Below are 49,001 nucleotides of genomic sequence, written 5' to 3' on the forward strand. Positions count from 1 at the left end.
GGGTTAGAAGTGCTTCCGGGGGCCGGTCTCACGGATTCAGGTATCTAGTTAACACTTTCCTCATAATTTGGTACTGAAAAATAGAGACACCATCCAACGAAAAATCTTGACTAGTCGCATCAACCTTAATATATTTTTCCAAACTAGGTAAGTATACATAAACATAAGAAACATCAGACGGATCTCGCTTCACACAAAGCTTATGTTTTGTTTTACCAAGGGGTGGCGGGTTGTTTTTTCTAAACTCTACTAGCGTTTCGTTACTATAGCTTATATGATCCACCTCTATCCCAATTGGCCGTAAATCGCGATATACGGTAGGAAAGCTCTCTATTTTAAATCTCTGCTTTTCAAGACCCTGATAAATAACAGGAGGAAATTCCTCATACCCAACTTGCCATGATAAAGCGGGTATATGTGTCTTACGGCTGTTTGACTGCTGGTTATAAATATCAATAACCCAGATATGCAGCAAATATAAGAATTCGGAGAAAGGCAATAGCGCATCTTTCTGAGGCTCATAACCCTCTAGGTCTTTTGCACTTGAGAAAGTTTTCCCCGGTATCTGATGAACAAATTTTGTATTATAGGTATTAAAAATTCTTTCGACTAAAGGCTTCTTCCATGGCTTTCCGACTGGATTATACTCAATATTCATCCCTATTGAAGCAGAAAACCTCTCAAGATCTTTCGACCAAAATTCTGCACCATTATCAACAACCAGCGTTTCAATGCGACCCTGACATGGCCAATCTTTTTCGACGTCAGGATATTTCTTCAAAACATCCTCTTTGTCCAGACATGCATTTATTATCGCACATCTTACAGAATTATAGCTCGGCCCTCTAAAGCTTAAATAAAAACCCACGATACATTTACTAAATGTATCAATCAAAACAGTTATAAATGGCCTTCCAATAGGGATATTCAAAGTATCATCAAGCAAGATCAAGTCAAGAGCAGTATGATCAATTTCAACACGCTCCATCACCCTAGTAGATTTTTTGAAACTATTGATCAATCGATATTTTTTATCCGCATATCGTTTGCCATAACGCTTCAAGTCACAAATATAAGGTGGAAGCTTTTTAACTCTATCGTAAAAGGCGCTTCGCCCAACAGCTACAAACTTATTATCTGGATTTTCATTATTATGGACTAATATTAAATCCTTATAAAACTGATAAGTGGTCGCAACAGACCCCCTCACTCGTGTAAGATATTTCTTTTCGATTGCATCCCAAAAGAAAGTGTCTTTTGAAAAAGAATTAAAATCACAAAAATTATTTTTTATAGCTCTTCTATCAACCAAGTAAAGCAAATTTTTATCTACACGATACTTTGCATTCCATCTAGCTACACTTTGCCACCCAGGCTTTTTATCTATAACACCTTCATTATATAATTCATAGATAATTGGCTCTACGTTCTTCTTCGTCCAGCCTCCATTAAGCCTTTTATTGACCAATTTTATTACTTTATACTTGAACAAAGCTTTATCGGCGCACTCCTCATCAAGATCATCTATTGTTATGAATGCCACATCCTCAATTTCATCACAGCTTTTTTTATTCGCTGTATGAGAGAAATCTATGCCTGCTAAAGACTCATCAAAAAAAGGATCTTCCAACATAAGTCACCTCATGCCCAAAGAAGCAAATCGTCACCAATTTGCTTTTCCAATATATTGGCCTTTAATTTCCCAGAGGCTATTAACGAAACTAGTGAGCGAATAACTCTAGGACGGAAACTAATATCATATAGAGCACAAATTTCATGCAAGAAAATGGGGGAGTGCCTTTTTACAAGGCCATAAACATTGTCATACAACTCACAATGGCTTTGAAAACCAGCGTAACGATGTAGCAGCTTAAAATTATTCAAGACTGGATACTTTCTGATTTGAAGCTCAGTTACTAAGCTCAGCTCGAAACCTAACTGATATGCTGCCTCTTTTTTTGCCTGGAATTTTTGAAAAAATTCTGGATGAAGGGTTTTACTATGGGGCTTGACCTCAATAAAGGCTATTTTTTGATTATTATTTATTATCTTAAAATCAGGAGTATAGGGGTTAGTTTTCCCATGAATCGAGTAAGTGAAACCCATAGGCTGGGCAATGAAAGACTTAACGTGAGGAGAGTATTCAAAGTGGTAGCAGGCATCAAACTCAAGGGAAGACTCTACAGTGTGAGCAGAAGCAGTTTTGAAGCTAGCAAATTTGTAGAGGTTCTTGACACGGGAATGACGGAGCTTACGCCTGTACATGACAGCACCCCATTTCGTAGGTTTACTACAAAAATAGGTTATGTCACGAGAAACCGCAAATTATGTCATTTTAACCGGAATTTATGTCAAAACAGACCGGAAACGACACTAGAAATGGAGGCGGCCCCAAAAGCCACATCCCGGCACACGCAGCCACCACTACCGTTGCTCCCTTCCGGGCCTGGCGGGGTTTGCAGTTTAGCGTTGCGGGAGGACCTAAGGGGCCACCATAACGGCACACTCTGTCATGTCTAAGTAAGTGTACTAATGCTGATGTGGTGGCTACGCCCTGATTTGAACAGGGGACCCCATCATTATGAGTGATGTGCTCTAACCAGCTGAGCTACGTAGCCTTTCCCTCATCAACGGGTGCAGATTATGCCTATCTTAACTATGAAAGGCAAGCCAAAAACGACCTGCCTTTCATTCAACTACCCTGTTAAGTGAATAGTGTGCTTATAAGGCTGCTTGGACTGCCGGCAGCGCTTCTTCGCCAGCTCGGGTAGTCACTCCTTCGAGCCATGCTGCTAGCACATCATCGTTTTCATTGAGGTAACTGCGTGCTGCCTCTCGCGGGTCTACCCCATCGTCCATAATGGCACTCATAAGTTGGTTTTCCATTTCCAGGGTGAATGTCATGTTTTTCAGCAATTCACCGACATTAGGGCACGCTTCAACAAACCCCGCACGAGTATTGGTATGTACGGTTGCGCCCCCCAGGTTAGGGCCAAAATAGTCGCCAGCATCAGATAAATACGCCATATCAAAATTAGTATTCATTGGATGCGGTTCCCAACCTAAAAACACCATCCATTTCTCATTGGGTACCCTCGCGCGAAGCTCAGCCAGCATACCCGCCTCGCTCGAATCGATGACTTGCCAATCACCTAGCCCATAGGCGTTATCATCAATCATTTGCTCAATCAGCTCATTACCATCATTGCCAGCTTCAATGCCGTGTAAACGCTGCTCAAACTGATCAGCATGCTCTGCCAGATCATTAACGGAGGTCACACCCGCATCATAGACATATTGGGGCACTGCCAGGGTGTACTTAGCTCCCTCAAGGTTGACCACTAAGCGCTCAACCTCGCCACGCTCCACATAGGGGTCGCTGATAGAGGCCATCGATGGCATCCAGTTACCTAAAAAGACGTCAAAATCATTATTACCCATGCCCGCATAAGCAATCGGCACCGAGACAGTATCGACGCGCGTTTCGTAACCAAGCGCTTCCAATACCTCACTAGCCAATGCTGTCGTTGCTGTAATATCAGTCCAACCCACTTCTGCAAAGCGAACACTACTACACTCATTAGCATAGGCAGCTGCCGGTAAACAGGCAGTCAGCAGTAATGTACTTAGGCTTCGTGTGTATGTCCGTTTCATGTTGATCTTCCCCATTATCGGTTTTATATGAACACGCCCTATACGCAACAGTCGTAGAGACGAGAAAACAACGCAGGCTTTTATTGATTGAGCGTTCAATAAAAAAATGTCATCATACTCAGGTAATCATGCCTACTCCTGGTTTTCAAGGACAGGAGCCAATGGGCATTCAACGTCAGTAGGAGATAGCTGTGCCTAAGGTGGGAATGGAACCGATACGCCGCCAGCAGTTAATTAAGGCTACCATGGCGGCCATTGACGAAGTTGGTTTAGCAGAAGCAACCGTCATGCGAATTGCCCGTCATGCTGGTGTTTCGGCGGGCATTATTAGTCACTACTTTGGCGGCAAGGATGGCCTGCTGGAAGCAACGATGCGGCAGATCTTGACCGATCTTAGTGACGCCGTTGCAGCACGCCGCCGTGCGTTAGAAGACGACTCCCCCCGAGCTCATATTGGCGCCATCATCGAAGGTAACTTTGATCGCACCCAGGTGACCGGCCCTGCCGCCAAAACATGGCTCGCCTTTTGGGCTAGCAGCATGCATAAGCCCGTGCTTCAGCGGCTACAGAATGTCAACGACCGCCGTTTGTACGCCAATTTATGTCATCAATTCCAGCGCGTCATGCCCCGCGCAGACGCTCGCAATGCCGCCCGTGGGCTGGCCGCGATGATTGATGGTCTATGGCTGCGGGGTGCACTTACCCCAGAAGGGCTCGACGCCGCTGAAGCGCGACATCTTGCGCACACCTATCTCGACCAATTGCTTATTCATCATGGATGCCAGCAACGTGCATCCACTGCAGATACACAGTAAGGAGACCAACATGGCCGCTCAAGATATTCAGCCACTTTATATTGATGGTCGTCCGGTAGACGCCACTTCAGGCGAGACATTTACCGTTTCAAACCCCTACGATGGCAGCCTCCTTGCCACGATTGGTCAGGCAAGCCAAGCTGATGTTGATAGCGCTATAGAAGCCGCCCAACGCGGGCAGCGTCAATGGGCTTCGATGACGGGCATGGAGCGCTCACGTGTTCTGCTGCGCGCTGTTGCACTGTTAAGAGAACGCAACGATGAGCTTGCCGAGTTGGAAACTCACAATACCGGCAAGCCTATTAGTGAAACCGCCAGTGTCGATATTGTGACGGGTGCCGATGCCCTGGAGTACTACGCAGGCCTTGCCCCCGCTATCGAAGGCAGCCAGATTCCGCTGCGTGATAGCTCCTTTGTGTATACCCGTCGCGAGCCACTCGGCGTCATTGGTGCCATTGGCGCCTGGAACTACCCCATTCAAATCGCCTGCTGGAAAGCCGCACCGGCGTTGGCCGCGGGCAACGCCATTGTCTTCAAACCCAGTGAAGTAACACCGCTAACCGCTACCAAGCTGGCTGAAATTTTCACCGAGGCAGGCCTGCCTAACGGTGTTTTCAATGTCGTTCAAGGCGATGGCCGCGTTGGCGCGATGCTGACTGAGCACCCAGGTATCGCCAAGGTATCGTTTACTGGCGAAGTCGGTACGGGCAAAAAAGTGATGGCCGCTGCGGGTGGCTCTACGCTGAAAGACGTCACCATGGAACTAGGCGGTAAATCACCGCTGATCGTGTTTGCCGATGCTGATTTAGATCGTGCTGCCGATGCCGCCATGATGGCCAACTTCTACTCCAGCGGCCAGATTTGCACTAACGGCACTCGCGTGTTCGTGGAGCGCAGCGTCAAAGACGCCTTTGAGGCGAAGCTGGTTGAACGCGTCCAGCGTATCAAAGCGGGCGACCCGATGGACCCCAGCGTTAACTTCGGCCCGCTAGTAAGCTTTGAACATCAGCAAAAAGTACTTTCCTATATTGCCTTGGGCAAAGAGCAAGGCGCGCGAGTATTGGCAGGTGGCGATGCGTGGAATAGCGGTGATTGGGCGAAGGGTGCCTGGGCAGCCCCCACCATCTTCACCGATTGCACTGACGATATGCGCATCGTAAGAGAAGAGATTTTTGGCCCAGTAATGTCCGTACTCGCCTTTGAAGACGAAGACGACGTGATTCGTCGCGCTAATGACACCAAATACGGTCTGGCGGCGGGTGTGTTCAGCGAAAGCTTAAACCGTGCTCACCGAGTTATTCACCAGTTGGAAGCTGGCATTTGCTGGATCAACACCTGGGGCGAGTCACCTTCTGAGATGCCGGTAGGTGGTTACAAAGAGTCGGGCATTGGCCGCGAGAACGGCGTCGAGACGCTCAATCACTACACCCAGACCAAGTCCGTACAGATCGAGATGGGGCCGTTTGAGTCGGTGTTCTAAGCGAAGTAATGGACGCTCCCAGTAGGTATATCGAAGAGAAGTATCTCTTTTATGCCTACCGGCTCATTACCCATCATTCGGCTCCTCCAAGGTAAAAGCATGTCTCAATCACGCGAATTTGATTACATCATTATCGGTGCAGGCTCGGCCGGCAATGTACTAGCCACCCGCCTCACCGAAGACAGTGACGTCAGCGTTTTGCTGCTTGAAGCAGGCGGCCCCGATTACCGTTTCGATTTTCGCACCCAAATGCCCGCCGCACTGGCCTACCCGCTACAAGGCAAACGCTACAACTGGGCATTTGAAACCGATCCCGAACCGTATATGGATGGCCGCCGTATGGAGTGTGGCCGAGGCAAAGGCCTGGGCGGCTCTTCACTGATCAATGGCATGTGCTATATCCGCGGCAACGCCCTGGATTACGATAACTGGGCCAAGCAACCCGGCTTGGAAGAGTGGGATTACCTCAGCTGCCTGCCCTATTTCAAAAAGTGCGAAACCCGCGATATTGGCCCTAATGAGTACCACGGCGGCGACGGCCCGGTTAGCGTGACCACGCCGAAAGCTGGCAATAATCCGCTTTACCGCACATTTATCGAAGCAGGGAAACAAGCGGGCTATCCAGAAACCGAGGATGTTAACGGCTACCAGCAAGAGGGCTTTGGCCCGATGGACCGTTTCGTCACGTCCAAGGGGCGCCGTGCGTCGACTGCACGCGGCTACCTGGACACTGCCAAGCAGCGCAGTAACCTGACCATTGAAACCCACGCAGTCACTGATGTGATTGAATTTGATGGCAAACGTGCCGTTGGCGTGCGTTACGAACAGAAAGGTCAGCCACACAAGGCCCACGCTCGCCGGGAAGTGCTGCTTTGTGGCGGTGCCATTGCCTCACCACAGATTCTTCAGCGCTCTGGCGTAGGCAACCCCGAATGGCTTCGGGAATTAGGCATTTCAGTCGTCCATGAGCTACCCGGCGTAGGCGAAAATCTCCAGGACCACCTTGAGATGTACATTCAGTACGAATGCAAAGAGCCTATTTCGCTGTATCCGGCGCTGAAATGGTACAACCAGCCAAAAATTGGTGCCGAGTGGTTATTTAAAGGTACTGGCGTTGGCGCCAGCAACCAGTTTGAATCCTGCGGATTTATTCGTAGCAATGATGAGGAAGAGTGGCCAAACCTGCAGTACCACTTCCTGCCCATCGCGATCAGTTACAACGGTAAAAGCGCCGTTCAGGCACATGGCTTCCAGGCCCACGTTGGCTCGATGCGCTCGGAAAGCCGTGGACGAATTCGCTTAACCTCGAAAGACCCACACGCGGCACCCAGCATCTTGTTTAACTACATGGCCAAAGAGAAAGATTGGCAAGAGTTCCGCGATGCGATTCGCTTAACCCGCGACATCATCGCGCAACCAGCGTTTGATAAGTACCGCGGCCGTGAAATTTCCCCTGGCCCTAGCGTACAAAGTGATGAAGAACTCGATAACTTCGTCAAGCAACACGCTGAAACGGCTTATCACCCGTGTGGCAGTTGCCGCATGGGCGAAGGTGAGATGGCAGTGACCGATAGCCAAGGCCGCGTACATGGGCTCGAAGGCCTGCGCGTCGTCGATGCTTCGCTGTTCCCGGTGATCCCTACCGGCAACCTAAACGCGCCTACTATTATGCTGGCGGAGAAAATTGCTGACCGCATCCGTGGACGTGAACCTTTGCCACGCGCCAACGTGGATTATTACGTCGCTCACGGCGCACCCGCTAAACAGGCTTCGTAACTCACTCACACCTGCATGCAACACGCTAAACGCCATGGCCACTCGCCATGGCGTTTTTTTATGGCCTATTTACGCTACAGTAAAGAGACTATAGCGAATGTATAAGAGTGAAATGCTTGCACTGATATAGGTGACTCTGACAATATTCAAACATACGTTTAAATACGTCCACAATTAACCACCCACGGAGAAACATCCATGCTCACCTTACTACTCATTGTGCTTGCCGTTGCAGGCTTGCTCGTGGTGATGCGCCGCGAAGCAGGCGCTACGCCAGCACTCGCCCTGCTTGGCGTTCTGGGCTTAGTAGGCTTAGTGCTTGGCGCAAGCGTTATTGGCACGCTGCTATTGATTGCGGCCGCCGCCGTTGCAATTGCTGGTCTACCCGTATTACGCAGCAAGTGGCTGACGCCGCGCATTTTCGCCACCTTCAAAAAGGTAGCGCCGAAAGTGTCCGATACGGAGCGCACGGCATTAGAAGCGGGCAGCGTCTCCTGGGATGGCGAGCTCTTCTCTGGCAAACCTCAATGGGAGTCGTTACTTAACTATAAAGACGACGGCCTGAGCGAGGCAGAACAAGCGTTTTTGGATAATCAGTGTTCGAAAGCAGCTGGCATGTGTAACGCCTGGGATATCGCCCAAGAACGCGCTGACCTCCCCCAACAACTGTGGGATTATCTAAAGAAAGAAGGCTTCTTCGGCATGATTATTCCGAAGGAGTACGGCGGCCTCGGATTCTCAGCTAAGGCACAGTCCATGGTGCTGCAGAAGCTCTCCGCTAATGAGACGCTGATGGTCACCGTTGGCGTACCGAACTCACTTGGCCCAGGCGAACTGCTGCTTAAATACGGCACTCAACAACAGAAAGATCACTACTTGCCACGTCTTGCTGATGGCCGCGAAATCCCCTGCTTCGGCCTAACCGGCCCGCGTGCTGGCTCTGATGCCACGTCGTTACCGGATACAGGCGTTGTCTGCAAGCAAGTTATCAATGGCGAAGAAGTGCTTGGCTTACGCCTCAACTTCGAAAAACGCTGGATTACCCTGGCTCCCATCGCCACCGTGGTAGGCTTGGCCTTCCGTCTTTTCGATCCAGAAAAATTGCTCGGTGACGAAGAAGACCGCGGTATTACCCTTGCACTCGTTCCCCGGGATACTCAGGGCATGGACATCGGTCGCCGTCACCACCCTATCGGCAGCCCGTTTATGAACGGCCCGATTAAAGGTAACGACGTGTTTGTGCCGCTGGATACCATTATTGGTGGCCCAGACATGATCGGCCAAGGCTGGCGCATGCTGGTCGAGTGCCTCTCGATTGGTCGCTGCATTACCTTACCTTCTGGTGCCACCGGCACCGCCCGCTACGCGCTAGGCTGGAGCGGTGGTTTTACCCGCGTACGTCGTCAGTTCAACGTACCCGTCGCTGAAATGGAAGGCGTACAGGAGCCGTTAGCACGCATGGCCTCGCTGGCTTACATCTCTGCTGCTACGGTTTACCAGACCGCCAACCTGATCGACCATGGCGAAAAACCCGCTGTTCCTTCAGCCATCTTGAAGAGCCAATTGACCGAGTTCCAGCGCGTGCTGCTTAGTGACGCAATGGATGTTCACGGCGGTAAAGCCGTTACCCTTGGTCCACGCAACTACCTAGGCATTGGCTACAGTGCTAACCCGGTGGCCATCACCGTGGAAGGCGCCAACATTATGACCCGCAACCTGATGATCTTTGGTCAAGGTGCGATTCGCTGCCATCCCTATGTACTCGACGAGCTAGCCGCTAAAGATGCCAACGACGTTAAAGCCTTCGACAAAGCCTTCTTTGGCCACGCAGGGCTAATTTTCGGCAATGCTGCCCGTGCCTTTACGCTTGGGTTTGGCTTGGGCAAAGAAAATGTACCTTTTAGTGGCCCTGCGGCTACCTACGCCCAGGATATTGCACGCATTTCAGCAGGCTTTGGCCTATGTGCCGACGCCGCCATGGCCAGCCTTGGCTCTGAACTCAAGAAGCGCGAAATGCTCTCAGCACGCTTGGGTGATGTTCTGTCTAATCTGTATCTAGCTTCCATGGTACTGAAACAGTGGCACACCGGTGACCAAGTCGAGGGTGAAGAAGCGCTGCTACACTATAGCCTGCGGTTCTTGCTAAACCGTGCCGAACAGGCGTTCGTTGAAATTTTCGATAACCTACCGAACCGCGCGTTAGGCAAGGCATTGAAAGTTATCATAATGCCGACCGGCCGCCGTTGGAATAAACCGCATGACGACTTGGCTCGCGATATCGCACAGCGCGTATCCACACATAGCGCCCTGCGCAGCAAGCTACTTTCCAATACATGGGATAAAGATGATGGCGCAGAGTCTAACCCGCTTGCGCGCTACAATGCGCTGCTGGTGGATTATGACCGTGCCGAAACCCTCTACCGCACGGTGAACAAAGCCTATGCCAAAGGTGAGCTGCCACAAACGGCACTACACCCTGAAGCACGCATTGAAGCCGCACTGGACAAAGGGATTATCAAAGAAGACGACGCACAGTTTATGCGCACTTTCGAGGCGGAAGTACTCGAGATGCTGACGGTTGATGATTTCGCCTATGACGCGTTTGCTAATGATAAATCGACGTTGATTAATCACAATGCAGCGCCTGTGGCTACGCCGCAGCAAGCAGAAACCAGCGTTAAGTAGTCCTTTCTCGCTTTAACTAGCGATCCTAACCGGCCTCTCCAGGCCGGTTTTTTTACGTATATTTTCAAAAACGAAACAAACGAACATTCGCTTATCTCACTCAGCGACTGCTTTCCTTCTCTAAACGCCTCGTTTTTATGCCAATTTCTCACCAAAGCAACCGTTATGCAGTACTCTCCACCGCCAGAGAAGCGACGATATACGCCTAAAAGCGAATACAAACCGCTACAAAAGTCGTTGCAAGTTCGCAAATGATCAACTAGCCTTTCGTTATTGAAAATAAAGTGAATGGAAGTCCGCTTGATGGTTGGCTGACAATAACGTGCAAACAGCCAAGGCTAACATCTCGAATAAGCGTGTATTGCTTCACTTTCATCAATAGCGATCAACGCAAGACCTCTACCAATAACATTTATCTATAACAATGACGTTAGCGAGATCGGCATGTCCTTACATCTGCAAAATATCGACCACATCGTCGGTGGTGAATCCCATATCAGTGGGGTGAACCTCGAGCTGGAGCCGGGTTCTTTCAATGTGCTGCTAGGGCGAACCCTGGCAGGTAAAACAACGCTCATGCGATTAATGGCGGGTTTGGAGCAACCTACCCGGGGGCGAATCTACATGGATGGCAAGGATGTCACGGGCGTATCCGTCCGCAAGCGCAATGTCTCCATGGTGTATCAGCAATTCATCAATTACCCAAGCCTTAACGTTTACGACAATATAGCATCACCACTTAAACTGGCTAAGGCATCCAAGCAGGAAATCGACAAGCGTGTGCGCGAAACTGCCGCCATGCTGGGGATTGACCACTTACTGGACCGCTTGCCGCTTGAGCTTTCTGGTGGGCAACAGCAGCGTACCGCCATGGGCCGCGCTTTGGTTAAGGATGCGGACCTGATCCTGTTTGATGAACCGCTGGTCAATCTTGACTACAAACTGCGTGAAGCGTTGCGCGATGAACTTCGCGGGCTATTCAAGGCGCGAAACTGCATTGCCGTTTATGCCACCACCGAGCCCAACGAAGCGCTAGCGTTAGGCGGCAACACTGCCGTATTGCATGAAGGCAAGCTGCTGCAATATGGCCCAACCGAGCAAATTTATCGCGAGCCTAACGGCATCCTAAGCGCTGAGATGTTTTCAGAACCGCCGATCAATATTGTGCCGGGGCATCTTACTGCCAATGAAATCACCTTCGACCAGGATATCCATTTCCCCTGCGATGTGGCGCTACGCAACCTACCCGCGGGAGCATACCGATTTGGAGTCCGTGCCTCTCACGTCAGCCTACAGCCGAATGCAGCAGATGATCTAGAGCTTGAAGTTGAAGTTGAAGTGGCTGAAATCAGCGGTTCGGAAACCTTCCTCCACGTGCGGCACAGCTTATTTTCTTTAGTACTCCATTTGCTTGGTATTCATACCCCTAAAGTCAATCAGCGCATAAAGATCTACTTCCCTACCCACAAGCTGTTTGTCTTCGATCAGCAGGGCTCTATTGTTCATACGCCGGAAACACGGGGAGTGAATCAGCATGGCTGAGATCATACTAAAGGCTCTCGCGCATACTTATAGCGCTAACCCGACATCACCTGAAGATTACGCGATTCGCCAGATGGAACATATCTGGCACCAAGGCGGCGCTTATGCCCTGCTGGGGCCATCGGGGTGTGGCAAATCTACCCTGCTGAACATTATTTCCGGGCTGCTCGAACCTTCTGAAGGGGATGTGCTGTTTGATGGCCAGCGAGTTAACGAGCTGCCGCCTGAGGAACGTAATATTGCTCAGGTTTTTCAGTTCCCGGTGATCTACGACACCATGACGGTGTTTGATAACCTCGCCTTTCCATTGCGTAACATCAACATTCCAGGCCATCGCATCACGCCAAAGGTAGAGGAAGTCGCCGAGATTCTGGAGTTAACCCCCCTGCTAAAGCGTAAAGCCAAAGGGCTAACCGCCGATGAGAAGCAGAAGGTTTCAATGGGACGCGGCTTAGTGCGCGATGATGTCTCGGCAATTCTGTTTGACGAGCCGTTAACGGTTATCGACCCACAGCTCAAGTGGAAATTACGCCGCAAGCTGAAGGAGATTCACCAGCGTTTCAATATCACCATGATTTACGTCACCCATGACCAGTTGGAAGCGGCAACTTTTGCCGACAAAATCGCCGTGATGTATGAAGGTCAGGTGGTTCAGTTCGGCACTCCTCAAGAGCTATTTGAAACCCCCGCGCATACCTTTGTTGGCTATTTCATTGGCAGTCCCGGCATGAACATTCTGGATGTACGCCACCATGCGGGGGAAGTCATCTTTGCTGATATACCGCTCCCCATACCCCAGGCGTTTGTTGACGCCATTGCCAATACCAAAAGTTCGAATATAAAAATCGGCATTCGCCCCGAGTTTGTAACCGTGCATGCCAGCAAACGTGAAGGTGCCCTGCCCGCTCGTAAACGGCAGGTGCAAGATCTAGGCACCTATTCAATTGTTACCTTTGAGTTGGGCGGCCAGGCATTCAAGGCACGCTTGCCGGAAGGTCATCCTGAATTCGGAGACGATATTTATCTCACCTTCGACCACGATCAGTTAGGGCTGTTTGTGGACGAATACCGGGTGGAGGTTACCTCATGAATAATAAAGTCTATAACAACCGCGCTTGGCTATTAGTTCTACCAATGTTAGTGCTCGTGGCGTTTTCCGCCATTATCCCCTTGATGACAGTGGTCAACTACTCGGTACAGGACGTGCTAGGCCCCAACGCTAGCTTCTTTACCGGCACCGAGTGGTTTCGCACTATGCTCAACGACTCGGAGCTGCAAGCTGCATTTGGTCGGCAGATACTGTTTTCATTGATTATTCTGGCTATCCAGATCCCACTGGGAATAGGAATAGCGCTGATTATGCCAAAACAGGGCTGGCAGGCGTCCGCCGTACTAATTCTGATTACCCTGCCCCTGCTAATTCCTTGGAACGTCGTTGGCAGTATCTGGCAGATCTTTACCCGTGGCGATATTGGGTTAATGGGCTGGGGGCTGCGCGAGCTGGGTATTAATTACAATATTACCCGTAATGCCGGTGACGCCTGGGCGACCATTATTTTAATGGATGTTTGGCACTGGACACCGCTTGTCGCAATGCTCTGCTATAGCGGGCTGCGCTCTATTCCTGAAGCTTACTATCAAGCGGCAAGGATTGACCGTGCTTCTAAGTGGGCAGTGTTTCGCTATATTCAGCTTCCGAAGCTAACCAACGTTCTGGTTATCGCCGTACTGCTGCGCTTCATGCACTCCTTCATGATCTACGCCGAGCCCTTTGTGTTAACCGGCGGAGGACCTGGTAGTTCAACTACATTCCTAACCCAATCGCTTGCCACCATGGCTATCGGCCAGCAAGATCTGGGGCCTTCTGCCGCCTTCTCGATCATCTACTTCCTCGTCATTCTGCTAGTCAGCTGGGTGTTCTATACCACCATCATGCATCTGCAGAAAGACAAGAATTCACAGGGAGGCGTGTAAGATGTCTTACCAACTTGAAAACACCCAGCAGGGTGAAAAATACAACACTATTTTCAGTAAGGTGCCAGCAGCTGAGCGACGCAAGCGCCACTCACGCTCTCGGCTGAGAAAGCGGCTTCTGCTTGGCACCTATATCGTGCTGCTGATACTGCCGCTTTATTGGCTGCTCAATATGTCGCTGCAGACTAACAGCGAGATCCTCGGGTCGATGACGCTGTGGCCACAGAATCTGACCTTTGACAACTACATCGGCATCTTCACTAACCCAAGCTGGTACATGGGGTACGTTAACTCCATCATGTATGTGGTGATGAATATGATCATCACCATGTTAGTGGCACTTCCGGCCGCCTATGCCTTCAGCCGTTACAAGTTCATCGGTGATAAGCACCTGTTCTTCTGGCTATTAACCAACTTGATGGCGCCACCCGCAGTATTTTTGCTGCCCTACTTCCAGCTTTATTACTCGGTCGGCTTATTCGATACGCACATCGCCGTAGCGCTAGCTCACTGCCTATTCAATATTCCGCTGGCCATCTGGATTCTGGAAGGCTTTATGAGCAGCGTGCCTAAGGAAATCGACGAAACCGCCTATATCGACGGCTACAGCTTTCCCAAGTTCTTCATCAAGATCTTCATTCCCATGATCAGTTCTGGCATTGGCGTGGTGCTTTTCTTCCTGTTCATGTTTTCGTGGGTTGAACTGCTGCTGGCACGCACACTGACGTCTACAGACGCTCAGCCGATCGGCATGATCATGACCAGAACCTCGACGGCATCAGGTATCGACTGGGGCACCCTCGCTGCCGCCGGTATGTTGACCATTGTTCCCGGCATTCTGGTGGTTTACTTCGTACGCAACCATATCGCCAAGGGCTTTGCCCTGGGCCGCACCTGAGTAGGAGGAAACCTTATGTCCTGGATGGTATGGACTTTACCGACGGCTATTTTCTTTTCTTCCATTGCGGCCATGCTAGCGGGCATGACGATCTGGGAACTACGCTCGCCAAGCATTGAAAGAAAGGGATTTTTACCCATTAGCACCACCCGCGGTGATCGGCTGTTTATCGGCTTGCTGTCTGCCGCGTTTATTCACTTGGGCTTCATTGGGTTCACGTCGCTTTCAATTTGGATTGCACTAGCACTTTCAGCGGTATGGCTGCTGGTGTTAATGCGCTGGGGTTAGCCAATCAGCAATTCCAGGAAAACCCTGGCGTTAAGTACGGCAGTATCAAGGACGCTCAAGATATCAGGGAAGAGCACAACAAAACGAGGTCAACATGCGCAACAACAAGTTCAAACTTACTACCCTCGCCGCCAGCCTCATGCTCGCATCGGGGACACTGATGGCAGACGATCACGATGCGCGGGCAATCGCGGAGCGCTTGGTCGACGAACACTTCCAAAACTCTACCTTGAGTCGTGAAGAGCAAATCGAAGAACTTCTTTGGTTTGCAAAAGCAGCTGAGCCCTTCCGCGGTATGGATATTCAAACTGTCGCAGAAGGCTTGACCACTCACGTCTATGAAAGTGAAGTGCTGGCAGAAGCATTCAGTGAGTTAACCGGTATCAACCTTACTCACAATATTATCGGCGAAGGCGACGTCGTTGATACGATGCAAAATCAGATGCAGTCAGGTAACAGCATCTACGACGGTTTTGTTAATGACACCGACGCTATCGGCACGCACATTCGTTACGGCACCACCATCAACCTCACCGAGGCGATGGAAAACGAATGGGCTGACTACACACTTCCAACGCTGGACCTAGACGACTTCATTGGTTTGCAGTACGGCACCGGCCCCGATGGCAGCCTATACCAACTACCCACTCAGCAGTTCGCCAACCTTTACTGGTTCCGTTATGACTGGTTCCAGCGCGAAGACCTGCAAGATCAGTTCCGTGAAATCTATGGCTATGATCTTGGGGTACCCACCAACTGGACGGCTTATCAAGATATTGCCGAGTTCTTTACCAAACATGTTGGTGAAATCGACGGCACTACCGTCTATGGCCACATGGACTACGGCCGTCGTGATCCGTCGCTTGGCTGGCGCTTCCACGACTCCTGGCTCTCAATGGCCGGTATGGGTAGCCCGGGCGTACCATCAGGTAATCCAGTCGATGACTGGGGCATTCGCGTTAACGAAGATAGTCAGCCGGTAGGTGCCAGCGTTAGTCGTGGCGGTGCGACCAACTCGCCAGCGTCTGTCTTTGCCATGCAAAAAGCCGTTGATTGGCTACGTGACTTCGCACCGCCTGAAGCACAGGGCATGACCTTTGGTGAAGCGGGTCCTGTGCCTGCTCAAGGTCATATTGCTCAGCAAATTTTCTGGTACACCGCCTTCACAGCAGACATGACCGATCCTGCCGTGGCTGTGACCGACGATGAAGGCAACCCACTTTGGCGCATGGCACCTTCCCCTACCGGCCCTTACTGGGAAGAAGGCATGAAAGTGGGTTATCAGGATGTAGGTGCATGGACGTTCTTTGACTCCACACCCGAAGACCGTCGAACCGCTGCTTGGCTATTTGCCCAGTTTACGGTAGCCAAAACGACCTCTCTTGAAAAACTGATAGCTGGTCTAACGCCGATTCGTGAATCTGACATTTTCTCTGAACAGATGACCGAAATGGCACCTAAGCTTGGTGGTTTGGTTGAGTTCTACCGCAGCCCCAACGAATCCAACTGGACGCCTACGGGCACCAACGTACCTGATTATCCGCGTATGGCACCGTTGTGGTGGCAAAACCTTGCGCCGGTAATGAGTGGCGAAGTTACCCCTCAAGAGGGCTTAGATAAGCTGGCGGCAGATATGGATAACACCATGTACCGCTTAGCTCGCGCAAACGTCTTCGATAGCTACGCCCCAGCGCTTAACGAAGAGCGCGACCCGCAATACTGGCTGGATCAAGAAGGCTCTCCTAAGCAAAAGCTTGATGATGAAATGCCGCAAGGAACGACCGTTCCTTACGATGAAATGATGGAAGCCTGGATGGAAGCGGGTACCCGCTAATCCAGTTGGGGCGGGCTTCGGCCCGCCCTATTAAGGCTCAAAAACTAGGTTTCATCAGCGGCGAGCAAATAACAGCAGGGCTCGCTGGTCTACATAGGCTTATTGCTTTGTTGTCATGTTGAAACCGCTACCTAAACACGGGGCTTTTTCTTTGTTAATTGGAACCGCTATGAAACTGCGTAACCGGAATATCGAGAAATTGCACACTGACGACTTTGACGCACTAATCATCGGTGGCGGCATTAACGGCGCAGCAACGGCAGCCGCGCTTGCAGGCAAAGGCGCTAAAGTCGCCTTAATAGACCGCGGTGATTTTGCGGGAAGCACCAGTATGCACTCCTCCAACTTAGTTTGGGGAGGCATTAAGTATATGGAAAGCAAGGATTTCGCATTAGTACGCAAACTGTGCAAAAGCCGTAATCACTTGATTAAAAGTTACCCATCCACCGTTCAGGAAATTCGCTTTCTGACTACCATCAGCAAAGGTTTCCGCCATTCACCCTGGTATTTGTGGGCAGGCACCTGGCTCTACTGGCTAATGGGAAACGGGTTTACTAAGCTGCCCCGCTTATTGTCTCCCAAGAACATTAAGCAAGAAGAACCCATTATTGATATCGAAGGCTCAGTCGGTGGGTTTGAATACTCAGATGCCTACTTACACGATAATGATGCCCGATTTGTATTTAACTTTGTTCGCCATTCGCTTAACTATGGGGCAATTGCAGCCAATTATGTTGAGTCGCTTGGTGCTGAACGTGAAGGCCAGCACTGGGTAACGAAAGCGCGCAATGTCATGGATGGCAGCACATTCAATATCCGTTCCAAAGTATTAATTAATGCGGCTGGCCCCTGGGTAGACCAGCACAACGCACTTACCGGCGAGAAAACCACCCATCAACATCTTTACTCAAAAGGCATTCATCTGATCGTTCCGCAATTGACGGAAACGAAACGGGTACTGGCGTTTTTTGCCGACGATGGACGACTGTTTTTTGTCATTCCCATGGGGAATCGCACCTGCATCGGCACGACTGATACGCATATGGAACATCCAGAGGTGGATGTCACCGCTGAAGATATTGAGTTTGTATTGGAAAATATCAATAAGCGCCTAACGTTAGAAAAGCCGCTTACCCAAGACGATATTATTTCAACACGCTGCGGTGTTCGGCCCCTGGCTATCAAAGCAGACCAGGGTGACGGCGATCGCGATTTTCTCCAGCTGTCGCGTAAACATGTCATCGATACCAATGCGGATAGCGCCCACATTAGTATTTTTGGGGGTAAATTAACCGACTGCTTGAATGTAGGTGATGAAATCGCAGAAGAAGTGGTCCGCCTAGGTGTCAATCTCAGCGATATCAACTATCGCTGGTACGGTGAGCCACCAGAGCCTGTCAAACAGCAGTTTATGGACCAAGCCAAACGGATGAATCTAGATGCGATGACTGCACCAACGTCGACCGAGCCGCTCTCTTCCCGGCTGTGGCGGCGTTATGCAGAACAGGCCATGCAAATGCTAGAGAAAATCCGTCAGGATCCTGCGGAAGCCGATATTCTCATTGAAGGTACCGAATATATTCGCTGCGAACTAGAGCATGCCCGAGACCACGAAATGATTACGCAGTTGGAGGACTTCCTGCGCCGAAGAGCCAAAGTGTCACTGGTTGTTCACCATGAACAGCTGCGCCACTCTAAGGGGCTGAAAGAAGCTTGTCGTGTCCTCTTCGGAGACCAAGCGGAAGAACGCTTTGCTACCTACTTTGCTGAAAATCGTGACACCTCACAGCCTTTCGTTGCACAAGCAGAGCCACAGAACACTCACTGATTAACCATCAACAACATTAAAAAGCCGCTATCATCGATAGCGGCTTTTGCCTATTGAAGTAGCCAATAACGGTTGTTAATTACAACGCACGCGATTCACGGCATCTAGCCAACCCTGGTACAACGCCTCCCGAGTCGATTCTGGCATTTTAGGTGTAAAGCTCTTTTCGCAACGCCAGAGTTGCTCAATTTCTTCAAGCGTGTCATACCAACCCAAACGCAAGCCTGCCAAATAAGCAGCTCCAAGCGCTGTCGTTTCAAGAATAGTCGGTCTATCCACCTGGACATCGAGCATATCGGCTAAAAACTGCATCACCCAGCTGTTTTTCACCATGCCACCATCGACACGTAGGTTACCAGGCGTGGCTTCCATATCGTCGTTCATACAATGCTGAAGGTCACGGGTCTGGTAACACACCGCCTGGAGCCCCGCCGCAACGATTTCGGCAATACCGGTATCCCGGGTGAGGCCAAAAATTGCTCCTCGCGCTTTAGGGTCCCAATGGGGCGCACCCAAGCCAGTAAAGGCCGGTACCAAGTAAACGCTATGTCCGCTGCGAGTTTCTTTAGCAAGCGCTTCTGTTTCTGACGCATCCGCAAACAGGTTCAACCCATCACGTAGCCACTGCACAGTCGCCCCAGCAACGAAAATACTGCCCTCCATCGCATAGGTCGGCTTGCCATTAATTCGGTAACCAATGGTGGTTAGCAGGCGATTTCGTGATACCGAGGGTGTATCCCCGGTGTTAACGATCATAAAACACCCGGTGCCATAGGTGCTTTTACCCATTCCGGGCTGAAAGCACGCTTGTCCCACTAGCGCGGCCTGCTGATCCCCTGCCACACCCGCAATAGGGATAGACGCCCCTAACCAATCTGCGTCAGTGGTGCCAAAATCATCGCTGGAGTCTTTTACTTCAGGCAGCATGTTGGCAGGAACGTTAAACAACGCTAACAGCTCATCGTCCCATGTTTGATTATGGATATTAAAAATGGCTGTTCGCGATGCGTTGGTGGCATCAGTGACGTGTTGCTTGCCATTCGTTAATCGCCAAATCAAAAAGGTATCGATAGTGCCAAAGAGTAGCTCACCGCGCTGCGCACGCTCGCGGGCTCCTGCTACATTATCGAGTATCCAGGCGAGCTTGGTGGCAGAGAAATAGGGGTCTATTAAGAGGCCTGTTTTCGCTTGTACTGCCTCTGTATGCCCTTGGTCACGGAGTGTTTGACAAAGTTCAGAGGTACGCCGATCCTGCCAGACAATCGCATTATAGAGCGGCTTACCCGTCTCTCTATCCCACACCACCGTGGTTTCACGTTGGTTAGTAATGCCAATTCCATCAATCTGCTCTGGCGAAACATTCGCCTTTTCTAATACCTCACGACAGGTGGCGAGGACAGTCTCCCAAATATTTTCGGGATCATGCTCTATCCACCCATCTTGAGGGAAGTGCTGAGGAAATTCCTGTTGGGCAACCGCCTCTATTTGGCCTTGGCGGTCAAATAAAATGGCGCGCGAGCTGGTCGTACCTTGATCGATGGCGAGAATAAAGGAGGACATATCACGTTCACTTTGTTGTAGGTTCTTTCGGTTTTGTGTGCTTTGTTTCGCTTTATTATCATCCAAGGCTACTCTAGCCGCCCCAAATGCTCAAGTATGAAACTACTCTCCTTCACTCTTAAACGCGTCGAGGGCCGTGCTCCGCCTTAGCTTACGCATCATGCTTAAGCGATATGCAACGCGACACCGTGCTGCGATAACAGCTGCAGAATCGACTCTGGAGGCTTCCGATCAGTGAACAGAGCATCGAGCTGGGAAATATTCCCTTGGCGCACCACCGGATTACGATGAAATTTTGAGTAATCTGCGGCGAGATAAATGCGTCGCGAATTGGCAATAATCGCTTGAGCAACGCGTACTTCCTGGTAATCAAATTCAAGGAGCGAGCCATCCTCATCAATACCGCTGATCCCGATGATTCCGTAATCCACTTTAAATTGATTGATAAAATCGATAGTGGCTTCGCCGATAATACCGCCATCGCGAGAGCGAACTTGCCCGCCAGCAATAATCACCGTGAAGTCCTCTTTGTGCTGAAGAATGGCGGCCACGTTCAGATTATTGGTAATGATTTCTAAACCCTGGTGCTCAAGCAGCGCCTGGGCGATCACCTCGTTACTGGTACCGATATTAATAAACAGTGAGGAGTGATGAGGAATTTGCTGCGCCAAGCAGTGAGCAATCCGCTCTTTCTCTTCTAAATGTAGCGTTTTACGCGTGCTGTAGGCGGTATTAACAGTGCTCGACTCTATTCCTACACCGCCATGCACACGACGAACCCGCCCTTCGTTTGCTAGCGTATTTAAATCACGCCGAATGGTCTGTGGCGTCACTGCAAAGTGATCGGTCAGTTGCTCAATGCTCATATAGCCATGCTGGCGTACTAGCTCGACGATAGCATCTTGGCGAAACTGTTGGTTCATAAGCTCGGCCTATTCGTTATTTATTAGTGTTTAAGAGCTGTTCTCTATGAGCTATAGAGTAGCAAATTTTCGAAATTTAATAATACGAACATTAAGCTCTCATTTTTCGCCAAGCACCTGCTCGATTAGAGCGGCCAGACCCATAAAATGGCAGGAATAGCGACCACCATCACCACTAACGAAAGTGGAAGGCCTAGCTTCCAATAATCACCGAACTGGTAACCACCCGGGCCTAACACTAGCGTATTGGACTGGTGGCCTATCGGCGTTAGAAAGGCGCATGAGGCGCTGACAGCGACCACCATTAGAAAGGGATCGAGTGATGCATCAAAACCACTCGCAAGACTGGCGGCAATAGGCGCCATCAACAACGCGGCTGCGGCGTTATTGACCACGTTGGAAAGTAACATCGAGAGAATAAATAGCCCTGCTAATGAAACAGTGATGGGCCACTCAACGCCAAATCGTAGTAGCGCATCAGCAATAATTTCAGCGCCACCGCTCGTTTCAAGCGCTTCCCCCACCGGCAGCATGGCCGCCAGGAGAACAATAACGGGCCCATCAATGGCTTGATAACCTTCTCTCAGCGGCAGCACTCCTATCAGCAGTGATATCAACGCCGCGCTACTCATAGCAACAGCCGCAGGAAGCAAATCAAACAGCATCGCCATAATGGCGAGGGCAAAAATACCGATCGACAGCGCCAACTTTCGCGGTTGCCCTAAGTGAAGCTCACGGTTAGCCAGCGGCAAACACCCAAGGGTCGCTAAGCTATCGGCGATTTCGTTTTCACTTCCTTGTAACAGCAGCACATCACCGGTTTGAAAACGAATGTCCCGAAGACGCTGCTTTAAACGCCCTCCATCGCGGGCCACCGCCACTAAATGCAGCCCGAACTGCTGGTTTAACCGCAGTTGGCGTACGCTTCGATTGACCATCATCGAATCGTTACGCACCACCGCTTCAATCAGCTGCAGACCTTCCGTATTGACAGGCTGGCGCTCATCCGAGGGTTGTGAATCTGCATTTTCACTATCAGTCTCATCACTGTCTTTCTCATCTTTTTCGGATTCCGCAATCGCGCTCAGCCCTACTTTGTCTTCCAGCAGCTTAAGTTCATCAGGCCCTGCTTCCAGCAGCAAAATATCCCCTTCCCGAAGCACCCCGTGAAATGAGTACCCGGCGCGGCGATTATCTTCTCGTACCACAGCAAGAACCGGAATAGCCTCCTCTAGCTCATCATGTAGTTGCTGGAGTGTCAGACCATTAGCCTTTGACTCTTCTGAAACCTTTAGCTCAACCAAATAATTAGCAGTATCAAACATTTCTTCGGTTGAAGCCTGCCCACTGCGCTTAGGCGTTAAGCGCCAGCCCACAAGCACAATAAACGCCAGGCCGACTAACGCAACAGCAACCCCCACCGGGGTAAAGCTGAACATGCCGAAGTTTTCACCGGTGATATTACCCCGGTATGTGGCAATAATAATGTTAGGTGGCGTGCCAATCAGCGTGGTTAAGCCTCCCAGCAATGAACCAAACGCCAACGGCATTAATAACAGCGACGGGGATGTGTTGTGCTCTCGAGCAAGCCGCATGGCAACGGGCAACAGTAACGCCAGTGCCCCTACGTTATTCATCACCCCAGAAAGCACCACGACCGTACCCACTAATACCAGCAACTGCAGTAGCAGCCGTTCACCTACTTTGAGCACTTGATTGGCGATAATATCGACAACACCCGAGCGCTCAAACCCTCGGCTAATGACCAATACCGCGGCCACCGTAATCACCGCCGGATGCCCAAAGCCTTTAAAAGCTTCATCGGTGGGCACAAGCCCAAGCATTACCGAGCCGAGCAACGCCGCAAGCGCAACGAGATCATAGCGAAATCGCCCCCACATAAAAGCGGCAAGCGTTAATCCCAAAATGATAAAAACCAACGTGCTAGGCGCAAGCCCAATGCTTTCCATTGTCATGCGGTGTCCCTCTCCTTGTGTGGGTACGCTCGGCTGAGGCGCCAACTCACTAGCAACACAGTAGATGATGACTATACGGCCGTATAGCCCTAGCAGCGCAGAGCAACAAAAGAACGTTGGAGCAATAAAATGCCTGGCGTGGCCAGGCATTCATAAAAAGTGATTAAAGAACGACTAAGCCACGCAGCTCACTCCATGTTGCAAAAAGTGGCTGTAAAGCGTGGTCGTTTAGTCAGGTGAGTTAAGGAAGTAGCACGGTCGAGCCAGTTGTTTGACGGCTTTGCAGGGCATCTTGAGCCTTTCCTGCGTCCTGAAGCGGGTAGCGATTTGCTACGTCAATACGAAGTTTGCCGCTTTTGATCATGCCAAAAAAGTCATCGCACATCATTTCAAAGCGTTCACGGGTGTCAGCATAGCCGTTCAAACTTGGGCGGGTTACAAAGAGCGCGCCTTTTTGGTTCAGAATACCTATATTCACCCCGTCTACGGGACCAGACGCATTACCAAAGCTGACCATTAGCGAACGAGGCTTTAGACAGTCTAACGACATTTCCCAGGTATCTTTTCCTACGGAGTCATAAACCACATCGCACATTTCGCCATTGGTTAGCTCACGCACCCGCTCTACCACATTCTCTTCGCTGTAGTTGATCGTTGCCCATGCACCGTTGGCCATCGCCAAGTCTGCTTTCTCTTTTGAGCTAACCGTCCCAATCAGCTTAACACCAAGCGCCTTGGCCCACTGGCAGGCAATCGAGCCAACGCCTCCAGCAGCGGCATGAAAAAGAATGGTCTCACCGCCCTTTAGCTCATAAGTTTGCCGCAGCAGATACTGCACGGTTAACCCTTTCAGCATACTGGCCGCAGCGGTTTCAAAATCAATAAAGTCCGGCAGCTTAATCACCTTGGCCGCTGGCAAGGTATGCATCTCTGCATAGGCACCCAATGGCCCTTGTGCATACGCTACCCGGTCACCCTCTTTTAGATGGGTAACACCTTCACCCACAGCGTCGACAATCCCTGCACCTTCGGTGCCTAATCCAGAAGGCATAGATGGCGCAGGATAGAGCCCGGTACGAAAGTAGATATCAATAAAATTCAGGCCCACCGCTTTATTAGCAATACGCACTTCACCGCTGCCGGGTGCCTTAGGCGCTGTGTCGACCCACTCCAATACATCTGAATCGCCCGTTTTTGAAAACTGAATACGTTTAGACATCTGGGCAAACTCCCATTGTTAATTACTGGACACACATTAGCAGGCTATCCAACCGCGTTGTGCGCCTCAAATCAAGCGATTAGCCAGCCATACAGGACATATTGCTGTCATGCACCCATGCTAGACTATCTGAAAAATGTTGATAACAATGCTTATCGATTACTCTAAAACGGACAGACTATGACGCACCCAGCAATCTGTTTGCCTACGCTTATAGCCCATCGCGGATACTCAGCCGCCGCACCTGAAAACACCCTAACGGCAGTGCGTGCCGCTCATCAAGCGGGCATTACTTGGGTGGAATTAGACGTTCAACTATTGGGCGATGGTACCCCTGTCATCTGGCATGATGGCGATATTAGCCGCTGCTCCGATAGCCGTGGCAACCTCGCTAACCTGACGTGGCAGCGTGCGCAACAGCTTGACGTCGGCAGTTGGTTTGGCGATGAGTTTGCAGGTGAAAAGATGGCTAGTCTAGAGGCCATGCTGGCGCTATTGAACGAACTCAATATGGGGGTGAATTTAGAGATCAAGGTAAACAAAGGCCGTGACCCCATCGCCTTGGTGGATACCGTATTACCAATCGTATTAGCAACACTGCCCGCCGAACGGCTGATTGTGTCCTCGTTTGATGCCCGAGCGTTAGCTCGATGCCGCCACTTTGCACCCAAAGAAGCCCTCGCGCTGGGCGTACTGTTTGGCAGCACACCTCCAACTTGGCGTGACCAGTGTCAAGCCATCGACGCCTTTAGCATTCACCCTCATTGGCCACGCTTAAAACACACCCAGGCTGCTGCCATGCGCCGAGATGGCTATGAAATTTTATGCTATACCGCCAACGACCCCAGCGCTTTTGAAAGCCGCTGGGGCTGGGGAGTAGCCAGCGCGATTACTGATGAGCCTGAAGCATTTCAACGCTATTTGAATAATCGACGTCGACACGGTTAAATTCGTCAATACTCACTACTCTACCTAAGGAAGACTATGCACTATCTTGGTGCCCACGTAAGCGCCGCAGGTGGCGCGGATCAAGCAGTGTTCCGTGCGGTAGAAATTGGCGCAAATGGCTTTGCTCTGTTCACCAAAAACCAGCGGCAGTGGAAAGGTAAACCGCTGACCGACGAGGCCATTGCGGCGTTTAAACAAGCCTGCCAAACCCACGGGTTTGGCCCAGAACAAATTTTACCCCACGACAGCTACCTGATTAACCTAGGCCATCCGGAAACCGCTGGGCTTGAAAAATCACGCGCTGCGTTTTTAGACGAAATGCAGCGCTGTGAGCAACTAGGTCTCACGTTATTAAACTTCCACCCTGGCAGTCATCTGAACAAAATCAGCGAAACCGACTGTTTGAAACGCATTGCAGACTCCATCAACGAGGCTTTGCTAGCCTCACAAGGTGTCACGGCGGTGATTGAAAACACTGCCGGGCAAGGCACCAACCTCGGCTGGCGCTTCGAACATTTAGCGGAAATTATTGCCCACGTTGATGATAAAACCCGTGTTGGCGTTTGTATTGATACCTGCCACGCCTTCGCCGCTGGGTATGACCTACGTACCGCCGAGGCCACCAAAGCAACATTGGATGAGCTAGGCAAGGTGGTCGGCTTTGAGTATTTACGCGGTATGCATTTAAACGATGCCAAGAGTGCCTTCGCCAGCCGTGTAGACCGCCACCACAGCCTGGGGAAAGGCAATATCGGCCTGGACGCGTTCACAACGATCATGCAAGACGAACGCATTCATGACATACCGATGATTCTGGAAACCGTCGAACCCGGCATTTGGGCTGACGAACTCAACTGGTTACGTGCTCAAGTGCCTGAAGCAGCGCCTGGCAAATAGTGAATCACATCGTGAAAACGTAGCCGCGTTGTAGCGCTGTTACGCATGGCGTGGGGTCGGTCAGCAAAAAAGCGCAGCCCCTCGCCCACTCGTAGCGTTTGCCAGCGCTCGTCAATGCGTAGCTCCATCTCGCCCTCGACAACGACGATGTGTTCTACCACACCGCTGGCGTGGGGAGACGACTCACTGATCGCCCCTGGTGCTAGCTCAATCATAAACATTTCAAAACCCAGCAGCGGGTCGTAAGGGAAAAGCAGCCGCGCTTGCATCCCGGCGCTATCATCGCCCCAAACGGACTCCCAGCCATCTCTGTGTAGTTCGCCTAACGCAGGCTTGTCACCATCAAACAGGGTTGAAAACGACACCCGAAAACCACTCGCGATCTTCCAAAGCGTTGAGATGGTAGGGCTAGACTCACCACGCTCTATCTGTCCCAACATGGCTTTACTCACACCCGTTTCACCCGCCGCGCGATCCAGGCTCCAACCACGCTCTTTACGTAGCTTTTTAACGGTTCCCGCAATGTGCTCGGCAATGGTATGAGGATCACTCACTATGCGGCTCTCCATAGAATTTAGTGTCGTAGTTTACCTATCCGGTCAGCGATGAACACCGGCGATGCCAATATTGTGCGCTATAACGCACAGTGATAGTCTGGCAGCATTGTGCGCTATAGCGCACGCCACCCAACGTAAACGAGGTAACACTATGGAGGCGCCACCAACTCTACAGCCCGCTGGAAGCCATAGAACTCCTTTCTGGCGAGACATTAGCCTCTCGGCCGTCACTGCAGGTTTCGTTGCGGTCACTATTGGTTATACAAGCTCAGCGGCCATCATTTTCCAGGCGGCAGCCGCGGCGGGCGCCAGCACTGCGCAAATCAGCTCTTGGCTGTGGGCATTGGGCATTGGCATGGGCATTACCTCGATAGGACTATCGCTGCGCTACCGGATGCCTTTATTGACTGCGTGGTCAACGCCAGGCGCGGCGTTTTTGGCGACGAATCTTCCTGGCATTCCACTTGATGAAGCGATCGGTGCCTTCCTCTTCTCCGCGCTGCTCATTACGCTCTGCGGCGTAACAGGTTTATTCGAGCGCTTGATGCGCTACATTCCCAGCGCAATCGCCTCGGCTCTACTGGCAGGTATTCTGCTGCGCTTTGGCCTAGAGTTGTTTAACGTTATGGAAAGCCAATGGCTGCTACCACTGGCCATGTTGGCCGCTTGGGTAGCAGGTCGGCGCCTATGGCCAACGCTCGCAGTGCCTGGCGTGCTGTTAATCGGCATTGCTATTGCCCTTTGGCAGGGTCAACTTAACGTACACAGCATTCCGCTAGCACCTACCGTACCGGTTTTCACTGCGCCTGCCTTTTCGTTGACAACGCTGATCAGCATTGGCATCCCCCTGTTTGTCATTACCATGGCGACTCAAAATTTACCTGGCGTAGCCGTGCTACGGGCAGCAGGCTATCAGCCAAACAGTTCGCCGCTCATTAGTTGGACAGGGGCTGCAACGCTGTTACTTGCCCCTTTTGGTGGCTATGCATTCAACATGGCGGCCATTAGCGCCGCGGTATGCATAGGGCCTGATGCCCATACGAATCCTCTTAAACGCTATACCGCAGGCGTTGCAGCGGGCGTGTTCTATATCGCGATGGGCATCTTTGGCGGCACAGTTACCGGTATCTTCAATGCGCTTCCCGGTGTCCTAGTTATGTCGCTGGCTGGTATAGCGTTACTTGGCACATTAAGCGGTGGGTTAGCGAATGCATTTGAAAATAGCGGGCAACGAGATGCCGCCATTGTTACCTTTTTACTTACCGGCTCTGGCATCACCTTGTTAGGTATCGGCGGCGCATTCTGGGGGCTTGTGGCGGGCTTGGTGGTACTAAAGCTGACAAAGGCTTCAAATCATTAGCGGTATGTTATTCATGCGATAACTATTCATGTAATAGCAATACGATAAAAAATGCCCCCAGAGCGTTCACTACTGGGGGCATTTTATTATTTCTGTTCAGCGCTATCTGCCTTTACATATGAGGCCATTACGCATTACATCGTCGCGAGGCGTTCTTCATCCAGTACGCCCGACATCCGCACCATGGCTAACGCTTCATCCAGGCTGGCCACTTCTTCCATCATCAACAATTCGTTTTCCAAGCTAACCGGCTGTCCCGCTTTATCTGACAGCAGCTTTTCCAGCGAAGCTACGTCCATAGCGTCGTCTAAGTGGTGAATATCTACCGACGCACTGCTCGCACTTGGTAAGTAGATAGTGCCATTAGAGAAATCCACGGCATAAGCGATAACGCCCGGCACAATAAAAAACAGTAAGCCGACACCGTTAGCGATCGCCACCACTGGGTCAATATTACCGCTCATTTGCCCTTTACGCTCAGGATGAAAAAGCGTTCCACAACCACTTAACGTTACAATGGAGACACCAACAATGGCCCCCGTTAACCAACGGCGTACTGCTTGCTGCATGAAGGTTCCCTCAAAGTCCTAACGTACCGATAGCTGGAGAAGATGCGGCTGTTTGCCCACTGCTATCGAGCCACAAAACCGGGCAAGTTTAACACATTTGCTTACCAGCACACGCCAAGCTGTTAACGTAGGGTTTTGCCGCCTTACTCGCTTAGCCGTACAATGCCGCATTCAGCGCTAGTTTAAGCGCTACATTACTAAACGATTAAGCATCACCCCTACCAACAAGGAATGCTCACGCCCATGCGCGCCAGCCAATTATTGATTGCGACATTAAAAGAAACCCCGGCCGACGCTGAAGTCATCAGCCACCAGTTAATGCTGCGCGCCGGTATGATCCGTCGTCTTACCTCTGGCCTCTATACGTGGCTGCCGCTTGGCCTACGCACGCTGCGTAAGGTTGAAGCCATTGTCCGCGAAGAGATGAACCGTGCCGGCGCTCAGGAAGTATTAATGCCCGCCGTGCAACCCGCTGACCTATGGCAAGAGTCTGGCCGTTGGGAGCAGTACGGCCCGGAGCTACTACGCCTGAAAGATCGCCACGAGCGTGACTACTGCGTAGGCCCGACCCATGAGGAAGTCATTACTGATTTGGTGCGCAAAGAGATTGCCAGCTACAAGCAACTGCCGGTTAATTTTTACCAAATCCAAACTAAGTTCCGTGACGAGATTCGCCCGCGCTTTGGGGTGATGCGTTCTCGGGAATTCATTATGAAGGATGCTTACTCCTTCCACCTGGACGAAGCCTCCCTCAAAGAGACTTACCAGACGATGTATGATGCCTATACACGCATCTTCACTCGCCTGGGTCTCGATTTCCGTCCTGTGATTGCTGATAACGGCTCGATTGGCGGCACGGGTTCTCATGAATTCCACGTGCTGGCGGAATCAGGCGAAGATGATATTGTGTTCTCTAACGCCTCCGATTACGCCGCTAATATGGAAAAAGCTGAGGCTCTGCCCGCGCCGCTAGGCAGCAACGCCGAGCGTGCAGCCCCCAGCGAAGAGATGCATCTGGTCGATACGCCCAACGCTAAGACAATTGCCGCCCTGGTAGAGCAGCATGGCCTGCCGATTGAGAAAACCATCAAGACACTCATGGTGCATGCCGCTGAAGGTGGTTTGATTGCCCTGCTAATCCGTGGTGATCATGAGCTTAATGAAGTCAAAGCTGAAAACCTGCCCCAGGTAGCCGCTCCGCTCACCATGGCGAACGAAGAAGAAATCCGCGCCGTGGTTGGCGCTGGCCCAGGCTCACTTGGCCCCGTTGGCCTAAACATGCCGATCATTATTGATCACAGCGTGGCGCTTATGAGTGACTTTGGTGCGGGCGCAAACATCGATGGCAAGCACTACTTCGGCATTAACTGGGGGCGTGACGTGGCGCTGCCCCAAGTTGCCGATCTACGTAACGTTGCCGAAGGTGACCCGTCGCCGGACGGCAAAGGCACGCTGTCTATCAAACGTGGTATTGAAGTAGGCCACGTCTTCCAGCTTGGACAAAAGTACTCCGAAGCAATGAACGCGACGGTGCTGGGCGACAACGGCAAAACCAGCCATCCGTGGATGGGCTGCTATGGCATCGGTGTTACCCGTGTGGTCGCTGCCGCCATTGAGCAAAACCATGATGATTCAGGCATTATCTGGCCAAACGCTATCGCACCGTTCCAAGTAGCGTTGGTGCCGATGAATGCCCACAAATCACAACGTGTGCGCGAAGAGTCCGAACGTCTCTATCAAGCGCTAACAGCGGCTGGCTTAGACGTGTTGCTTGATGACCGCGACACGCGTCCCGGCGTCAAGTTTGCAGACCTGGAGCTTATGGGTGTGCCTCACCGTTTAGTGATTGGTGATCGTGGTTTGGATAACGGCGAACTGGAATACAAAGGCCGCAGGGATAGCGAAGCGACCATGGTTCCGGCTGACACAATTGTTGATTTCCTACGCGAAAAAGCAGGACTGATCAGCGCCTAACCGTTTATAACGGCCACGACTAGAACTGCATCGTGGCCAATAAAAGAGACACTGGCAGGCATCATCAGTTGGGGTGCCTCGCCAGTGCCAGCGCTAATCGGCGACAGGCTGCACTAATCCCAAGCTGACTAATTGGCCCAATAACTGGCAGATATCTCGCTTGATACTTTGCCTGCTAGCGCCAACAAAAAAAGCCATCAAGGTATCAATAATTTCATCTTGGCATAGAGCCTCATGCTGCAGCAGTGCCCACACGGCTCTACTCGTCACATTCAAACGATGGATTTCGCCGCCCTCTTTAGCAATGACGAACAGCTCTTCACCCAATGGAAACTCGTGAGCCACCGGGCTGATTTGCCACCTGCGCGTGTCGTTTGCTGCCAGCACCTGGCGCTGTTTGAACGCCTCCGACTCAGTTTGACGACGACACGGACTCGTCGCCACAGCACCGTCAAGAAATCCATCGCTATTTATCTCAGTTGCTAGCCACGTTGCCGCTTCGTAAGCATCTCGGTAACGCATTAAAAAACACGGTAAATCTTTTAAGAGTGGCAAAAAACGCTCAATCAAGGTTTGATCCGACTCATGCTCAGCGAAATTCTGCTGCAACAACTGCCATAACCCATCTCCCGGCTGCAGACGAACCAGCTGTGGCTCACTGAGCGATTCATCGCGCTCAATAAGCAGTACGGCGCCTAGCGGACAACGCACTCCATGCGATGCCAGCTGCTGCTCGTTTAACGCCAGGTAGCCATAGCGATCATCATGAGGCCCTAGGTGGTTAGCAACAAACTGATGAAACTCCGGCGCAAGGGTCTCTGGCAACGGCAAGCGCAGTCTAGGTGCAACGCCCAGCGCTATCCCTTCACCACAACTATTGAGTGCCAGCACATCATCGCCAAACACCCGATAACCTGCCGCGGCGAACGCCGCCGTGAGCGTACTTTTACCCGCCCGATGACTATCCGGAAATATTACTAGCTGTTGATTAACCTCTACCGCCCCACAGTGAAGCCCAATATGCTCAGGATGATGTCGAAGATAAGCCCCCGCTAAATCAGCAATCACGCTGCATGCGGTTCCTGCAGGTGTATCTAATAACATGCCTCCCGGCAGGGCCGGCGCTTCCTGCCAGTAACCATTAGGATGCCGCCAAACACAAATAGAGGGTGCGTGCTGTTGAGCCTCACAGGGCGTTAGCCGCCAGCCTGGCATGGCTTGATGAATCACTGGCAGTAGCCGCTCTGCATCAATCAAGCGTATGCAAGGGCCAACATTTTCCAACGCATAATCGACAGCAATCGAAGTGGTAGACACGGCACCCACCCCTTACCAGCGAGGTAATAAGCGGCTTATGCGAATCTCAATCACAGCGTCTCCATCCCAGCGGGAGCGCTGTGGGCGAGCGTAGTAAGGACGTGAATGATGGGGACGTGAATGCCTGGGTTTAGAATAATGGGGTCTTGAATAGCTTGGCCTTGAATAGCTATGTCTTGAATAACGTGAACGGGAATGGTGATGTTCACGCGCTTCAGCTTGCCCCATGGAAAACAGCGTAGGGGCCACGTAAAGTGCAGCGGCACCAAGCCCTAAACTTGCTAGCACTTGACGTCGTGAACGCCGTTTACTCAGCAGGGAATCGGCTTCATTGCTCATATCAGCACTCCGGATTAATCGCTAGAAAGGTTATGAAACACTGTTTTAAAAACAATCCTAGCCTCGAAGCACACAGCAAACCACCGGCTGAGCGTCACTTTCCCATTGTTTACTTTTTTTAACTACACTCAGCGTTTTGTGGAAACATTATGCAGCTGCAGTAATTTGCCAACCATTACGGCCGGCGCTCTTTACTCGGTAAAGCGCCTTATCAGCAGCTTTATAGGCACTTGGAAAGGTCGCATCCCCTGCGGTAAAGCATACTGCCCCAATACTCAAGGTGACCCTTTCATTGTGCGGGTGCGCGGGGTGTTTGAAATCAGCCTGCTCTAAAACAGACGTTAATTGATCACAGTAGCCAATCAATAACGCATCATCATCACAAGGCAATACTGCGGCAAACTCATCCCCGCCTAATCGGTATAGTTTTGCCTCTGCTCCCAGTACATATTTCAGCAGACTGGCTAAGCGCCGTAACAGTTGATCCCCCTCAGGATGTCCCAATGAATCGTTGTACTGCTTAAAGAAGTCGATATCGACCAAGATCAAAGCAAGCGCAGCCCCTTCTTTGGTAGCGACATCCTGATGCAGCGCACTGCGGTTACCTATCCCCGTCAGCGGATCACGCATCGCATGCTGCATCCAGGCTATGGTTTGCTTAGTCGCACGCTCTGTACGCCGTAACTGACGCTCATGCATTACCCAAAACAGCAGCCCTAGTGCAAAAATCACCATGCTCGAATAGGTGAGAATCTGATTATACCGTCGGGTGCTTTCGGAAAACTCATTAATTGCCATACCACGCAGGTCGAGCTGATTCATCTCAATGTTCGTTAAACAATCAATTGGGCCCAACAGTTCAGCTGCAGCATCAAACGGTGTCACGGTAGTTTCTGTAAGGCGCTCTGTTAGTAAATTGAGGGTTTGTAAACTCGGCTGGGTACAGCTGTACCTTTGACGATATACCTCGACATCAATTAGCCCATAGGCAAGATCGAGATTAAGCCTAACCGTTTGTCGCTGTTCATCGTCAAAGGGCTGTTCGCTTAACAAATGTTGTTGGGCGAGCTGTAAATATGCCCGAGACCTGGTAGCCAATTGCTGCCCTGTCAAATTGCCTGTCTGGCTGAAGTAAGCCTGTATTTCGGGATATACCCAGCGCGCCTCATAAACAATAACTACCATCAATGCCATAAAACTCATGAGGCTCAATGATAACCACGTTACATAGCGGCGCTTCCTAGCGAAAGGAACGGGGGGTGGCAGTGGTACGGCAGGTGGAGAAGGCGGCGGCTCAATGATCACCAACGGGCCTCAATACTTCGAATCATCCATATCCAGTCGTTGAACTCACGCAGGCTCTTGATATCACGCTGATCATTATAAGCCAGATCAACCAGCCGCAATGGCCCCCGCGAACGCAATGTAAGTGGCTCTCCACTCTCTGCCGTGACCATTAACCACTTAGGATCATCCCAGCCATCTAACGTCACTTCGTAATCATCCCATGTCGTAAAGTGCAATGCGGGAGGAACTTCGCCAAACTGATTAATGAGAAAGCGACGGAATTCAAGCCCATGCATCTCTAGTTCTCGGCCTTGAAAAGGATCAAATACTGGCGAGGTAATCGTAGATTGTTGACGTAACTCATTAAGAGAGAGTGCTGTGGTTTTTTCACCATTAATGACGCTTAATGCTTGAGCATAGACCGGCACTGATAGCCAGCTAAGTAATAGAAGAATACAGGCAACACTAGCTTTGGGATAATGATGAGCGCAACAGCGTATGGCAACGATTGAATTAGCAGCATTCATGGCAAATGGCTTCCTTGCGGTACAATGCCTTATTGTACAACTAGGTACTTTACCAGACGATTAATGCGAATACTCGAAAACATAGTTTTAATTAATAAAAAAGCCGACCCAACTGGGCCGGCAACAGGAAGCTCGCTGTTAAAAGCAAGCTCCCTCCCCTGACGACGGTCACCACAACGGCGTTAATGCTTTTTACGTTCATCCTTACGGAGGTGGTCGCGTACAATAAAACCTACCCAACCAACCATGAAAGCAATCATTAACGCGACAGTAACTAGACCGAAAATAACAGCATCATCCCAATACATGGTGATCCCCTCCTGCCGTGATGTATGACACCATCCTAGTGCGTTAATCGCGGCAGGAAGCTGACCTGGGTCAAGCTTTTCAGCGGGGTTATTTGCGGCCCATCAGGAACTTGATATGGGTCAGTTTTTAACGCTTAAAATACGCTGCAGCTTTAAAATACACTGTCAATTTTGAGCACGCTGAAGATTTAAGGCCTGTGAAACTTAAAGTCTGTGAAACTTAAAGCCCCTAAAACTTGCTGCTAAAGCACTTTTCGATCTTCTACTTTGCTGTGTTCGGTTCCCGGCGGTAGAGGGTGGCCTTTCGCCAGCTCTGCACGGGTTGCATCACGCACCTCCAGCACGTTGACTTGATAGCGAAGCGTATGGCCTGCCAGCGGATGATTTGTATCGACCGTCACCATGTCCCCATCAACACTAACCACCGTGACAATTTGCGGGCCTGCTTCACCTTCTGTTTGGAAACGGCTACCGGGTTCAAGCGCTGCGCTGCCAAACGACCCACGACTCACCTGTTGCACCAAGTCTTCATTACGGATGCCGTAGGCATCAGCAGGCGCAAGCGTGACACGCAGCTCATCTCCAGCGGCTTTATCTTCCAGAGCACTCTCTAAACCGGGCAAAATATTATCGTGTCCATGGAGGTACTCTAAGGGCTTATCACGTGCGTTGGAGTCATCTAGCACGCGGGTACTGCCATCGCTAAGCACATCGCTTAACACGTAGTGTAAAGTGACTACTTGATGGGCTGTAATCGACATTGAAAACTCCTCTCCGGTAAGCTATCGGCTTTGTCATGGATATCAGGCCTAGTCTACCACTGAGCGGTTTTTAGCGGGCCTCGATGCAGACGTTTTCTTTCCTGGAGTGTTAACCAATATGCCCACCCCTACTCCCCAGCGCAGCTGGCTGGATGCGTTAGGTATTTACTGTCGTGCACCTGTCATCACCATGCTGTTTCTAGGTTTTTCAGCAGGCTTACCTTTTTTGCTAGTGTTTTCCACTCTCTCTGCATGGCTACGCAGTGACGGCGTTGAAGTGGCCGCCATTGGCTTCTTCGCCTGGATTGGCATGCTCTACTCAATCAAGTTTTTTTGGGCACCTATCGTTGACCGACTTGCCCTGCCGATCTTAACCCGCACGTTTGGCCAGCGGCGTGGCTGGATGCTGCTTGCCCAGGGGATGATTGCGGCAGGGTTGATGGGCTTAGCGGGAGTCAGTCCCGTAGGCAACCTAGGCTGGGTAGCAGCCTTTGCGCTGCTGATAGCCTTTGGCTCGGCCACCCAGGATATCGCCATCGACGCGTATCGCATCGAATCCGCGGATGACGATGTACAAGCAGCGATGGCCTCTACTTACATTATCGGTTACCGCGGGGGGCTATTAGCGGCAGGTGCCGGGGCGCTGTATGTGGCATCAGCGATTTCCTGGAACGCAGCGTATCTGTGTATGGCGGCGCTTGTGGGCATTGGCGTGCTCACCGTGCTGATTCGACCTGAACCAAAGCGCGCCTCGCTGACGGTTCAGCTCATTCACGAACCCAAGGTACGCGCCTTCATTCGTGCCAGCCGTGGCCAACCGAAAGCTTTGCGACGTCTAGGTGCTTGGGTGATTGGTGCCATTGTGTGCCCTTTTACCGACTTCTTCCACCGCTATGGGGTGAAGGCGTTGGGCATTTTAGTGTTTATCGCGGTGTTCCGAATTAGCGACCTTGCCATGGCCTCTATGGCAAATCCGCTGTATATCGATTTAGGCTTTTCACTGGCCACCATCGCCAACGTCACCAATATTTTTGGTATTGCCATGAGTATAACAGGGGGCATTCTTGGCGGCTTGCTGGTTGCTCGCTACGGCATTGGGCCACTGCTGATCATTGGCGCAGGCTTTGTCATGGTGACCAACCTGCTGTTTGCCGCATTAGCATTGATAGGCAACCAACTCCCTATGCTGGTCGTCACCATTATTGGCGATAATCTTGCCAATGGCTTAGCCAGCGCTGTCTTTATTGCGTTTCTTTCCAGCTTAACGTCGCGGGCTTATACCGCCACCCAATACGCACTGTTTTCGTCGCTAATGACGTTACCAGGGAAGTTTCTGAGCGGTTTTGGCGGGCTGGTTGTCACGGCTCAGGGATACGCCACTTTCTTCATAGTGGCCACTCTGCTCGGTTTACCCGCCATTCTGCTAGCCATCTGGATCAGCCGGGATAAGCAGTTGGTGCCTACCCCAGTGATCGCAGAGGCAAAATAAAGCTAGCGGTGATCCGCCAACCACGCCAGCGCGCCTGGCGTGGTGCGCCACTGGTCACGCATCAATGTACGATACTGCCACGCTTCCGCACGGGAGCCGGGATCGACCTGACCATCCGCGTGAGGCATTGAAGGCCGCGGGTTCTCGGCACATAACAGCTCTATCGCATGACGATTATGAGCGACCACATCCGCCAGCGCTGCTTCAGCGGCATCGTGCTTTTCCAATCGATACAGCGCCAGCGTACGGCCCATTAATAACCCCAACTCTAAAGAGCCATCATCTTTTTGGGGCTCATCAGTGAGCGCTAACGCTTCTTCATTGCGGTCATCACGCAGCAATTGGTCAAGTACCAACTCTCTTAAGCCAAGACTGTCTTCCTGGTCTATGGCTAGCAGCTCTTCAGCCAACTCGCGGGAGTGCTGGCGCGCGCCGCGCTCCATGCCCACCACCAGCGCAAGGCCGGTACGCAGCAGCATGGCGTTATCGGCATCATCCCAACACAGGCTACCGTCACCGGCTGCACGGGCCTGCTCAAGCCAGCGAGAAAGGCGCAGTGCCAGCGGTTCCAGCAGGCTCGGCGCCATCCACGGCAGGCTACCAAAGCGGCTGGTCAGTGCTAACGTTACATCTTGCACTACCTGGGGGGCATCTAACCATTCTGGGTGAGCACATAGCTCAGACATCCACTCTATCGCGTTGCCCCAGGGGTCATCGCAAAAGCCCAAGGCGACCTCTTCATCGACCATGACCTGAAACTGTTCGTGCCAAGCCGCAAACAGGGTTTCTTCGCGAGCAGTGGTGGTGTAGTGCAACCTACCGGAATCGGCATCTTGCTCAATGGTCAGCTTCGGTGCGATAGGAAGTGCCGCCAGCAGCGCCTGTAGCGATACCAGCGGCGTCGCCATATCTTCTTCGGCGCTCAACAACTGGTCGGCCAAAGTGGCACCAGGATTTTCAGCTAGAGCTGCCAGGAATTCGAGCTGCTCTTCATCCAAGTCGCCCTGGCGAACCAAGCGGCGGTACCAGAAGTTAGCTCGCTCTTTGGCCTCTTCCTCATGACCTTCATGCAGCAGCAACATGGCTTCAATGTAGGCTAGCGTCGGTGAATCCGGTAGCGCCTGCTGGGCTTTCACGAACGCAGCGCGGGCGCTGTCTAAGTCGTCGTTATCCAGGTGCATTAGGCACAACCGCTCAAGCGCCACGCCACGTAAAAACAGTGGGCCACGCTCCATAACGTCATCAAGCAGGTCAGCACGCTTGCGGGTAAAGCCACGCTCTTGATAGATATCTAACAGAATTTCAAACGCAGGTTCGGCCTGCTCCGGCAAGCGCGACCAATCACTGCCGTCGAACAGTGACTCAAGAATCTGCATTGAACGACCGGTTTGACCACTTTCAGCAGCAATTAACCCGGCTTCTAATAACGCCTGGGCAGGTGCTTGCTGGCTTTCCAGCGCCGCTTTTAGCGTTGCGCCTTTCCACTCACGCAGGGAAAGCATCCACATCATCTGCTCAGGGATATCCGTGGGGAAGTCAACGCGGTAGCAGCACTGTTTGAATTTACGTCCTGAATCACACCAGCAAGGTTCGTTGCGCCCTGGGGTAGCCAACGGTTCGTTCGCAAAATTAAGCCGTTCTAGCGGCGTTTGCGACCATAAAATAGGCGCAAGCGCCTGGGCAGTTGCCACATCGCCATTAAACGAATCTGCGCCTTCGGCACGTACCCAGGTCATAAAATCGGGGTAGTGTTCCTGTTTCCTAATTGCCGAGAGTGCCCCAGAGGCAAATCCCAGCAGTTGATCGACCCATACCGCCAGCATTGCCGTCTCCACTGTCTTCAAAACGCGATTGAAAAGCGCAATAGTCTAGCATGACAGGCGGCGCTCCCGCAGCGGCAATTAGTTAGCGACTACGCGCCCAGGCTAGCAGTGGCTCGGTGCGGCTATGCATATCAAGACGCGCTTGCAGACGCACTAAGTTCCAGTAGTGCCCATTCAGTGCCCGGGAGAGCAGCAAAGTATCCGCAGGCGGTTGCAGGCGATCCATGGCAGCCCACACTTTTGGTGTTAACTCACGCAGTCGGCGGTGTACCCGCACGTCGCTGAAGTCCTGCTCGCCAGGTAAGAATAGTGGTGACACGCACTCAGCGGATTCTCGATAAAGCGCCAGCGGTGCGCCCTGCCCCTGGCGGCCGCCCATTTTCATTAACGCCTCATCCATGGCCATCGGGTCTTGCGCCAGAGTGGCATCTAATAGCTGAATCATGGCTTTTAGGCGCGCTTCGGGCACGGGAATTACTGCACCAAAATCGTAGATGATCAGGCGACCTTCCGCATCCGCCGCGAAGTTACCGGCGTGGGGGTCGGCATGCAGCTCACCGTAGGTAAACAGCTCCTCGGTAATCCAATCAGCCAACGCCACGGCCACTTTCTGACGAGTGCCATCATCGGTGCTTTCTATATCCCGCAGCGGTGTACCGCCTACAAAACGCATAGCCAGGACGTGCTGGCCAGATAACTCAAACAGTGGTTCGGGTATGACCAACCGAGGATTATCCTGATACCGCTCGCGATAGCGAGCCAGCGCCCGTGCTTCGGCGTGATAATCCAACTCTTCACGCAGCCCCGCAGCCAACTCTTCAAACAGCGCATCCAAACGCGCTTGGGGCACTTTGAACCAGCGGCCCAAGCTCATGATCCGTTTGACCTGCTTAAGATCGCTTTCCAACACATCCGCAAGCCCAGGGTACTGCACTTTCAGCACCACGGTTTCACCTGTATGGGTGACCGCTTTATGCACCTGCCCCATGGAAGCGCTAGCAAACGGGCGCTCCTCTATATCGCTAAAGTAGTGATCAATATCGCCGTATTGCAGTACCAACGCTTCACGGATACGCGGCCAAGGCATTGGCTCTGCTTGACGCTGCAAGCGAGCAAGCTCATTAGCCAGGTCGGGGGGCAGCAGGTCATCCCACTGGGACATAATTTGCGCCAGCTTCATGGCAGGGCCTTTCAGCTCCGAAAGCCCTTCAAACAGCGCTTCACCCAGCGCCCGCCAATCCGCTTGGCCACCTAGACGAGTTTTCAGCAGCGCCCCGCCCGTGCGGGCACCCAGACCCAATAAACGTCGTGTTCTGCCGCGTTCGCGCATGGAAATCGCCTCATTAATTGCTTTTTGACAGCTTACTTAATTTGTTAATTTTATACAAAAACTATACAAAGAAATAAATCCATCCATTTACAAAACAACTCACTCGCCATCTAACACACAAGCTAGACGCTAACCTGTTGCGGGTTCTGCTAAGATGGCAACTTGTTGTTATCTGACAGGGCTAGACACTGTATGCGCTTGATTATCGCCGAGAAACCCAGCCTTGCACGGGCCATAGCCGACGCACTGCCCGGCAGCGCAAAACGCCAGGATGGCGCTATGATTTGCGGCGACACCACCGTCACTTGGTGCCTAGGCCACTTGCTAGAACAAGCCCCCCCCGAAGCCTACGACCCTGCCGATAAACAGTGGCGGCTAGATCGGCTACCCATTGTGCCGCAGCAGTGGAAACTGATGCCGCGCCCCAAGGCGCGAGGGCAACTGGCAGTGATTCGCAAGCTGATTAAGCAGGCCACCAGCGTGGTGCACGCTGGCGATCCAGACCGCGTACTGTTACGATTTCACTATGAACTTTGAATCTTACAAGTTTATTACCTATATTATGTGAAATTTTAGAGAGGCACCTCCCCCCTCTGTCAGCCAGTTGAAGCCTAGCGGCTGTGAAACTCTGAAGAGGCGATGCGATACGAGGTTCCAATGAGGCACTTCGATGAACGCCGGGAAGCTATCCTCAAGAAACTGCTCCCAGCTCATAATTTCAGAAGTGGCTAAAGAAGAAACAATCTTGTTGCAGCATTGTACGACTGTCGAAAGAAAGCCCGACAAGCAGGTCGTCTACTGGTGAATGCATCTGAAGACCTGATTGATGGAGCTCACAAGCAAAGCACGACGCTCGCAAAACCGAGTGCCACGATAACCGAGAGCTTAAACGTGAGCTCTGTCCAGTGAGGGACGAGAACGAATGATCAGCACCTCAGATCGCCAACAAGCTATTCAGCTGATCGATGAAGCCCGCACTGCGGGGTCAAAGCTTCGTACCGCCTGTGTTGCGCTGGTTGTTGGCACCAATACTTACTTTCTCGGAGTCGTTGTTCCGCACCTGCAAGTACCGGACAGATTACTTAACTGATGGTTATATCGATTTGTCAGCAACGCGTGGTCGGCTTCGTGCAGTGTTACAACCACAATCATCGTCACAGCGCTATCCCGCCGGCGGAGCGCCACGCTGATCAAGATGTGACCGTTCTGGCCAGGTGTTATGCGATTTATGCCGAAGCGCAGAAAACCAGGACTGTGGAGCGGGTCTACGCGCACCTGCACGCCGCGCAAGACATCTTGGCTGAATCCAGATGCAGAAGAACTGGTGTACCAGCAGAATCAGCAATTATAAATGGCATAACCGTGTCTACCAATCACCACAGGCGATCCCAGATGTCACTCATTCTTTGGGAAATACCGGATTTTTTTATAGATCAAAAATTTCAAACTAAAAATATTCGCGGCTGCAAAAAAGTAGCGATAATTCCTGACACAGGTAGATCTGTTGGGCGCATGCCTCTGCTCTATAGAGAAGACGGAACAGGCATTACTGTAGCTAATAACTGGCTAATCCATTTAAAAGTCAACTTAAATAAAAAAGAGGTTAATACTCAAGCGCAGGGCTTACTTCATTATTTTACGTTTCTTGAGAACATAAATTATGTCTGGGACTTTATGCCTGCAGCGGTCAGACAGAGGCCCACCTATGCATTTAAAAAACACTTAAGAGAAGCTTTCAAGAATAGAGTTATAGCTCGAAGCACAGCAAACAGCTACATGTCAGTCGTGATAAGGTTCTATAAGTTTTACTTGGCTAGAAATCATCAGTTTGAAAACCCTCCCTTTAACTATGAATTTGTTAGAGTTGAATTACCCGGTCGACATGATTTTATGAACAATAAAATCTTACATGTTGACTCTACGGATCTCCGCTTACAACTTCCGAAAGATTACAAATTCAATGGGCTTGCACGGAGCCTGGTTCCTCTGAGTACAAATGAGTGGAGCCTGCTAGATGACTTTCTAAAGTCAGGTAGAAGAGGAATAGTTAAAAAAACAAGTGGAGCTGTTAGTGTACCTCTATCAATTGAGTTCAAATTAGCTGTCTATCTAGCTCGCTTTTCGGGTCTTAGAAGAGAAGAAATTATCACCCTAAGATCAAAGCAAATTTATCGACCTGACAAAGAGCAGTTATCAAAAAAATACTTAACTCATACTGAAGGATTACTACTTGATCAAAGGCTGGGTGTAAGTACAAAAAATGGAAGTATACGGCATGCAGAAATTCCTTCAGAATTAATGAATGAATTACATAAATATTTAAATTCACCAAGATATATTGAGCGGAAAAGAAAATTCATATTAAAGCATCCCGACGAAGCTGATAACCCTCCACTTTTGATAAACCAGAGGGGCAATTTTTTTTCATCTAAAACTTTAGATGCTCGCTGGGGTGAGATACGAAATGCGTTTAGCAGCGATAAAATAGATTTTGAACATAAGTATCATAATTTACGATCTACTTATGCTGCTTTTCGTTTGAAAGAACTATTAAAATCTGAGCTAAATGAAGCTGAAGCCCTTGATTATCTTCAAGCTGTAATGGGTCACAAACATCGCGCCACACTTTTAGCTTATCTTAAATTTTCTAAGCAAGAAAAAAGCGCAAATCAAATATACGAAGAAGCCATTGATATTGTTTTGAAAGGATAAGAGCATGTCATTTCGAGGCAATGAAAGAAGAAAAACCACTTTACCAAGCGATCTAAAGATCTTTGATCGTAGCACCCCTATCGAATTGCAGATTAAGATAATTAGTGATGGACATTCAACAGCTAATTTTGAACGTTTATACTACAAAAACTGCCCAGTTCTGGACACTCCGTCTCGGCGCGTAAAACTGCCTAAAACTCAGCCTATTTTAGAAGATATGAATAGAAGGACTTTAGTTTATAAAATAACATCTGTTGTAAATGGAATGGATAGGACTGTCAGAAGTAAAATAAACATTTTCACTCAATTAGTCGAATTTTTTAGATACTGTGACAAACATAAACACAACGAAATATTTACAACGGAGTCTATAAAGCAATACACAAAATCTCTTGTAAAAAGCTATCATTCTGGTGCAAAAGGAAAAAGTCTTCGACAAAAACAAAGCGTTTTAAAAACCTTTCTAAAAGAATTTGATCCAAATTTATATTTTTGTTGCTGTCAATATTTTTACGAATTTCCTAATGATGGCATCACTATATCCCCATATACTGATGAAGAAATAAAAATTTTGTTAGAAAGCTTATATGTGATCTACAAAGATTATTCCAAATATACAAAACAACGACAAAAACCACTAGTCTTTCCATTAAAAGGCGACTCTCAGCATACCAAACATCAGATAAACTCTCGAAAGGTGCATGCAAATACAAACAAGGATCAGTGGAAATTTGATCTTTCAAGAGCAGCTTATTTTATCACTTGCTTCTATACTGGGGTGAATGCAAATTCTCTTTTTTCACTGAAACATTCGGATGTATCGAAAATTTCTTTTAAAGAAACTACAAGAGGAGTATATAAATTTTCTACAGTAAAAGGTCGTCAAGGAGGAAGAACAAACCATATAAACGTAGGTTTTGGACGTAAAGCCAAAGACTTTTTAACCGACTGGATTAAAATAAGCCGTTTATTAACAAACAGCAAAAGCGAATATGTTTTTCCAAAAATTATTAATGGAAAAAGTTACCAAATGACTGTTACTGAAGCAAGTCATCTTAGTAAAGTTTTTCAAAATTTAAATCTTCCTTCACTTAGCTCACAAAGATTTAGGAAAACCAAGTCTTCATTGACCATACGTGCTACAGGTAGTTTATTGATGGTTTCAGAGGGGCTTAACAACTCCCCTATAACAGCATCTAAAAATTATTCAGATGGAGACCCCACAACAATTGAGTTAACTTTAGCTAAAGCTCTCGATATTAGAAGATTAACAGCTCAGGGTAAAAGTCTTAATGAGGCAACTGAGCATAGTGCTTACAAATTCAGAGATCCGATTCGAGAAAGTCAATTACTTTCACAGGAAAGAATTCCTACAAGCAGCTCAAGTGGCCTTAGATGCACGATGCCTTACGGCCAAAAAGCTAAAAACTTAAAAAAGGCATTGATTTACAATGAAGTGGCAACAAAAGATGATAATGTAGCCTGTTATAAATTTTTAGAATGCTTTAGCTGCGAGTTTCATGCAGTAATTGCAGAAGAGCAAGATATATGGTTAATGCTATCTTTCAATGACATAATTTTGCAGTCATTAGCTAGACCTTCAGTAAACTCTATTCCCTCAAACCTATTGTCTAATGTTAACGCATCCATAAATAATATTTTAGAAAAGATCAAATGCCTGCATCCTAATGTTTATAAGCTAGCTTATGAAAAGTATTTAGATGGCCCTCATCCACTATGGTCTGATAATGATGATTTAGATTTACTTTTGAGGCTATACAAATGAAATCTTCAAGAATAATTAAAGATTGCAATAAAGATTTAACCTCCCATGAATTAGTTGTTACTTATGATTCATCAGGCAAACCATATAGTAAATACATGGATGATAAATGGATTTTTTTAGAACACGACTACACTTTAAATTTAAACAGAGTATCTGGAGAATTCAAGGAGACTCTAAAAAAAGTAGTGTATCAGAGGACCCAGGAAGCATCTTTAAAATCTTTCAAAAGCGCAGTTAAAAACTATTGTGACGGAGCTGTTATATTTGAAAAAATAATCAAAGAATGTGGTGGTTCTGATTATAAATTCCTTGAAGATGACAAGTCTTACAGGCTATTTTTAGAAACAGCATCATCAAAAAAATTAAAAACTAAAAGTTGGAAAAACTATTTTATTTTTATAGTAATGCTAAATACAAAAGGATACATAAAAAGAGATTTTGGCAACATTGACTTACTCGCAAGAAAATTGTCGGAAAACTCTGAACAATCAAAACAAGCCATGGCTATGCCTGAAGAAATATCCTCATATTATTTTAACTCTGCAATAAAAACTATCGAGAAATACCACCCTTTTAGAAAAAAAATTTCATGCCTTTATGATATATATTTAAATCAATTTTACTATTATAAAAATAAAGGTTATCACCACGTCACCTGTAGAACTAAAGCTCTAAAAAAAGCCCATGAGCACAAGCTTTATGATATAGAATTAGACCTGAATGGTAAATGGCTTTCTTGGATAAGAGGTGCATGCTATATTTTATTAGCAGGATTCACTGGATGTCGGGACAGTGAAATTAAATCTTTTAGCTTAGATTCATATGTTGAAAAAAAATATGGCGATACAGTAATTCCCTTATTAACAGGTATTGATACTAAACCAAATATGGGAGGTGTTAAGCGCGCAGTATCTTGGGTAACTATACCTATCGCACTTAAAGCGATCGAACTTCTATGGGATGCTTATCAATTCTCAAGGGAAATATGGAAGGCAAAGCTTTCTCAAGAAACATATCATAAGGATGAGAGAAAACGTAATTTAGATGATTTAAATTCGTTATTTATTTCTATGCCTTTTCTCGGTGCGACTCAACCGAGAGTGGGAAGACAGGCTATTAGTGACTCAATAAGAAACTATGTCAAATCACTGAATTACAAAACAAATTTAGATCATGTGAAAGAATTCAATTTACTAAACACCACAAGAAAAAATGAATTAAAAATAGGTGATATTTTAGTTCCTCACCCTCATGCTTTTAGGAGAACATTTGCAGTTTATTTTGTACGCAACAAACTTGGATCCTTAATAGATTTAAAATATCAATACAAACATATGAATGCCGTAATGACGTCTTGGTATTCTAACCAGGCTCATATTGCTTCTTTTTTTGACATGATGATAGATGAGGATCTTTTATCTGAAATATCCGATGAAAACTATGCTCATATCACAGATACTCTATATTACATATATAACGACGCTGAAACTCTTGCTGGACCCGAAGGAAAGCGCATTCTCAATTTACGTTCTAAATCACGCACCACAATTTATCTGAGCAGAGAAGAGATTTCTGCACAAGTAAGAGAGGGACGCATGTCCATTATTGAACACCCAAGTGGTCATTGTACGAATCCACGTTGTGATAGAGTATGTGATATGACTACATGTCAATATAAAATAGTTACAAAAGAAAAGGCTGTTAATCTTATTAAAGTCAGAGAACGATTAATAAATAAGTTTAATGCTATGGTTGATGCACAAGTAAATCAACCCAATATACTTTCAAAGCTTTACTATGAGATACGCTCTATTGAAAAAGTGTTTGATGAACACCAAATGTCTCATATCAAATTTTCTGGTGAAATTTCGGCTTCTTTATTATGAATGAGAATTCAAAAAAAATAACTGAAAGATCTGAGCATACATTGCAGCGGCTTGAAGTCGCGCTTCAACGATTGCTACAAGGACAACCTGAGAAAACACCAAATGATGGTCGTATTAATATTAGCCGCATTAATGATGAAGCTGGATTAAGTGCTGGTGCCATTTACTATTACAAAGATTTTTTAATAAAATCTAAAAAAGCTATCGAAAAAAACAAAATTAATAAAGATAATGATACTCATAAGACTAAGTCAAAGAAGCTTGATCGCCTTCGTGCCCAACGGGATAAGGAAGCTCGCCTAAAAGAAAAATACCGCTGTCAAAGAGATGAAATCAAGTCTTTTTGCGATAAAGTTATTGAAAAAAATGCCAATCTAGAGTTCTCCCTTTACGAAGCACTTGAGAGAATTGACGCCCTTCAGGCTGAGCTTAACAAGGTAAAAGTCGTAGGATTTGAGCGAGGTAAAAAGAGTTGATTCTATACATTGCCGAAAAGCCGAGTGTCGGACGCGCAGTTGCAGATGTGCTTCCCAAACCCCACCAGAAAGATGATGGGTTTATCAGGGTGGCTAATGGTGATGTTGTAACCTGGTGTATTGGTCACTTATTGGAGCAGGCTGAGCCAGATGCTTATGACCCTGAGTACAAAAAGTGGAAAAAAGAGCACCTGCCGATTATCCCAGTCGAGTGGAAACATCAAGTCAAAAGCCAAACCCGCTCACAGTTTAATGTCGTCAAAAAATTGATTAAAGAAGCTGACCAGCTGGTCAATATGGGTGACCCTGATCGCGTCGGGCAGATCCTGGTCGATGAAGTGATCAATTATTCGGGTGCCAATAAAGCAAAGCGCGAAGCTACGTTGCGCTGTCTCGTTAACGATATGAACCCTGCTGCTATTCAGAAGGCGTTGAATAATCTTCGCAAGAACACTGACTTCATACCGTTAGCAACATCCGCCCTGGCAAGGGCAAGGGCCGATTGGCTCTATGGTATTAATATGACTCGCCTTTGCACCCTTCTTGGCCAAAGCGCTGGGTACAAAGGCGTTTTGTCGATTGGCAGAGTGCAGACACCTGTATTAGGACTGGTCGTTCACCGAGACCAAGAAATCGAAAACTTTATAACCAAGCCATTTTATGAGGTCTTTATAACGCTTCAGACAGTGGCTGGTGAGTCTTTTACAGCAAAATGGAAGCCTAGTACTGCTTGTGAGCCTTACACTGACGAGGAAGGACGTGTTCTTTCACGAAAGCTTGCTGAAGTCGTTCTTCAAAAGGTAGCTGGGCATACAGGTAACGTCATCGCAGTTAAACGTGACAAGAAAAAACAGCCTACTCCCCTACCCTACAGTCTTTCATCGCTGCAAATTGATGCATCAAAGCGCTTCAATCTAAACGCCCAGAAGACTCTGGACATATGCCAAAAGTTATATGAACGTCATAAACTGATCACCTACCCACGTTCAGACTGTCGGTATTTGCCCAAAGGCCATTATGCTGAACGCCAAACAGTGGCTCAGTCGATAGCCAAAACATCGCCGGCGCTTTCTGAAAGCGTTCAAAAGGCTGACCTCGACCTGAAGAGCAAGGCGTGGAACGATGCCAAAGTAGGCGCGCACCACGCAATTATACCAACATCTAGAGCCGCCCCAGGTGATCGTCTGTCTCAGGACGAGAAGAATATCTACGAGCTTGTTGCCCGCCAGTACTTAATACAGTTTTACCCGCCGTTTGAGTATGCTGAGCATCAAATTGACAGCGAGGTGGAAGGTGGGTTGTTCATCGCCAAACAGAAGTCAGTTATTTCCAACGGCTGGAAGGCACTGCTACCACCTCAAAAGAACCACAAGCAAGACGCAGAGTTTTCGTCAGTGGTTCTTCCCAACGTGAAGTCTGGAGATCCTGTTACCTGCATCGACGGCAAAATGGATGAGAAACAAACCAGCCCCCCGAAACGTTTCACAGATGCAACATTACTCTCCGCCATGACGGGAATAGCGAGGTACGTATCAGACCCTGAAATTAAAAAAGTGCTCAGGGATACAGATGGGCTCGGCACGGAAGCCACCCGTGCAGGGATCATCGAGTTACTGTTCAAGCGGCAGTTTCTGACAAAGAAAGGTAAGGAGATCCACTCGACAGAGGTAGGAAAGCATCTTGTGAACAGTCTGCCTAAACGAATGGTCGTTCCTGATATGACCGCACATTGGGAGTCTCAGCTTGAAGCTATCAGTGAAAAGCGGATGCGATACGGGCATTTTATGCAGCCCCTCACTGATGGTCTGAAAGCGTTAATCGCTGAAGTAGAGGGTGGTGATTTCTCGGCTTTACGTGGGATGGGTAAGAAGCCGATGCGAAAAAGAAAAGCAGCTAGAAAAAAATAGCGCTTCAAACACCACTCTGTGTGTTCACTTTCGATTAACCAAATACGCAAACCGTTGGCTAACACATTCGAGACGCTGCTCACCCTCAACGACGATGACCTCAACACAATACTGCCCTGGCACTGGAAAGAGACCTTACCCATCTAAGCGAGGTTAGTGGCTCGCTTATATTCGTATCCCATAACTTTATGAAAAACGCACAGCCAATGGTGATTTAAATAGCGTACGGCGACGCAGTTGTGAAGAACTACTGTAAGCGCCGTTAAACCGACCCACTTGCCCTAACCGTATTGAGC

General features: G+C 49.5%; 39 protein-coding genes, 1 tRNA gene, 1 other RNA gene and 1 pseudogene. 23 read left to right on the forward strand and 19 right to left on the reverse strand.

Annotation, left to right across the window (positions count from 1 at the left end):
- Positions 1-28 precede the first annotated feature (28 nt).
- The 5 genes from INT19_RS02600 to INT19_RS02620 all read right to left on the reverse strand — a co-directional run bounded on the left by INT19_RS02600 (position 29) and on the right by INT19_RS02620 (position 3,654).
- On the reverse strand, positions 29-1,633 hold the full coding sequence (locus INT19_RS02600) for a Mu transposase C-terminal domain-containing protein (RefSeq protein WP_193059611.1): 1,605 nt from the start codon (positions 1,631-1,633) through the stop codon (positions 29-31).
- A gap of 8 nt (positions 1,634-1,641) precedes the next feature.
- The gene (locus INT19_RS02605) at positions 1,642-2,265 is read right to left on the reverse strand and encodes a TnsA endonuclease N-terminal domain-containing protein (RefSeq protein WP_193059612.1); all 624 of its coding nucleotides are present in this window, start codon (positions 2,263-2,265) and stop codon (positions 1,642-1,644) included.
- A gap of 124 nt (positions 2,266-2,389) precedes the next feature.
- An RNA gene (gene ffs, locus INT19_RS02610) (signal recognition particle sRNA small type) lies at positions 2,390-2,486 on the reverse strand.
- 55 nt (positions 2,487-2,541) lie between these two features.
- Positions 2,542-2,618: transfer RNA gene (locus INT19_RS02615), tRNA-Met, on the reverse strand.
- A 103-nt stretch (positions 2,619-2,721) separates the two neighbouring features.
- Positions 2,722-3,654, reverse strand: coding sequence for a choline ABC transporter substrate-binding protein (locus INT19_RS02620; RefSeq protein WP_198349614.1), 933 nt, complete (start codon positions 3,652-3,654; stop codon positions 2,722-2,724).
- A 191-nt stretch (positions 3,655-3,845) separates the two neighbouring features.
- On the opposite strand from INT19_RS02620, the gene betI reads away from it, so the two are divergent.
- From betI to INT19_RS02675, 11 genes are all read left to right on the forward strand, one after another.
- Positions 3,846-4,469, forward strand: coding sequence for a transcriptional regulator BetI (gene betI, locus INT19_RS02625; protein ID WP_193059614.1), 624 nt, complete (start codon positions 3,846-3,848; stop codon positions 4,467-4,469).
- 10 nt (positions 4,470-4,479) lie between these two features.
- A complete protein-coding gene (gene betB / locus INT19_RS02630; RefSeq protein ID WP_193059615.1) occupies positions 4,480-5,949 on the forward strand; it encodes a betaine-aldehyde dehydrogenase in 1,470 nt (489 codons plus the stop codon).
- 99 nt (positions 5,950-6,048) lie between these two features.
- Entirely contained in the window at positions 6,049-7,725 is a 1,677-nt protein-coding gene (gene betA / locus INT19_RS02635) for a choline dehydrogenase (protein ID WP_193059616.1), read from the forward strand.
- 198 nt (positions 7,726-7,923) lie between these two features.
- Positions 7,924-10,410, forward strand: a complete 2,487-nt coding sequence (locus INT19_RS02640) for an acyl-CoA dehydrogenase (RefSeq protein WP_193059617.1) — start codon at positions 7,924-7,926, stop codon at positions 10,408-10,410.
- Positions 10,411-10,854: 444 nt separating this feature from the next.
- On the forward strand, positions 10,855-11,952 hold the full coding sequence (locus INT19_RS02645; RefSeq protein ID WP_193059618.1) for an ABC transporter ATP-binding protein: 1,098 nt from the start codon (positions 10,855-10,857) through the stop codon (positions 11,950-11,952).
- Entirely contained in the window at positions 11,945-13,042 is a 1,098-nt protein-coding gene (locus INT19_RS02650; protein ID WP_193059619.1) for an ABC transporter ATP-binding protein, read from the forward strand. Before INT19_RS02645 ends, INT19_RS02650 begins: the two co-directional genes overlap by 8 nt.
- On the forward strand, positions 13,039-13,926 hold the full coding sequence (locus tag INT19_RS02655) for a carbohydrate ABC transporter permease (RefSeq protein WP_089038536.1): 888 nt from the start codon (positions 13,039-13,041) through the stop codon (positions 13,924-13,926). The genes INT19_RS02650 and INT19_RS02655 overlap by 4 nt, the downstream gene beginning before the upstream one ends.
- Before the next feature lies 1 nt (position 13,927).
- A complete protein-coding gene (locus INT19_RS02660; RefSeq protein WP_193059620.1) occupies positions 13,928-14,824 on the forward strand; it encodes a carbohydrate ABC transporter permease in 897 nt (298 codons plus the stop codon).
- Positions 14,825-14,839: 15 nt separating this feature from the next.
- Positions 14,840-15,112 (forward strand): DUF2160 domain-containing protein, encoded by a 273-nt coding sequence (locus tag INT19_RS02665; protein WP_038484947.1) that lies wholly within the window; start codon positions 14,840-14,842, stop codon positions 15,110-15,112.
- 94 nt (positions 15,113-15,206) lie between these two features.
- The gene (locus tag INT19_RS02670; RefSeq protein ID WP_193059621.1) at positions 15,207-16,946 is read left to right on the forward strand and encodes an ABC transporter substrate-binding protein; all 1,740 of its coding nucleotides are present in this window, start codon (positions 15,207-15,209) and stop codon (positions 16,944-16,946) included.
- Positions 16,947-17,115: 169 nt separating this feature from the next.
- Positions 17,116-18,774, forward strand: a complete 1,659-nt coding sequence (locus tag INT19_RS02675) for a glycerol-3-phosphate dehydrogenase/oxidase (protein WP_089038538.1) — start codon at positions 17,116-17,118, stop codon at positions 18,772-18,774.
- Between the two features lie 75 nt (positions 18,775-18,849).
- Here INT19_RS02675 and glpK read toward each other — a convergent pair whose 3' ends face one another.
- From glpK to INT19_RS02695, 4 genes are all read right to left on the reverse strand, one after another.
- Positions 18,850-20,334 (reverse strand): glycerol kinase GlpK, encoded by a 1,485-nt coding sequence (gene glpK / locus INT19_RS02680; RefSeq protein ID WP_193059622.1) that lies wholly within the window; start codon positions 20,332-20,334, stop codon positions 18,850-18,852.
- A gap of 164 nt (positions 20,335-20,498) precedes the next feature.
- Positions 20,499-21,257, reverse strand: coding sequence for a DeoR/GlpR family transcriptional regulator (locus tag INT19_RS02685; protein ID WP_038484959.1), 759 nt, complete (start codon positions 21,255-21,257; stop codon positions 20,499-20,501).
- A 125-nt stretch (positions 21,258-21,382) separates the two neighbouring features.
- Positions 21,383-23,233, reverse strand: coding sequence for an SLC13 family permease (locus INT19_RS02690; protein WP_089038540.1), 1,851 nt, complete (start codon positions 23,231-23,233; stop codon positions 21,383-21,385).
- A 241-nt stretch (positions 23,234-23,474) separates the two neighbouring features.
- Complete coding sequence (locus tag INT19_RS02695) at positions 23,475-24,452, reverse strand: NADPH:quinone reductase (protein WP_089038541.1); 978 nt, start codon at positions 24,450-24,452, stop codon at positions 23,475-23,477.
- A 180-nt stretch (positions 24,453-24,632) separates the two neighbouring features.
- Between INT19_RS02695 and INT19_RS02700 the strand changes: the two genes are divergently transcribed.
- Together INT19_RS02700 and nfo are read left to right on the forward strand one after the other, a co-directional pair.
- The gene (locus INT19_RS02700; protein ID WP_089038542.1) at positions 24,633-25,400 is read left to right on the forward strand and encodes a glycerophosphodiester phosphodiesterase family protein; all 768 of its coding nucleotides are present in this window, start codon (positions 24,633-24,635) and stop codon (positions 25,398-25,400) included.
- Between the two features lie 36 nt (positions 25,401-25,436).
- Entirely contained in the window at positions 25,437-26,297 is an 861-nt protein-coding gene (gene nfo / locus INT19_RS02705) for a deoxyribonuclease IV (protein ID WP_193059623.1), read from the forward strand.
- Here the strand turns inward: nfo and INT19_RS02710 are convergent.
- The gene (locus INT19_RS02710) at positions 26,267-26,854 is read right to left on the reverse strand and encodes a helix-turn-helix domain-containing protein (RefSeq protein ID WP_089040878.1); all 588 of its coding nucleotides are present in this window, start codon (positions 26,852-26,854) and stop codon (positions 26,267-26,269) included. The genes nfo and INT19_RS02710 overlap by 31 nt on opposite strands.
- A gap of 151 nt (positions 26,855-27,005) precedes the next feature.
- Here INT19_RS02710 and INT19_RS02715 point away from each other — a divergent pair, with 151 nt between their 5' ends.
- A complete protein-coding gene (locus tag INT19_RS02715; RefSeq protein WP_226912513.1) occupies positions 27,006-28,214 on the forward strand; it encodes a benzoate/H(+) symporter BenE family transporter in 1,209 nt (402 codons plus the stop codon).
- A gap of 134 nt (positions 28,215-28,348) precedes the next feature.
- Here the strand turns inward: INT19_RS02715 and INT19_RS02720 are convergent, their stop codons facing one another.
- On the reverse strand, positions 28,349-28,783 hold the full coding sequence (locus INT19_RS02720) for a hypothetical protein (protein ID WP_193059625.1): 435 nt from the start codon (positions 28,781-28,783) through the stop codon (positions 28,349-28,351).
- Positions 28,784-29,026: 243 nt separating this feature from the next.
- On the opposite strand from INT19_RS02720, the gene INT19_RS02725 reads away from it, so the two are divergent.
- Positions 29,027-30,757, forward strand: a complete 1,731-nt coding sequence (locus INT19_RS02725) for a proline--tRNA ligase (RefSeq protein WP_193059626.1) — start codon at positions 29,027-29,029, stop codon at positions 30,755-30,757.
- A gap of 93 nt (positions 30,758-30,850) precedes the next feature.
- Here the strand turns inward: INT19_RS02725 and INT19_RS02730 are convergent, their stop codons facing one another.
- The 6 genes from INT19_RS02730 to INT19_RS02750 form a co-directional block, all read right to left on the reverse strand.
- Entirely contained in the window at positions 30,851-32,074 is a 1,224-nt protein-coding gene (locus INT19_RS02730) for a PqqD family peptide modification chaperone (RefSeq protein ID WP_193059627.1), read from the reverse strand.
- A 50-nt stretch (positions 32,075-32,124) separates the two neighbouring features.
- Positions 32,125-32,283, reverse strand: coding sequence for a hypothetical protein (locus INT19_RS02735; RefSeq protein WP_193059628.1), 159 nt, complete (start codon positions 32,281-32,283; stop codon positions 32,125-32,127).
- 277 nt (positions 32,284-32,560) lie between these two features.
- Positions 32,561-33,607: a GGDEF domain-containing protein gene (locus INT19_RS02740; RefSeq protein WP_319022057.1), complete on the reverse strand. Its 1,047-nt coding sequence runs from the start codon at positions 33,605-33,607 to the stop codon at positions 32,561-32,563.
- A gap of 107 nt (positions 33,608-33,714) precedes the next feature.
- Positions 33,715-34,227 carry a hypothetical protein gene (locus tag INT19_RS02745; RefSeq protein ID WP_089038550.1) on the reverse strand — a complete coding sequence of 171 codons (513 nt, stop codon included), beginning with the start codon at positions 34,225-34,227 and terminating at the stop codon, positions 33,715-33,717.
- A gap of 182 nt (positions 34,228-34,409) precedes the next feature.
- Entirely contained in the window at positions 34,410-34,535 is a 126-nt protein-coding gene (ccoM, locus tag INT19_RS19820) for a cytochrome c oxidase subunit CcoM (protein WP_269768700.1), read from the reverse strand.
- Positions 34,536-34,777: 242 nt separating this feature from the next.
- Complete coding sequence (locus tag INT19_RS02750) at positions 34,778-35,296, reverse strand: FKBP-type peptidyl-prolyl cis-trans isomerase (RefSeq protein ID WP_193059629.1); 519 nt, start codon at positions 35,294-35,296, stop codon at positions 34,778-34,780.
- Positions 35,297-35,414: 118 nt separating this feature from the next.
- Between INT19_RS02750 and INT19_RS02755 the strand changes: the two genes are divergently transcribed.
- Positions 35,415-36,785 carry an AmpG family muropeptide MFS transporter gene (locus INT19_RS02755; protein ID WP_193059630.1) on the forward strand — a complete coding sequence of 457 codons (1,371 nt, stop codon included), beginning with the start codon at positions 35,415-35,417 and terminating at the stop codon, positions 36,783-36,785.
- 2 nt (positions 36,786-36,787) lie between these two features.
- On the opposite strand, the gene INT19_RS02760 is transcribed toward INT19_RS02755, so the two are convergent.
- Entirely contained in the window at positions 36,788-38,608 is a 1,821-nt protein-coding gene (locus INT19_RS02760; protein ID WP_193059631.1) for an SEC-C metal-binding domain-containing protein, read from the reverse strand.
- Positions 38,609-38,690: 82 nt separating this feature from the next.
- Entirely contained in the window at positions 38,691-39,938 is a 1,248-nt protein-coding gene (locus INT19_RS02765) for an ABC1 kinase family protein (RefSeq protein WP_193059632.1), read from the reverse strand.
- 192 nt (positions 39,939-40,130) lie between these two features.
- Here INT19_RS02765 and INT19_RS02770 point away from each other — a divergent pair.
- From INT19_RS02770 to INT19_RS02800, 7 genes and pseudogenes are all read left to right on the forward strand, one after another.
- Positions 40,131-40,445, forward strand: a pseudogene (locus INT19_RS02770) (toprim domain-containing protein); the annotation flags it as partial.
- Positions 40,446-40,860: 415 nt separating this feature from the next.
- Positions 40,861-41,028: a hypothetical protein gene (locus tag INT19_RS02775; protein WP_193059633.1), complete on the forward strand. Its 168-nt coding sequence runs from the start codon at positions 40,861-40,863 to the stop codon at positions 41,026-41,028.
- 302 nt (positions 41,029-41,330) lie between these two features.
- Positions 41,331-42,650: a site-specific integrase gene (locus INT19_RS02780; protein WP_193059634.1), complete on the forward strand. Its 1,320-nt coding sequence runs from the start codon at positions 41,331-41,333 to the stop codon at positions 42,648-42,650.
- 4 nt (positions 42,651-42,654) lie between these two features.
- A complete protein-coding gene (locus INT19_RS02785) occupies positions 42,655-44,436 on the forward strand; it encodes a site-specific integrase (protein WP_193059635.1) in 1,782 nt (593 codons plus the stop codon).
- Positions 44,433-46,322 carry a hypothetical protein gene (locus INT19_RS02790; RefSeq protein WP_226916907.1) on the forward strand — a complete coding sequence of 630 codons (1,890 nt, stop codon included), beginning with the start codon at positions 44,433-44,435 and terminating at the stop codon, positions 46,320-46,322. Before INT19_RS02785 ends, INT19_RS02790 begins: the two co-directional genes overlap by 4 nt.
- On the forward strand, positions 46,319-46,798 hold the full coding sequence (locus INT19_RS02795; RefSeq protein ID WP_193059636.1) for a hypothetical protein: 480 nt from the start codon (positions 46,319-46,321) through the stop codon (positions 46,796-46,798). The genes INT19_RS02790 and INT19_RS02795 overlap by 4 nt, the downstream gene beginning before the upstream one ends.
- Positions 46,795-48,705, forward strand: coding sequence for a DNA topoisomerase III (locus INT19_RS02800; RefSeq protein ID WP_193059637.1), 1,911 nt, complete (start codon positions 46,795-46,797; stop codon positions 48,703-48,705). The genes INT19_RS02795 and INT19_RS02800 overlap by 4 nt, the downstream gene beginning before the upstream one ends.
- Positions 48,706-49,001 lie beyond the last annotated feature (296 nt).

Source organism: Halomonas sp. 3A7M (assembly GCF_014897875.1).
Taxonomy (GTDB): Bacteria; Pseudomonadota; Gammaproteobacteria; order Pseudomonadales; family Halomonadaceae; genus Vreelandella.

Excerpts from the sequence above, each read along its gene's own strand:
- INT19_RS02700 (WP_089038542.1), top strand. The coding sequence starts at position 24,633 with ATGACGCACCCAGCAATCTGTTTGCCTACGCTTATAGCCCATCGCGGA.
- INT19_RS02645 (WP_193059618.1), top strand. The coding sequence starts at position 10,855 with ATGTCCTTACATCTGCAAAATATCGACCACATCGTCGGTGGTGAATCC.
- INT19_RS02655 (WP_089038536.1), top strand. The coding sequence starts at position 13,039 with ATGAATAATAAAGTCTATAACAACCGCGCTTGGCTATTAGTTCTACCA.
- INT19_RS02790 (WP_226916907.1), top strand. The coding sequence starts at position 44,433 with ATGAAATCTTCAAGAATAATTAAAGATTGCAATAAAGATTTAACCTCC.
- INT19_RS02720 (WP_193059625.1), bottom strand. The coding sequence starts at position 28,783 with ATGCAGCAAGCAGTACGCCGTTGGTTAACGGGGGCCATTGTTGGTGTC.
- INT19_RS02620 (WP_198349614.1), bottom strand. The coding sequence starts at position 3,654 with ATGAAACGGACATACACACGAAGCCTAAGTACATTACTGCTGACTGCC.
- INT19_RS02760 (WP_193059631.1), bottom strand. The coding sequence starts at position 38,608 with ATGCTGGCGGTATGGGTCGATCAACTGCTGGGATTTGCCTCTGGGGCA.
- INT19_RS02670 (WP_193059621.1), top strand. The coding sequence starts at position 15,207 with ATGCGCAACAACAAGTTCAAACTTACTACCCTCGCCGCCAGCCTCATG.
- nfo (WP_193059623.1), top strand. The coding sequence starts at position 25,437 with ATGCACTATCTTGGTGCCCACGTAAGCGCCGCAGGTGGCGCGGATCAA.
- INT19_RS02775 (WP_193059633.1), top strand. The coding sequence starts at position 40,861 with ATGATCAGCACCTCAGATCGCCAACAAGCTATTCAGCTGATCGATGAA.
- INT19_RS02745 (WP_089038550.1), bottom strand. The coding sequence starts at position 34,227 with ATGAATGCTGCTAATTCAATCGTTGCCATACGCTGTTGCGCTCATCAT.
- betB (WP_193059615.1), top strand. The coding sequence starts at position 4,480 with ATGGCCGCTCAAGATATTCAGCCACTTTATATTGATGGTCGTCCGGTA.
- INT19_RS02715 (WP_226912513.1), top strand. The coding sequence starts at position 27,006 with ATGGAGGCGCCACCAACTCTACAGCCCGCTGGAAGCCATAGAACTCCT.
- INT19_RS02685 (WP_038484959.1), bottom strand. The coding sequence starts at position 21,257 with ATGAACCAACAGTTTCGCCAAGATGCTATCGTCGAGCTAGTACGCCAG.
- INT19_RS02675 (WP_089038538.1), top strand. The coding sequence starts at position 17,116 with ATGAAACTGCGTAACCGGAATATCGAGAAATTGCACACTGACGACTTT.
- INT19_RS02755 (WP_193059630.1), top strand. The coding sequence starts at position 35,415 with ATGCCCACCCCTACTCCCCAGCGCAGCTGGCTGGATGCGTTAGGTATT.
- INT19_RS02785 (WP_193059635.1), top strand. The coding sequence starts at position 42,655 with ATGTCATTTCGAGGCAATGAAAGAAGAAAAACCACTTTACCAAGCGAT.
- INT19_RS02795 (WP_193059636.1), top strand. The coding sequence starts at position 46,319 with ATGAATGAGAATTCAAAAAAAATAACTGAAAGATCTGAGCATACATTG.
- INT19_RS02640 (WP_193059617.1), top strand. The coding sequence starts at position 7,924 with ATGCTCACCTTACTACTCATTGTGCTTGCCGTTGCAGGCTTGCTCGTG.
- INT19_RS02750 (WP_193059629.1), bottom strand. The coding sequence starts at position 35,296 with ATGTCGATTACAGCCCATCAAGTAGTCACTTTACACTACGTGTTAAGC.
- INT19_RS02740 (WP_319022057.1), bottom strand. The coding sequence starts at position 33,607 with ATGGCATTGATGGTAGTTATTGTTTATGAGGCGCGCTGGGTATATCCC.
- ccoM (WP_269768700.1), bottom strand. The coding sequence starts at position 34,535 with ATGTATTGGGATGATGCTGTTATTTTCGGTCTAGTTACTGTCGCGTTA.
- betA (WP_193059616.1), top strand. The coding sequence starts at position 6,049 with ATGTCTCAATCACGCGAATTTGATTACATCATTATCGGTGCAGGCTCG.
- INT19_RS02780 (WP_193059634.1), top strand. The coding sequence starts at position 41,331 with ATGTCACTCATTCTTTGGGAAATACCGGATTTTTTTATAGATCAAAAA.
- glpK (WP_193059622.1), bottom strand. The coding sequence starts at position 20,334 with ATGTCCTCCTTTATTCTCGCCATCGATCAAGGTACGACCAGCTCGCGC.
- INT19_RS02650 (WP_193059619.1), top strand. The coding sequence starts at position 11,945 with ATGGCTGAGATCATACTAAAGGCTCTCGCGCATACTTATAGCGCTAAC.
- INT19_RS02660 (WP_193059620.1), top strand. The coding sequence starts at position 13,928 with ATGTCTTACCAACTTGAAAACACCCAGCAGGGTGAAAAATACAACACT.
- INT19_RS02690 (WP_089038540.1), bottom strand. The coding sequence starts at position 23,233 with ATGACAATGGAAAGCATTGGGCTTGCGCCTAGCACGTTGGTTTTTATC.
- INT19_RS02695 (WP_089038541.1), bottom strand. The coding sequence starts at position 24,452 with ATGTCTAAACGTATTCAGTTTTCAAAAACGGGCGATTCAGATGTATTG.
- INT19_RS02600 (WP_193059611.1), bottom strand. The coding sequence starts at position 1,633 with ATGTTGGAAGATCCTTTTTTTGATGAGTCTTTAGCAGGCATAGATTTC.
- INT19_RS02725 (WP_193059626.1), top strand. The coding sequence starts at position 29,027 with ATGCGCGCCAGCCAATTATTGATTGCGACATTAAAAGAAACCCCGGCC.
- INT19_RS02765 (WP_193059632.1), bottom strand. The coding sequence starts at position 39,938 with ATGCGCGAACGCGGCAGAACACGACGTTTATTGGGTCTGGGTGCCCGC.
- INT19_RS02605 (WP_193059612.1), bottom strand. The coding sequence starts at position 2,265 with ATGTACAGGCGTAAGCTCCGTCATTCCCGTGTCAAGAACCTCTACAAA.
- INT19_RS02665 (WP_038484947.1), top strand. The coding sequence starts at position 14,840 with ATGTCCTGGATGGTATGGACTTTACCGACGGCTATTTTCTTTTCTTCC.